The 57,671-nt window shown below is 67.6% G+C and carries 49 protein-coding genes and 1 pseudogene (1 of these 50 running past the window's edge); 17 read left to right on the top strand and 33 right to left on the bottom strand.

The genetic code is table 11. The features are described from left to right. On the bottom strand, positions 1-781 hold the 5' portion of the coding sequence (locus NJ1_RS17700) for an NAD(P)H-dependent flavin oxidoreductase (protein WP_174557090.1). The gene continues 194 nt to the left of window position 1, outside the view; 781 of the gene's 975 nt are visible here — the first part of the coding sequence; it begins with the start codon at positions 779-781; its stop codon lies beyond the left edge, outside the window. Between the two features lie 330 nt (positions 782-1,111). Between NJ1_RS17700 and fadD5 the strand changes: the two genes are divergently transcribed. Continuing rightward, positions 1,112-2,683 (top strand): fatty-acid--CoA ligase FadD5, encoded by a 1,572-nt coding sequence (gene fadD5, locus NJ1_RS17695; protein WP_067695285.1) that lies wholly within the window; start codon positions 1,112-1,114, stop codon positions 2,681-2,683. 92 nt (positions 2,684-2,775) lie between these two features. On the opposite strand, the gene NJ1_RS17690 is transcribed toward fadD5, so the two are convergent. Together NJ1_RS17690 and NJ1_RS17685 are read right to left on the bottom strand one after the other, a co-directional pair. Continuing rightward, entirely contained in the window at positions 2,776-5,319 is a 2,544-nt protein-coding gene (locus tag NJ1_RS17690) for a lysylphosphatidylglycerol synthase transmembrane domain-containing protein (protein ID WP_245717437.1), read from the bottom strand. A 208-nt stretch (positions 5,320-5,527) separates the two neighbouring features. Next, positions 5,528-7,039, bottom strand: coding sequence for a threonine/serine exporter family protein (locus tag NJ1_RS17685; protein ID WP_157574062.1), 1,512 nt, complete (start codon positions 7,037-7,039; stop codon positions 5,528-5,530). A 266-nt stretch (positions 7,040-7,305) separates the two neighbouring features. Between NJ1_RS17685 and NJ1_RS17680 the strand changes: the two genes are divergently transcribed. Further along, entirely contained in the window at positions 7,306-8,226 is a 921-nt protein-coding gene (locus tag NJ1_RS17680) for a LysR family transcriptional regulator (RefSeq protein ID WP_067695279.1), read from the top strand. A gap of 77 nt (positions 8,227-8,303) precedes the next feature. Further along, a complete protein-coding gene (locus NJ1_RS17675; RefSeq protein WP_067695276.1) occupies positions 8,304-9,200 on the top strand; it encodes a LysR family transcriptional regulator in 897 nt (298 codons plus the stop codon). On the opposite strand, the gene NJ1_RS17670 is transcribed toward NJ1_RS17675, so the two are convergent. The 3 genes from NJ1_RS17670 to NJ1_RS17660 form a co-directional block, all read right to left on the bottom strand. Continuing rightward, positions 9,197-10,789, bottom strand: a complete 1,593-nt coding sequence (locus tag NJ1_RS17670; RefSeq protein WP_067695274.1) for a phytoene desaturase family protein — start codon at positions 10,787-10,789, stop codon at positions 9,197-9,199. The genes NJ1_RS17675 and NJ1_RS17670 overlap by 4 nt on opposite strands. A 75-nt stretch (positions 10,790-10,864) precedes the next feature. Next, on the bottom strand, positions 10,865-12,400 hold the full coding sequence (locus tag NJ1_RS17665; RefSeq protein ID WP_067695272.1) for an FAD-binding protein: 1,536 nt from the start codon (positions 12,398-12,400) through the stop codon (positions 10,865-10,867). 138 nt (positions 12,401-12,538) lie between these two features. Next, a complete protein-coding gene (locus NJ1_RS17660; RefSeq protein ID WP_067695270.1) occupies positions 12,539-13,444 on the bottom strand; it encodes an NADP-dependent oxidoreductase in 906 nt (301 codons plus the stop codon). Between the two features lie 66 nt (positions 13,445-13,510). On the opposite strand from NJ1_RS17660, the gene NJ1_RS17655 reads away from it, so the two are divergent. After that, the gene (locus NJ1_RS17655) at positions 13,511-13,933 is read left to right on the top strand and encodes a winged helix-turn-helix transcriptional regulator (RefSeq protein WP_067695268.1); all 423 of its coding nucleotides are present in this window, start codon (positions 13,511-13,513) and stop codon (positions 13,931-13,933) included. Here the strand turns inward: NJ1_RS17655 and NJ1_RS17650 are convergent. Next, a complete protein-coding gene (locus NJ1_RS17650) occupies positions 13,923-14,558 on the bottom strand; it encodes a class I SAM-dependent DNA methyltransferase (RefSeq protein WP_067695267.1) in 636 nt (211 codons plus the stop codon). The genes NJ1_RS17655 and NJ1_RS17650 overlap by 11 nt on opposite strands. A 37-nt stretch (positions 14,559-14,595) precedes the next feature. Further along, positions 14,596-16,500 (bottom strand): DUF6301 family protein, encoded by a 1,905-nt coding sequence (locus tag NJ1_RS17645; protein WP_067695266.1) that lies wholly within the window; start codon positions 16,498-16,500, stop codon positions 14,596-14,598. A gap of 99 nt (positions 16,501-16,599) precedes the next feature. On the opposite strand from NJ1_RS17645, the gene NJ1_RS17640 reads away from it, so the two are divergent. Both NJ1_RS17640 and NJ1_RS17635 read left to right on the top strand, forming a co-directional pair. Then, complete coding sequence (locus tag NJ1_RS17640) at positions 16,600-16,950, top strand: hypothetical protein (RefSeq protein ID WP_067695265.1); 351 nt, start codon at positions 16,600-16,602, stop codon at positions 16,948-16,950. A gap of 191 nt (positions 16,951-17,141) precedes the next feature. Continuing rightward, complete coding sequence (locus NJ1_RS17635; protein ID WP_067695263.1) at positions 17,142-17,708, top strand: hypothetical protein; 567 nt, start codon at positions 17,142-17,144, stop codon at positions 17,706-17,708. Positions 17,709-17,748: 40 nt separating this feature from the next. Here NJ1_RS17635 and NJ1_RS17630 read toward each other — a convergent pair whose 3' ends face one another. Genes NJ1_RS17630 through fabG form a run of 5 tightly spaced genes read right to left on the bottom strand, consistent with a single transcriptional unit; the run spans position 17,749 to position 22,330 of the window. After that, positions 17,749-18,873, bottom strand: coding sequence for an acyl-CoA dehydrogenase family protein (locus tag NJ1_RS17630; protein ID WP_067695500.1), 1,125 nt, complete (start codon positions 18,871-18,873; stop codon positions 17,749-17,751). Continuing rightward, complete coding sequence (locus NJ1_RS17625) at positions 18,870-20,063, bottom strand: acyl-CoA dehydrogenase family protein (protein WP_067695260.1); 1,194 nt, start codon at positions 20,061-20,063, stop codon at positions 18,870-18,872. Before NJ1_RS17625 ends, NJ1_RS17630 begins: the two co-directional genes overlap by 4 nt. Next, positions 20,060-21,100 (bottom strand): phosphotransferase family protein, encoded by a 1,041-nt coding sequence (locus tag NJ1_RS17620; RefSeq protein ID WP_067695257.1) that lies wholly within the window; start codon positions 21,098-21,100, stop codon positions 20,060-20,062. The genes NJ1_RS17625 and NJ1_RS17620 overlap by 4 nt, the downstream gene beginning before the upstream one ends. Beyond that, complete coding sequence (locus NJ1_RS17615) at positions 21,100-21,552, bottom strand: MaoC family dehydratase (RefSeq protein WP_067695253.1); 453 nt, start codon at positions 21,550-21,552, stop codon at positions 21,100-21,102. The genes NJ1_RS17620 and NJ1_RS17615 overlap by 1 nt, the downstream gene beginning before the upstream one ends. 19 nt (positions 21,553-21,571) lie before the next feature. Then, positions 21,572-22,330, bottom strand: coding sequence for a 3-oxoacyl-ACP reductase FabG (fabG, locus tag NJ1_RS17610; RefSeq protein WP_067695245.1), 759 nt, complete (start codon positions 22,328-22,330; stop codon positions 21,572-21,574). 285 nt (positions 22,331-22,615) lie between these two features. Between fabG and NJ1_RS17605 the strand changes: the two genes are divergently transcribed. From NJ1_RS17605 to NJ1_RS17595, 3 genes are all read left to right on the top strand, one after another. Continuing rightward, positions 22,616-23,602 (top strand): NADPH:quinone oxidoreductase family protein, encoded by a 987-nt coding sequence (locus NJ1_RS17605; protein WP_067695242.1) that lies wholly within the window; start codon positions 22,616-22,618, stop codon positions 23,600-23,602. Positions 23,603-23,859: 257 nt separating this feature from the next. Beyond that, positions 23,860-24,831: a lipase family alpha/beta hydrolase gene (locus NJ1_RS17600; RefSeq protein ID WP_084478443.1), complete on the top strand. Its 972-nt coding sequence runs from the start codon at positions 23,860-23,862 to the stop codon at positions 24,829-24,831. A gap of 63 nt (positions 24,832-24,894) precedes the next feature. Next, positions 24,895-26,685: an MFS transporter gene (locus NJ1_RS17595; RefSeq protein WP_067695238.1), complete on the top strand. Its 1,791-nt coding sequence runs from the start codon at positions 24,895-24,897 to the stop codon at positions 26,683-26,685. A gap of 38 nt (positions 26,686-26,723) precedes the next feature. Here the strand turns inward: NJ1_RS17595 and NJ1_RS38210 are convergent, their stop codons facing one another. The 7 genes and pseudogenes from NJ1_RS38210 to rpsF all read right to left on the bottom strand — a co-directional run bounded on the left by NJ1_RS38210 (position 26,724) and on the right by rpsF (position 33,347). Then, positions 26,724-28,052 carry a TetR/AcrR family transcriptional regulator gene (locus tag NJ1_RS38210; protein WP_169813164.1) on the bottom strand — a complete coding sequence of 443 codons (1,329 nt, stop codon included), beginning with the start codon at positions 28,050-28,052 and terminating at the stop codon, positions 26,724-26,726. 86 nt (positions 28,053-28,138) lie between these two features. Next, positions 28,139-29,425: pseudogene (locus tag NJ1_RS17585) on the bottom strand (LAGLIDADG family homing endonuclease); the annotation flags it as partial. Between the two features lie 87 nt (positions 29,426-29,512). After that, positions 29,513-30,907, bottom strand: a complete 1,395-nt coding sequence (gene dnaB, locus NJ1_RS17580) for a replicative DNA helicase (protein ID WP_067695237.1) — start codon at positions 30,905-30,907, stop codon at positions 29,513-29,515. Positions 30,908-31,569: 662 nt separating this feature from the next. Continuing rightward, complete coding sequence (gene rplI / locus NJ1_RS17575; protein ID WP_067695235.1) at positions 31,570-32,025, bottom strand: 50S ribosomal protein L9; 456 nt, start codon at positions 32,023-32,025, stop codon at positions 31,570-31,572. Between the two features lie 17 nt (positions 32,026-32,042). After that, positions 32,043-32,297, bottom strand: a complete 255-nt coding sequence (rpsR, locus tag NJ1_RS17570) for a 30S ribosomal protein S18 (RefSeq protein WP_067695233.1) — start codon at positions 32,295-32,297, stop codon at positions 32,043-32,045. Between the two features lie 78 nt (positions 32,298-32,375). Next, positions 32,376-32,951, bottom strand: a complete 576-nt coding sequence (locus NJ1_RS17565; RefSeq protein ID WP_067695230.1) for a single-stranded DNA-binding protein — start codon at positions 32,949-32,951, stop codon at positions 32,376-32,378. Between the two features lie 105 nt (positions 32,952-33,056). Continuing rightward, on the bottom strand, positions 33,057-33,347 hold the full coding sequence (gene rpsF / locus NJ1_RS17560) for a 30S ribosomal protein S6 (protein WP_067695491.1): 291 nt from the start codon (positions 33,345-33,347) through the stop codon (positions 33,057-33,059). Between the two features lie 264 nt (positions 33,348-33,611). Here rpsF and NJ1_RS17555 point away from each other — a divergent pair, with 264 nt between their 5' ends. After that, positions 33,612-34,955, top strand: a complete 1,344-nt coding sequence (locus NJ1_RS17555) for a glycosyltransferase family 87 protein (protein ID WP_084478460.1) — start codon at positions 33,612-33,614, stop codon at positions 34,953-34,955. On the opposite strand, the gene NJ1_RS17550 is transcribed toward NJ1_RS17555, so the two are convergent. Next, the gene (locus tag NJ1_RS17550; protein ID WP_067695228.1) at positions 34,860-35,420 is read right to left on the bottom strand and encodes a CGNR zinc finger domain-containing protein; all 561 of its coding nucleotides are present in this window, start codon (positions 35,418-35,420) and stop codon (positions 34,860-34,862) included. The two genes, NJ1_RS17555 and NJ1_RS17550, sit on opposite strands and share 96 nt — an antisense overlap. 87 nt (positions 35,421-35,507) lie before the next feature. On the opposite strand from NJ1_RS17550, the gene NJ1_RS17545 reads away from it, so the two are divergent. Beyond that, complete coding sequence (locus NJ1_RS17545) at positions 35,508-36,434, top strand: DMT family transporter (RefSeq protein ID WP_157574061.1); 927 nt, start codon at positions 35,508-35,510, stop codon at positions 36,432-36,434. 113 nt (positions 36,435-36,547) lie between these two features. Further along, positions 36,548-37,510 carry a DUF389 domain-containing protein gene (locus NJ1_RS17540; RefSeq protein ID WP_067695224.1) on the top strand — a complete coding sequence of 321 codons (963 nt, stop codon included), beginning with the start codon at positions 36,548-36,550 and terminating at the stop codon, positions 37,508-37,510. A 121-nt stretch (positions 37,511-37,631) separates the two neighbouring features. Here NJ1_RS17540 and NJ1_RS17535 read toward each other — a convergent pair whose 3' ends face one another. Together NJ1_RS17535 and NJ1_RS17530 are read right to left on the bottom strand one after the other, a co-directional pair. After that, positions 37,632-38,759: a DUF475 domain-containing protein gene (locus NJ1_RS17535; protein ID WP_067695222.1), complete on the bottom strand. Its 1,128-nt coding sequence runs from the start codon at positions 38,757-38,759 to the stop codon at positions 37,632-37,634. 107 nt (positions 38,760-38,866) lie between these two features. After that, on the bottom strand, positions 38,867-39,442 hold the full coding sequence (locus tag NJ1_RS17530; RefSeq protein ID WP_067695219.1) for a TerD family protein: 576 nt from the start codon (positions 39,440-39,442) through the stop codon (positions 38,867-38,869). A 209-nt stretch (positions 39,443-39,651) separates the two neighbouring features. Between NJ1_RS17530 and NJ1_RS17525 the strand changes: the two genes are divergently transcribed. The 4 genes from NJ1_RS17525 (at position 39,652) to NJ1_RS17510 (ending at position 45,755) form a co-directional block, all read left to right on the top strand. Then, positions 39,652-40,851, top strand: coding sequence for a hypothetical protein (locus tag NJ1_RS17525; RefSeq protein ID WP_245717436.1), 1,200 nt, complete (start codon positions 39,652-39,654; stop codon positions 40,849-40,851). Between the two features lie 34 nt (positions 40,852-40,885). Further along, positions 40,886-42,103 carry an HpcH/HpaI aldolase/citrate lyase family protein gene (locus tag NJ1_RS17520; protein WP_084478440.1) on the top strand — a complete coding sequence of 406 codons (1,218 nt, stop codon included), beginning with the start codon at positions 40,886-40,888 and terminating at the stop codon, positions 42,101-42,103. Continuing rightward, entirely contained in the window at positions 42,100-44,898 is a 2,799-nt protein-coding gene (locus tag NJ1_RS17515) for a phosphoribosyltransferase (protein ID WP_067695216.1), read from the top strand. Before NJ1_RS17520 ends, NJ1_RS17515 begins: the two co-directional genes overlap by 4 nt. 62 nt (positions 44,899-44,960) lie before the next feature. After that, entirely contained in the window at positions 44,961-45,755 is a 795-nt protein-coding gene (locus tag NJ1_RS17510) for an HAD family hydrolase (protein WP_067695479.1), read from the top strand. Between the two features lie 118 nt (positions 45,756-45,873). Here NJ1_RS17510 and NJ1_RS17505 read toward each other — a convergent pair whose 3' ends face one another. From NJ1_RS17505 to NJ1_RS17470, 8 genes are all read right to left on the bottom strand, one after another. Continuing rightward, positions 45,874-46,626 (bottom strand): isocitrate lyase/PEP mutase family protein, encoded by a 753-nt coding sequence (locus NJ1_RS17505; protein ID WP_067695213.1) that lies wholly within the window; start codon positions 46,624-46,626, stop codon positions 45,874-45,876. A gap of 220 nt (positions 46,627-46,846) precedes the next feature. Next, complete coding sequence (dhaM, locus tag NJ1_RS17500) at positions 46,847-47,572, bottom strand: dihydroxyacetone kinase phosphoryl donor subunit DhaM (protein WP_067695210.1); 726 nt, start codon at positions 47,570-47,572, stop codon at positions 46,847-46,849. Between the two features lie 85 nt (positions 47,573-47,657). Beyond that, a complete protein-coding gene (dhaL, locus tag NJ1_RS17495) occupies positions 47,658-48,275 on the bottom strand; it encodes a dihydroxyacetone kinase subunit DhaL (RefSeq protein ID WP_067695476.1) in 618 nt (205 codons plus the stop codon). Beyond that, a complete protein-coding gene (gene dhaK, locus NJ1_RS17490; protein WP_067695201.1) occupies positions 48,275-49,276 on the bottom strand; it encodes a dihydroxyacetone kinase subunit DhaK in 1,002 nt (333 codons plus the stop codon). The genes dhaL and dhaK overlap by 1 nt, the downstream gene beginning before the upstream one ends. A gap of 79 nt (positions 49,277-49,355) precedes the next feature. Continuing rightward, on the bottom strand, positions 49,356-50,090 hold the full coding sequence (locus tag NJ1_RS17485; RefSeq protein WP_067695198.1) for a hypothetical protein: 735 nt from the start codon (positions 50,088-50,090) through the stop codon (positions 49,356-49,358). 47 nt (positions 50,091-50,137) lie between these two features. Continuing rightward, positions 50,138-50,899: an AIM24 family protein gene (locus NJ1_RS17480; protein WP_067695194.1), complete on the bottom strand. Its 762-nt coding sequence runs from the start codon at positions 50,897-50,899 to the stop codon at positions 50,138-50,140. After that, entirely contained in the window at positions 50,896-51,603 is a 708-nt protein-coding gene (locus NJ1_RS17475) for an AIM24 family protein (RefSeq protein WP_067695180.1), read from the bottom strand. Before NJ1_RS17475 ends, NJ1_RS17480 begins: the two co-directional genes overlap by 4 nt. 7 nt (positions 51,604-51,610) lie before the next feature. After that, on the bottom strand, positions 51,611-52,234 hold the full coding sequence (locus NJ1_RS17470) for an AIM24 family protein (protein WP_067695473.1): 624 nt from the start codon (positions 52,232-52,234) through the stop codon (positions 51,611-51,613). A 150-nt stretch (positions 52,235-52,384) separates the two neighbouring features. Here NJ1_RS17470 and NJ1_RS17465 point away from each other — a divergent pair, with 150 nt between their 5' ends. After that, on the top strand, positions 52,385-53,659 hold the full coding sequence (locus NJ1_RS17465; RefSeq protein WP_067695177.1) for a TerD family protein: 1,275 nt from the start codon (positions 52,385-52,387) through the stop codon (positions 53,657-53,659). Here the strand turns inward: NJ1_RS17465 and NJ1_RS17460 are convergent. Beyond that, positions 53,652-55,217 carry a glycosyltransferase family 87 protein gene (locus NJ1_RS17460; RefSeq protein ID WP_067695470.1) on the bottom strand — a complete coding sequence of 522 codons (1,566 nt, stop codon included), beginning with the start codon at positions 55,215-55,217 and terminating at the stop codon, positions 53,652-53,654. The genes NJ1_RS17465 and NJ1_RS17460 overlap by 8 nt on opposite strands. A gap of 117 nt (positions 55,218-55,334) precedes the next feature. Next, a partial coding sequence (locus tag NJ1_RS17455) for a transglycosylase domain-containing protein (protein ID WP_422615757.1) occupies positions 55,335-57,671 on the bottom strand: 2,337 nt, incomplete at its 5' end.

Raw genomic sequence — 57,671 nt, 5'->3', positions numbered from 1 at the left:
CCTCGAACTTGCCGCCGGCCTTCTCGATCTCGACGACCTTGCGGCTGATCTCGTTGTCGGCCACGCGCGCGGTGTTGTGCATGGTGCGGAAGATGAGCTGGGTGGCCCGCTCGGAATTGGCGACGATCTGCTCCTTGACCGTCTGGTGGATCGCCGACTCCTGGGTGCACATGAAGCGGGTGCCCATGTTCACGCCGTCCGCGCCCAGCGCCAGCGCCGCGACCAGGCCGCGCGCGTCGGCGATGCCACCGGAGGCGATGACCGGAATGTCCAGCGCCTTCGTGGCGGCCGGAATCAGGATCAGGCCCGGTACGTCGTCCTCACCCGGGTGCCCGGCGCATTCGAAGCCGTCGATGCTGACGCCGTCGACGCCGATCTTCTGCGCCTTGAGGGCGTGCCGCACGCTGGTGCACTTGTGCAGCACCTTGATACCGGCGGCCTTGTAGTACGGCAGGAAGGGCTCGGGGTTGGAACCCGCGGTCTCCACGATCTTCACCCCGGAGTCGATGATCGCCTTCATGTACTCCTCGTACGGCGGCGGGTTGATCGACGGCAGGATGGTGACGTTCACGCCGAAAGGCTTGTCGGTCAGCGCACGCGCGCGCTCGATCTCCTCGAGCAGCGCCTCGGGCGTCGGCTGGGTCAGGGCGGTGATGATGCCCAGGCCACCGGCCTCGGAGACGGCGGCGGCGAGTTCGGCGCGGCCGACCCACATCATGCCGCCCTGGACGATCGGATGCTCGACCCCGAAGGTCTCGGTGAACCGTGTACGCAGAGCCATTGGCAGTGTCCTCTCGAGCCTCTCGCGGAATGGCTCGATACTCGCATAGTTGCATATGGGGGTTCAACCCCGATGTGAGTGGGAGTTTGCACCTGTGGCTACCACTTTGCGGCGAACCTGGGGATAACTCGAACCCACCGCCGACCGGGGCAAGTCTAGCTTCCATGCTCTGAGCTGCTGAATGAATGACTGATAAATTCAGGGTAGAACCTTCTCTGTAACCCTTGTCACGCCAAAAAGTTAGTTGCTATTCTCACCTGAGACCCTGCCGTCGATGCCGCCGGAAGAGCCGGTCGGAGGACCAGGCGACAGGGTGCGAAGGGAGTTCGTGTGACCGTCGGTATGCAGCTGCTCGACGAGCCGATCCGGTCGCGGCGCAATCACTGGGTGAATCAGATCGCCACCCACGCGGTGATGCGACCGGACCACGTCGCCTTCCGATGCAAGGGCGTGGACACCACATGGCGGGCGCTGCACCAACGCTCGGAGCAGTTCGCGGACGCGCTGGCCCGTCGAGGGGTCGGGTTCGGCGATCGTGTGCTGCTGCTGGCCCTGAACTACACCGAGTACATCGAGGCCGTCATCGGCATCAACGCGCTCGGCGCGATCGCGGTGCCGGTGAACTTCCGGCTCACCCCGCCGGAGGTCGCGTTCATCGTGGCCGACAGCGGCGCGAAGGCCATCGTGACCGACAGCGTGCTGGCGCCGCTGGCGAGCGCCATGCTCGCGCAGGCGCCGGATCTGCGGACCTGCGTGGTGATCAACGGGTCGAGTGACGACACGGTGATCGGCTACGACGACTTCCTGGCCGAGGTGGGCGAACCCCATGCGCCGCTGGACATTCCGGAAGACACCCCCTGTCTGATCATGTACACCTCGGGCACCACCGGCACCCCCAAGGGCGCGGTACTCTCGCACGCGAACATGAATTCCCAGGGCATCACCGCCTTCCGCGCCATGGACATCACCCCGGACTCGGTGGGCTTCTGCACCTCCCCGCTGTTCCACATCGCCGGATTGGGCAGTCTCACACCGTATTTCCTGCTCGGCGGCAAGACGGTGCTGCATCCGCTCGGTGCGTTCGACGCCACCGAATGGCTCGACGCCGTGGAGGCCGAGCAGGCCACCACCGCGTTCTGTGTGCCCGTGCAGTGGCAGCTGATCTGCGAGGAGCCCACGGTCACCCAGCGCAAGCTGGCGTTGAAGATGCTGTGCTGGGGTGCAGCCCCGGCCTCGGACTCGGTCCTGCGGGCCATGGCCGACAGCTTCCCCGAGGCGCAGAACGTCGCGGTGTTCGGTCAGACCGAGATGTCACCGATCACCTGTGTGCTCGAGGGCAAGGACGCGCTGCGCAAGCTCGGCTCGGTCGGCAAGCCCATCCCGACCATCCAGGTCCGCGTCGTGGACGACGAGATGAACGACGTCGCCCCCGGGGAGATCGGCGAGATCGTCTACCGCGGCCCGACCATGATGTCCGGCTACTGGAATCGTCCCGAGGCGACCGCGGAAGCCTTCCACGGCGGCTGGTTCCACTCCGGGGACCTGGTTCGCCAGGACGAGGAGGGCTTCGTCTACGTGGTGGACCGCAAGAAGGACATGATCATCTCCGGCGGCGAGAACATCTACTGCGCCGAGGTGGAGAACGTGCTCTTCGCGCATCCGAAGATCCACGAGGCCGCGGTCATCGGCCGCGCGCACGAGAAGTGGGGCGAGGTGCCGGTCGCGGTCCTCGCGCTGGTTCCGGGCGTGCAGGAGCTCACCCTCGAGGAGCTGACTCCGTTCCTGAACGAGTCGCTGGCGCGCTACAAGCACCCCAAGGAACTGGTGCTGGTGACCGAACTGCCGCGCAACGCCAGCGGCAAGGTCGTGAAAGTCGCACTGCGCAAGGAGTTCTCGGCTTGATGCCGGTTCGGATCGGTATCAGATGACGCGGGGGTAGGTACCCGCTGATTTCGCGCCCGCTGTGTGTGCCCGCAGCGGGCGCGAAGTGCCGTCTAGATCATGTCTTTCTTGGTCAGCCAGCGCATGATGGGCCAGCCGCAGAACACCGGCAGCCAGCAGGTCAGCACCCGGTAGAGCAGCACCGAGGGCACCGCGATGGAGGCGGGCACGCCGAAGGCGGCCAGACCGCCGATGAGCGCGGCCTCCACGGCGCCCACACCACCGGGCGTCGGCGCGGCCGAGGCGAGGGTGCCGCCGATCATGGTCACGATGGTGACCGTCACGAAAGTCGTACTCCCGCCGAAGGCCTCGATGCTCGCCCACAGCGCCAGCGCCATGCCGAGCGTCGTGGTGGCGCAACCGCCGACGATCATGGCCAGCCGCGTCGGCCGCCGGGCGAGATCCTTGAGCTGCGCGAGCACCTCGGTCAGCTGCGGGCGCACCTCGTTGCTCAGCCAGCGCCGCACCGTAGGAATCAGGATGGAGACGCCGAGCGCGCCCAGCAGCGCGCCCGCCACCAGGTACAGCACCGTGGCGCTCGGGACGAAATGCGACAGGTTCGTCGAAACACCCGCCGCCACACTGAATATCAGTAGCAGCACCAGGTGCGTGACCACCTGCACGGTCTGCTGCAGCGCCACCGCCGCGGTGGCGCGCACCGCGCCCAGACCGCCCTTCTGCAGGAATCGCACGCTCAGCGCCAGCCCGCCGACACCAGCCGGCGTGGTGGTGGCCGCGAAGGTGTTCGCCACCTGCATGAGCAGCAGGTTTCGGAAGTTCACGGCCTCGGACGCGCACGCCCACAGGGCCATCGCCGCACCGACATAGGTCAGCGCCGAGACCGTGAACCCGAGGATCGCCCACCACGAATTCACCTTGCTCAGTTCGGAAGTGAACGTCGGCACCGCGCTGATGTACGGATACGCCACGTACACCAGGCCGATCAGCAGGACCAGCTGGATGATCTGGTTGCGCGAGAACCGGGTGATCTGCGCGGCCTCGATCTTGTCCTCGCCGGTCTGCTCGGCGACCTCGGCGCGGACCGCTTTCATCAGGTCGCCCGAATCCTCGATGGATTTGCGCACGTGCACGGGCAGGGCGGCTCTGCTCAATCGGCGCGAGCCCTGCAGCACCGGGTCCTTGCCCAGGACCTCGATCGCGGTGCGCACCGCGATCTCCCCGCCGAACAGCGCCGCGGAGGACAGCAGCAACTGCGCCACATCGGAATCGAAACGTACGTCGTAGGCGCCGAATTCGGCATAGGTGAAGCCGGCGAACTGGACCGCGCCGTCATTGATCCGGATTTCCTCGGCCCGCAGATCGCCGTGTGAGATCTGGGCCTGATGCATGATCTGCAGGGCCTGCCACACCATGGCCAGGGTCTGCTCACCGTCCGAGGAGGACAGCGACTTGCCCGATCTGATGGTGTGCGCGTACAGCATCCAGTCGCGATCCAGGGCCGCGACCGTGAGCGGTTTGGTGCTGGCCAGCCCGAGATCGGCGATGGCGAAACCCATCAGCGCACGATGCTCCACCGCGCGCCGCATGGACGAGAAAAGCGCCACGTGCTCACTGCTGCGCACAGTGAGCCAGCGGCGCAACTGTCTGAGCGCGCCGCGGCTGCGCTGATTCTGTCCGTACAGTTCGACGATCAATTCATCGGCGGGCGGCGCGATCTCGATGACCTGCCCGCCGGGTGTGTGCAGCACCGAGACCGGCAGATCACCGGTCTTGACCAGCGACATCGGTTCGGGCACAGCGGTATCGGCGGCTCCGTCATCCGTACCCGAGCCCGCGGCGGCGGTGGTGGGGCGCGGTTCGGTGGAGGCGGTCTCGAGTGTGGTCGCCGCCGAAAGCACCAGCGGCCCATGGCCGCCGGGGCGCAGCACCTTGAACGCGGTGACCCGATACCCGCGCTGTGCGAGCACGCGCACCGCCGCCTCCAGCGGCACCTCCAGCGCGGGCGTGCCGACCACCAGCACGATGACCGCACCCACCAGCCAGCCCACGCCCAGACCCAGCAGGGCCCGGGCCGGAACCACGAGGCTCACCACCAGGTGGATCGGCACGAACGCCAGCAGCAGCGTCCACCACCAGCGCCGGCCGCGCTTGGGCAGCCACGGACTCGCCACGGTCAGGGTGGCAGCCAGCATGGCGATCCAGCGCGGATCGTCCAGGAACTGCGACAGGAACGTGTTGACCTGCTGCGCTTCGGACAGATGCCAGCGGGGCGCGGTGAATCCGGTGCCGGTGATGGAGAACAGCAGTCCCGCGATCAGACCCGCGGACAGGTAGCCGCCCAGCAGCTTCCACTGTCGTCCCCACACCAGGCGCACGAAGACCGCGAAGGGCAGCGCCAGGATCGCGATGCCGTAGAGGATGTAGACCAGATTGGACTGTTCCGGCGTCAGGAATCCGACGATGCCGGAGACCGAGCTTTCCAGGTTTTCCCACTGCGGCCGCGTGATGAGCGAACCGGTGATGATGACGGCCACCAGTATCGCGGACAGCACGACGCGCAAGATGTCATTCGTCCGGCGGATCCGCGGCTGCAGCAGGCTGCCGGAGACGGGAATCTCCCGCCCGTCGACTCGCATGTCCTATACGCGCTTTCGGATCGTGGGAACGGCTGCGGTCCCATGGTCGGCTCGGTGTGCGTTCGCGGCTCGAAACGGGGTCACCGTGCTCTCACCACGCTCGTTACCGTAACCCGTCCGGCCGACGAAGTGGGACGAGCCCGTCTCCGACGGGTGTCCGGCGTGTCTGTTTTGAGTACTTTTTCGCTGGGAACGGCAGGTTTCGGGCTCAGGCCGTCTCGTCGGGTTTCTCCGGCACGGGCGCGGGCGGATCGGCCGTGGGCACCCGATCGGCCGAGGTGGTGGCGGGCATGCGCTGCGAGGGCGGCAGCAACCAGTCCATCAGCGAGGCCGAGCCCCGCGCGCGGGTATTGATCAGGCCCGAGCCCACCAGCACGCCCAGCGCGATGGCCAGCACCGACAGCAATACGTTGAGCAGCACCTGAAGTCCGTTCCCACCCGAGCTGTTGACCAGGTCCGAGACCGCCGTCAGACCCATCCCGCCGGGCACCAGCATCCAGAACGCGGGCAGGAACGCGACCTGGGTGGGCGGGGCGTTCCGATTGCGCTGCACCAGATACGCGGTCGGCACCGCGACCAGCCCGCCGAGGAACGCGCCCAGCAGCGCCCCGCCGGCCCGGATGCCGAGCTGTTGGGCCGCGAAGGTCACGTAGAGCACCAGCAGCAGCCACCAGACCGATTTCGGTGGTGCGCTCGAGCGCCACGAATGCCCGATCCCGATGAGCAGTACGCCGAGGATCGGGGCCCACCAGCCCAGCGAGGTCGCCGGAATGTCCGGCGGTCGCGGTCCGAGCAACTGCAATCCGATGTAGATGCCGAAGGCGAGCAGCAGCAGCTTGTTCAGCCCGGCGACGGTCCGCGCCGAGCCCGCGACCATCGAGCCGGTCGCCAGTTCGATCGCGCCGTTGGTCAGCATCATGCCCGGCAGCAGGGCGGCGACCGCGGGGATCAGCAGCTGTGAGGGCTGCCCGCCACCGAGCGCGTGCGGAAAACCGAAGGCCAGCAGGGTCACCACCGTGCCCGCGGTGACCGGCAGCGCGAGCGACAGCAGCGGCACCCGGTCCGCCAGCATGATCAGCAGCTGCACCACCAGGCCGAGCACCACGTAGCCGGCCAGCGCGTGCACCGTCGGGTTCAGGATCAGCCCCAGGCCCAGCGTGAGGACCACATTGCCCAGCAGCATGAGCCAGACCGCCGTGGGCCGCTTCGCGGCGAGGATCTCTTCGAGTCGCGCCGTGACCTCGGCCGGGGGCGGCAGGTGATGCTTCATATCGTCGAGCACCCGATAGACCCGGGCGATCTGATCCAGCCGCAGGATGTCGTTGGAGGTCTCCTGCAGATCCACCGCCGAGCCGCGCGAATCCTGCACGCGCACGAACACACCCGTGGGCAGCACGAAGAACTGGACCTCGGCGACGCCGTACCGGTGTGCGGTGTCGCCGAGCAGGTCCTGCACGCGATCGGTGGTCTCACCCGAGCCGATGAGCATGACGCCGAGCAGACGCAGCAGGGTGAGCAGATCCGTCGGGATCGGCGGTTCGTCGGGCGGCGGCGGATCGTGGCGTTCGTGCGCCCCGGAGCGTTTCACCACCCGCCGCACCAGCCAGTCGTCGAACACTCCGCTCGCGCGCCGGGCCATGCCGGTGAGGCGAGTGCCGGGCGGCGTCGCGGCGGCCGCGTGACGAGGTCGCGGCCGGGGCTGCCGTGCTGCCGTGTCCAATTCGCCTCCGCATCGCTTCGGCTGTCAACCTCGGGGAACGCTTCCGGTCTACCGAAACAGCAACTTTGTGGCAATCAGACCCTAACGTGAGATCGGCCATGCGTTCGGTTCCGTCGCGGCTTCGGTTATGCCCGTTCGGTCAAGAATGTGAACTGTGACGGGAATGGTGGATAGCTTCCAGCATTCTTCTGTTCGGAAATTGTGTGACGTCCCACCGGGCGAAGCCGGGTATACCTATCGGTAGCGTCATCCATAATCTGGAAGACATGGATATCGATACGCGACTGCTGCGTTACTTCCTGGCGGTCGCCGATACCGAGAGCCCGCAGCGGGCGGCGCAGCGACTGCACGTCGCCCAGCCCGCGCTGGCCACCCAGATAAAACAGCTCGAACAGCTCCTCGGTGTGGAACTGTTCATTCGCTCGCGCGCGGGCTGGACCCTGACCGCCGCCGGAAAGGTGCTCGCCGCACAGGTCCCCACGCTGCTGGCCAATTGGGACCGAATCCTGCGCGATACCAAGAGCGATGCCAGCCGGGCCTCGCGCATGCTGCGGCTGGGCTGCGTGAACAGCGCCGCCGACGGGTACATCCCCGAGATCATCCAGGTCTTCCACCGTTTGCACCCGGACTGGCAGGTCGACGTCCACCAGGGCGGCTGGACCGAACCCACCGCCGGGCTGGACGAGGGCGATGTGGACGTCGCGCTGCTGCGGCTGCCGTTCCCCGGCATGGGCGACTACCACGTGCGGGAGATGTTCACCGAGCCCCGCTGGATCGCGCTGCCCGAGGACCATCCGCTGGCCGGACGCGACGACATCGCGTTCCGTGAACTGTGGGACGAGCCCTATGTCGCCTCACCGGCGGAAACCGGCTGGTGGCGCGACTATTGGATGGGGCTGGACTCGCGCCCCGCCGATACCGCCATCATCGGGGCCATGGCCCGCAACACCGAGGAGTGGTTGCGCGCCATCGCCGCCGGGTACGGGGTCAGCTTCACGCCCGTCTCGACCGCTCGCGTCAATGCCCATCCGGGCGTGGTGTTCCGGCCGGTGCAGGGCATCGGGCCCACCCGCGTCGCACTGGTGTGGCCGGACGCCTCCGAGGCCGATCCCGTTGTGCGCTACTTCATTCGGTGCTGCACCGATATCATCGGGCACCAGGGCACCGACGGACGCCGCACTTCCTGAGGGGGTGAATATCGGTGTCACACAGGCTCACCGGCCCCGGTGCGCACCCGCGAACCCCGCGTTCTTAACCTGTGCGAATGGATATGGATACCCGGCTGCTGCGGTATTTCGTGGCCGTCGCCGAGGAGGGGCATCTCACCCGGGCCGCGCGTCGTCTCTATATCTCCCAGCCCGCTCTGACGAAACAGATCAAACAACTCGAACAACAGCTCGGCGTGGAATTGTTCGCCCGCTCCCGCACCGGGATGAGTTTGACCGAACCCGGCCGTGTCTTCGCCGAACACGCGCCGATCCTGCTGGCGGGCTGGGATCGGATGCTGCGCGAAACCAAGAGCGGCGCCAGCCGGGCCGCCAAGGTATTGCGGGTCGGCTTCATCGCCAGTGCCGCAAACGAATTCACCCCCGAGATCGTCTCGGCGTTCCGGCGTGATCATCCCGGCTGGCGGGTCGACATGCGCCAGACCGGGTGGACCGATCCGAGCGCCGGACTCGCGGACGGCGATGTGGACGCGGCGCTGGTGCGCCTGCCGTTCCCCGGCCACGAAAACTTCCGCACCACAGCTCTTTTCGCCGAGGACAGATGGCTGGCGCTCCCCGCCGCGCATCCGCTGGCGACCTCGTCCGAGCTCGAGTTCCGGGAACTGTGGACCGAGCCGTTCGTCGCCGCGCCACCGGAAAACGGCTGGTGGCGCGACTTCTGGATCGGGCTCGATGCCCGACCGGCCGATACCGCGGTGATCGGCGCGATCGCCCGCAATACCGACGAGTGGCTCACCGCCATCGCCAACGGGTTCGGCATCAGCTTCACCCCCGAATCCTCGGCGCGGTACTACCCGCGCCCCGGCGTCGTCTATCGCCCGGTGCGTGGCATCGGCCCCAGCCGGGTCGCGGTGGCCTGGCCCGCGACGTCGGAGGGCAATCCGCTGGTCCGTGATTTCATCGCGTGCTGCGTGCGGGTCTGCGCGGCCGCCTAGCTCTCGAGCACCGCCATGGCGGCATTGTGCCCGCCGATCCCGCTGACGCCGCCACCGCGGACCGCGCCCGCCCCGCACAGGAAGATATTGCGGTGCCCGGTCGCCACTCCCCAGCGGGTGCCCGGATCCTCGCCCTCGCCCTTGCGATACGGAAAAGCCAGGTCCGCGTGGAAGATATGACCGCCCGGGAGCCCGATCTCGGCCTCGAGCTCCACCGGGGTGCGCGCCTCCAGGCACGGGCGCCCGTTGGCGTCGTAGGCCAAGCAGTCGCTGATCGGCTCGGCCAGCACCGAATCCAATTGCGCCAGTGTGGCATCCACCAGCTTCTGCTTGACCTCCAGCGGATCGTCGGCGAAAAGCCGTGCCGGGGTGTGCAATCCGAACAGGGTCAAGGTGTGCATACCCTGTTCCTGCAGGTCCATGGACAGGATGGACGGATCGGTCAGGGTGTGACAGTAGATCTCCGAGGGCGGTGCGGCGGGAATCCGCCCGGCGGCAGCCTCCCGGTACGCCTGATCGAGCTGGGTCGCCGATTCGCCGATGTGAAAGGTTCCGGCGAACGCGGTGCGCGAATCCACCGAGCGATCCCGGAGTGTGGGCAGGTGCCGCAGCAGCATATTGATCTTCAGCTGCGCGCCTTCGGGTTTCGTCCGCTCCTCGCCCATCATGCGGGCCAGCTCGTAGGGGGCCGCGTTGACCAGCACGTGGCGAGCGGTCACCGTGCCGGTGCCGCAGCGCGTGCTGTCGTACGCGAGTTGTGCTGTGTCGCCGTCGGTCTCGATTCCGGTGATGGTGCAGTCGGTCACCACCGCCGCGCCGGCGTGCCGGGCCGACCTCAGCAGGGCGTCGGTCAGCGCGCCCATGCCGCCGATCGGCACGTTCCAGTCGCCGGTGCCGCCGCCGATGACGTGATAGAGGAAGCAGCGATTCTGCAGCAGGGTCGGATCGTGGGCGTGGGTGAAGGTGCCGATCAGCGCGTCGGTGAGCACGATGCCGCGCACGGTGTCGTCGGTGAAGGCCTCCTCGACCGAAACCCCGAGTGGCCGTTCGAAGATGGCTTCCCAGGCCGCGGAATCGTCGACCACGGCCTCCAATTCGGTGCGCGTGGGCAGCGGCTCGGTCAGCGTCGGGAACACCCGTTCGGCCAGGCGCGCGGTGGTGCCGTAGAAGCTCTGCCAGGCCCGGAAATCGCGATCCGAGCCGGTCACGCGCACGAAGCTCTCCCGGGTGCCGGACTCGGATCCGCCGTCCACCAGCAGTCCCCCGTCCCCGACCGGGGTGTAGGAGGAGATCCGGCGACGCCGAGTCGCGAAGCGCAGTCCCAGATCTCGCACGATCCGATCCGGTAGCAGGCTCACCAGGTACGAGTACCGCGACAGCCGCGCGTCGACGCCCTCGAACACCTTCTCCGACACGGCCGCACCGCCGGTGTGGCTGTTGCGCTCCACGACCAGCACCGAACGCCCGGCCCGGGCCAGATACGCCGCGGCCACCAGTCCGTTGTGACCGCCGCCGACCACCACCACGTCATACGACCCGTGCGCGGGCCCACCCGACGACGTCACCCGTCCACCTTCAACGGCACCCATGGTGCGACTCTAGGCCAGGTCGGGCAGGCGTTCGGCGATAGCCAGAGAACATGTCCGGCTTGCCCGGAGCCGGTGTCAGCGGGTGGTCATATCCAGTGCCGCCAGATGGCTGAACAGCACCGAGGCGCCGATCGGATTGCCGCCGCCGGGGTACACGGTGCCGCTGACCGCGGCCATGGTGTTGCCCGCGGCGTACAGGCCCGGGATCGGTTCGCCGGATTCGGTGAGCACCCGCGCGGCGGTGTCGGTGCGCAGCCCGCCCTTGGTGCCCAGATCGGAGATGCCGAACGCGGCGGCGTGGAACGGACCCCGCGCGATCGGCGTCAGCGGCGACTCGCCCTGGGAGAAGGCCCGGTCGTACGCCTCGTCGCCGCGCCCGTAGTCCTCGTCCACGCCCGCCTCGGCCTGCTTGTTGAAACGGGCCACCGTCGCGACGAGCGTCTCGGCGTGCACGCCGATCTTCGCCGCGAGCTCCTCGAGGGTGTCGGCGGTGTGCCACAGGCCCGCTCGCACGTACTCCTGTGCGTCGCGCATCGGCACATTGCTGGCCTTGATCGGCGGTACCGCGCCCTCGGCGTCGTCGTAGATCATCCAGAACGGGAGGGCGACCGTCCCGGCCTGGATCGCCTCGATGATGCCGCGGCCGAGCCGGTCGTACGCGGCGGACTCGTTCACGAACCGTTCCCCGGCCTGATTCACGAAGATGCCGCCGGTGAACCAGAGCGCGAACGCCGCGCGCCCGTCCGGATGGATCAGGCCGGGGGACCACCAGGCCTGATCCATCAGATCGGTGTCCGCGCCGGCGGCGATCCCCGCCTCGTGCGCGCGGCCCTGGTTTCCCCAGGGCCCCATGGTGTCCCGCGCCTCACCGGGAACTGCGTAGCGCTCGCGCATCTCGGCGTTGCCCTCGAAACCCCCGGCCGCCAGCAGAACTCCCTTGCGCGCGCGGATCGCCACCCGCGCCCCGTCGCGCTCCACGATCGCACCCAGCACCGCGCCGTCCCGCACGACCAGTTCCACCAGCGCGGAGTTCAGGTGCAGAGATACGTTGGGGTACTTGGTGAGTGCGAGCAGGAACCGGCCGATCAGGGCCCGTCCGCCGACCAGATAGTCCGGCTGCGGCTCCCCGTTCCGGTCGGTGCCCAGCGGGCCGCGCACCGACTCGCTCAGGTCACCGAGCTTCGCTGCCTTCAGCGGTTTGGGAATGATGTGGCGGTTGCCGTCCAGCCGCGCCTTGGGGGCTTTGCCGAAGTAGTCGGGCCAGGGGAACGTCTGGAAGAGGAAGGCGTCGTCCTGTTCGAGATACTCGATGACCTTCGCGCCGTTGCGCACATAGGTCTCCTGCATCGGTGCGGGCGTACGGTCCCCGACCACCGCCCGGAAGTAGGTGAGCGCGTCCTCGAACGTGTCGTCGACCCCGGCTCGCCGCAGTACCGGATTGCAGGGGAACCACATGCCACCGCCGCCGGAATAGGACGTGGTCCCGCCGAATTTCTCGGTGGCCTCGACCACCGCGACGCTCAGGCCCTCACGCGCGGCCGTATACGCCCCGGCCAGCCCGCCGCCGGACCCCGCGACCAGCACATCGACTTCTTCGTTCCAGTCCGTCACTGCCACTCCTGAACTCGTCCCGGTCCGACGCTAACCCGGAAATCCGATGCCGAGTCCACGTGTCCCGGTGGTCAGGAAAGCACATCGCCGAACAAAACACATCGCCGAGTTTCCGGGGCGGTGATCGCCGCCGGTCGCTCAGGCGGCGTCCCACGGGATCAGCACGATCTTGCCGCGCACCCGGCCCGATTCGCTGAGGTCGAGCGCCGCGGCGGCGTCGGCCATCGGCAGCACCCGCTCGATGTGCACCCGCAGCTGTCCGCGTCGCACCAGTTCCGAGACCTCCCGCAGGCCCTCGCCCGAGGGTGTGACGAAATGGCGATGGAAACGCGGATCTGTGAGCGCGTCCTCGCGCTGCGCGTCGATCAGGCGGCCGTTCGGGCGCAGCACCGACAGCGAACGCGGGCCGTACTCGCCGCCGACCAGATCGAACACCACATCCAGATCGGTGGCGACAGTGGTGAAATCGGTTGTCGTGTAATCGATCACCTCGTCGATGCCGAGCGCGCGCAGGAAATCGTGGTTGACCGCGCGGGCGGTGCCGAGCACGTACGCGCCGCGCGCCTTCGCTGCCTGCACCGCCAGATGCCCGACACCGCCCGCGGCCGCGTGCACCAGCACCCGCTGGCCCGCGCGCACCTCGCGCAGGGCCTGCACCGCGGTGAGGGCGGCGGTCGGCAGGGCGGCGGCGTGGACGTGATCGATGGACGAGGGTTTGTGATCCAGGAAATCCGCGGGCGCGGCGGTGTATTCGGCGTAGGCGCCCGAGCGGCTCAGCACCATGCCGTAGACCTCGTCCCCGACCCGGAACCGGGTCACGTCCGCGCCGACCTCGGTGACCGTGCCCGAGACGTCCAGGCCCAGCGTGAACGGGGGCGGGCCGAGCTTGTCGACCACGCCCGCTCGCAGTTTCCAGTCGGCGGCGTTCACCGAGGTGGCGGCCACCCGCACCAGCACCTCACCCGTGCCGGGGCGCGGAGCCGGAACCTCCACCGTCTCGAGCACATCCGGTCCACCGAGGGTCTTCTGACTGATCGCTTTCACGCTCACGATTCTTCGACGGATAGTATCCAAGGGGAAGAAGGCACTTGTTCGATCCCGAGGTACCTGATGGATACTGTCTCCGAGCTCGAAGAATCCGGCAATCTGGTCGACAGTTATCTGACCAGATGCCCGGCGCGCGATGTGCTGGCGGTCCTGGCGGACAAATGGGTGCTGCTGGTGCTGGGCGTGCTGCGCTCGGGCGAAGGCCCGATCCGGTTCAACGAACTGCGCCGCCGGATGGACGGCATCACCCAGAAGATGCTGACGCGGACCCTGCGCGACCTCGAACGCGAAGGGCTGGTGCGGCGCTCGGTCTACCCGACAGTGCCACCGCGCGTGGAGTATTCGCTAACACCGCTCGGGCAGGACCTGGGCCGGATCACCCATGCCATGGGGCAGTGGGCCGTGCGCAACGCGGACGAGATCACCACTGCCCGAGCCGAATTCGACGAACGCATGGCCCGGGAACCGGAACCGATCAGTTCTTGACGGCCAGCACCCACGCCTGCGGGGTGCGCTCGTCGGGCCGCGCCTCCCGGCTCAGTTGCGCGATGACCCGGAAACCGTTCCGCGACAGCACGTCCGCGAAGGAATCGATGTTCCAGCGGTAGGAGGTCGCCACCCGGTGCTGGTACTCGATGACGCCCGGCTCCACCGCGGACTGGAAACCGAAAAGCGCGTACCCGCCGGCGCGCAGCGTGCGGGCGAGCTCGGTGAGCACCGCGGGAACGCGCTGCGGCGGAGTGTGGATGATCGAGTACCAGGCCACCACGGCCGCCGTCGAGCCGTCGCCCATCGGCAGCGATTCGATCGCTCCCTCCTCGAATCGCAAGTCCGGATAGGCCTTTCGCGCCAGCCGGATCATCTCGGGAGACAGATCGATCCCGGAGACGTCCAGACCCAGCCCGCTCAGATGCGCGGTGATCCGTCCCGGTCCGCAGCCGAGATCCACCACCGGACCGGATTCCGCGCCGTGCACCAGCTCCGCGAAAATGCTCAGCGCGGCCCGGTCGAACGGGTTCTCCGCCATGATGTTCCGGGCCATTTCCTCGTACTGCTCGGCGAGCGCGTCGTAGGACCGGCGCGTCACCTGCACATCATCGACCTCGGTCATGGCTTCGACTCTAGGCGAGCCGCGCACTCGGGATCGTTCAGCTCACCGCGCCGGTGGACGGCGTGCGAACCACCCGCTGCACGCCGTTCACCCGGACCCGCAGCAGGGTTTCCGGTCCCATCCGGGTGCTCAGCGGCCACAGCGCGAACTCCACGTATCGGCGGAAGTCGCGGAGAAGTGTGGGGGTCCGGGTGCGATGCCGCCACACCGCGCGCTCCACCCCCGGTCGCAGCCAGCCCTTTCCGAGCATGAGCACGGTCACCCGGGGCGTGAGCCCCAGTCCCGCCTCGGAATCCAGCTCCACCCGCAGCACCTCGGCCTCACGCACGATGTGCGCCGCACCGCGATGGCCCGCGTCGACCACCAGCTCCTGGCCCTCGGTCAGTTCGGCCGCCGCGGCCGCGAGATCGTCGAAGAACTGCCGCCATTCGCGATCGACCGCCCGGCGCGCGGTCCGCTGCTGCTCGAGCACCAGGCGTCGCGCGCGCTCGGCCGGATCGACCAGATACAGCTCCACGGTGTCCACGCCGATCACCAGGCCGAGCGCGAGTGCGCCGAAGGTCCACACCGGACCCTGTGCGTGCCACAGGGTTCCGTGCACGGGCATGCCGAATTCGGCCCGGAAGCCCTCCACCGCCCTGGTGTACGCGGCGGTCAACTGCTCGTGGATCTCGGCCGGGACGCCCTCGTCGAACAGGTACGAGTCGATGCTGTCGCTGATCGTCAGGCAGATCGCCTCGAGCCGCTCACCGTCATAGCAGAACCGGGCTCGCGGACCGTCCACTCGCACCTCGGTCTTCAGCCACACCACCTTGTCCGCCCGGCCCGCCTCGCCCTCCGGCTGCCATCCGACCTGCTCGATGAAGCGGGACAGGTCCGCGCGCGACCAGGTCCAGTCGAATTTCATCGCGGTACGGGCGATCTCGATGGCCGCGGGCACCTCGATCCGCAACGGGCCGCTGTCGAATCCGTACGGGGCGTTCGCGCGCAGGAACTCCGCGCGCTGGGACCGCGAGGTCGGATGCGGCGCGATTCCCAGCGGCGCGATATCCAGATCCTCGCCGCCTTCGACCCACGCATCGGCGACCAGGTCGGTGCCGGCCCGCACGTTCAGCGTGCGCAGCGCGTCCACCAGGCAGGCCGCGAACCGGCTGATGGCCTCGGAACCCGCACCGCGCGCCATGGTGCGCCACCAGTTCGACTGCTCGGCGGCCGTCCAACCGCTCGCGAGCAGCGTCTCCTCGATCTCGGCGTCGTATCGCCAGGTGGGATCGATGAATTCGCTCCGGCTGAGCTCGCCGCGCAGCTCCGCGCCGTCCAGGCTGACCTGGACGAACCGCCCCCCGGGAGCGGTGACGACGAGCCGGGCGTCGGCGGGCAGCCGGTCCAGATACTCGGCCAGATCCTCCGCGAAGCGTCCCCACCCGCCCAGCGCGGTCCGCCGTCGCGCAGCGTCGTGCCGCCGGTCCATCCAGTACCGCTGCTCCACCGGATTCACCAGCATCAGATCGACGGTGCCGTCCCCGAACGCCAGTCCCGCAACGAGATTCGGGAAGACCCAGCCAGGTCCCTCCTCGGGGCCCGCGCCGTTCTCGGGCTCACCCCACTTCCCGGCGAACGCGGCCCGCACCCGCGCGAGCGCGTCGGCGAGCAGGTCCGCACTGCCGAAACCACCCCGCGGCGGGCAGTCCGACACGGTGATTCGCACATAGCCCAGACCGCGGCGGCTACCCCAGAACATCGCCGAGTCACCCCAGACCCGCAGTTTCGTGCGGGAGAACACCGCCCCGTCGCGCATCGTGCCGACCGGTTCCGGTGCGGTCCACCCCACCCGACCGGCGAATCGCCCGATATCCCCGGCCCCCCAGGTCCATCCGAACCCCACCGCGGCCTCGACGATCTCGACCGCACCCGCGCTGTCCACACGAACCTCGAAACCCACCCAGCGACAGTAACCGCCGACCCGATCCGCCGCGCCACCTTCCCACCCGCCGGATATCCACCGGCCCGCCCCGGCCACGGTCCGATCTACGCTGGCGAGGTGCCCCTAGTCGAGGTGACCTACGCCCCCCACGTGCCCGAGTCGACGCTTCGTCAACTGGCGGAGCAACTTCCGCACGCGGTCTCGCTCGCGGTGCGGTGCCCCGAGGAACCCTACGACGGGGATCTCCAGCCCGGTGACGTCGAGATCCGATTCCGGCAGCTGGGCCCGTTCGACCGCAGCGGGCTGGACGCGGTGATCGAGGTGCGGTCCAAATGGTTCGAGAGCCGGGCGCGCGACCGCCAGGCGCGCTGCGATCTGCTGCACGAACTCATCGCGGGCGGAACCGAACTGGCGGACTTCGGGATCTACCTGTCGCTGCCGGTCGCGGCCTGGGCGCAGACCGAATAGGTGGGTGAGAGCGGCGGGCCACGGGGGAGCGACGTCCAGGCATGGGGCGGTGTCGGGCCACAGGGCGCATGAACCCATCGGGCCGTTGTGTCGGCACGGATACACAGTGAACGTCGCTGCGCGGACAGAGCATTCGGGTGCGAGCCCGAAGAATCGTTCTCATCAGCCCGACCCGATGAGAGGCACGAACCATGACCGATCGCGCATCCGGCATCTCCGCCCTGCTTCGCACGGCGGCCGTCGCACTCGCCGCCACCGGAGCCCTGGCTCTGTCCGCCTACCCTGCCGCCACCGCACAGCCGACCACCTCACCCGGGGTGTCCGCGCCCGTGCTCGAGCGCAATCAGGGCTGGCTGAAGATGTCGGCCGGAATCGCGCCCGCGAACGCGAATGCCGTTCAGCTGAAGGTGGAGAACAACCCGACCGTCGGCCCGCGCGTCACCGACAAGGACGGACGCTCGCTCTACCGCTTCGACAAGGACACCGCCGATCCGTCGAAGTCCAACTGCGCCGGCGACTGCGCCGTCACCTGGCCGCCGCTGCTGGTCACTCGCGGCCAGACGCTCTATGTGCAGGGCATCGACCTGACCCGGACCGGTTTCATCGAGCGCGCGGACGGCACCTGCCAGATCACCGTCGGCGGCTGGCCGGTCTACTATTTCGCCAAGGACCAGAACCCCGGTGACCTCAAAGGCCAAGGCGTGGGCGGAACCTGGTTCGCCGTCGCACCCGACGGCGGCAGGGCCCTGGCGAAGTAGCCGCACGCGTGCGGCGCGAACCTCGCTCGGAACTCGACACTCACGATTCCCTCGTGCGAACGGTCTCGAGGCGCAGCTGGATCAGTTCGGCCAGTCGGGACCGGTGCTGCGCCGGGCTGCCGAGCCCGAGCTGATCGGCCTTGGCCCGCTTGAGGTACAGGTGCGCGGGATACTCCCACGTCATCCCGATTCCGCCGAGGAGCTGAACGGCCTCCTCGGCCGCGTGCACGGCGACGTCGCCGCAGTGCGCGGCGGCCACCGCGACCGCGACCTCGGTGTCGGGATCCGCCGTGGCGAGGGTTCCGGCAGCGTATGCGGCTGTGGCGCGGGCGGATTCGATCTCCACGTACAGATCCGCGAGCCGGTGTTTGAGCGCCTGGAACCCGCCGATCGCACGCCCGAATTGGCGGCGAATCTTCACGTACTCCACCGTGTTGTCCAGGCACCAGTCCGCCACACCCACCTGTTCGGCGGCAAGCAGACCCGCGCCCATCCGCAGGCTCTGCCGCAATGCCGCCGCACCGGCGGACGCGGGCACGACGACCCGGCCGGGTACGCGCGAGAGTGTGACGTCGGCGAGCGGCCTGGTCATATCGAGGGAGATCACCGGATCGAGCCGCGCCCGCGAACTCGGTACGGCGTGGATCTCGGTGCCCGCGCCGGTCCGCACCGCCGCGAGAAGCACATCCGAGTCCAGCGCCCCCGCCACACTTCTGACCCTGCCGGACAGCGAGCCGTCGGAATCGATGTGCAACACCGGGATCCGGGCAGCGCTCACCTCGGAGAACGACGCCAGCAGGGCCGCGGTGATCTCGCCCAGCGCGAGCCGGCCGACCAGGTCCGAGTCCCCGGCGAGCAGTACGGTCGCGGCGATCACGCTGCTGCTCAGGAACGGCACCGGAGCGACATATCGCCCCAGTTCCTGCAGCACCACCGCGGCGTCGCGCGCGGAACCGCCCGCCCCGCCTCGACTTTCGGGTATCAGCAGCCCCGCGAGCCCGAGCTCGACCGCGATCGGGCGCCACAGCGCCGTCGTCAGCGTCCGGTCACCGGAGTAGGCGTGCAGCACCTGCGCCGGATCGCAGCGATCGGAGAGCAGCGACCGTATCGAATCACGCAGTGCCGCTTCGGTATCGGTGTCGAGCAGCGCGATGTCCTCGCTCATCTGATCAGGTCCTTCCACGCGACGTCCTTGTCCGCACGCGGTTCGATCGGCAGCCCGAGCACTCGCTCGGAGATGATGTTCCGCATGATTTCCGAGGTCCCGCCTTCGATCGAGTTGCCTTTGGCCCGCAGGTAGCGATAGCCCGCGCCGCGCCCGGCGAAGTCGACGCGGTCCGGGCGCACCATGGTCCAGTCGTCGTAGCGCAAACCGTCCTCGCCGAGCAGTTCGAGCTCGAATCCGGACAGCTGCTGACTGATTCGCGCGAAAGCGAGTTTGAGCGCCGAGGTCTCCGGTCCCGGCTGGCCGGTGGCGACGCGCTGGCGCAATCGCGCGGCCGAGAGCCGCGCGGCTTCGGCGTCGACCCAGAGCCGCAGCAGTCTGTCCTGCAGTTCGGGGGTGTGCCGGCCGGGGTTCCTGCGCCAGGTCCGGGTCACCGCGCCGAGCATCCCGTCTTCGCGGGCGGTAGCGCGTCCGCCGATGGAGACGCGCTCGTTGTTGAGGGTGGTGTTGGCGACCCGCCATCCCGCGCCCTCCGGCCCGAGCCGGTTCGCATCCGGGATCCGCACATCTGTGAGGAAGACCTCGTTGAACTCCGCCTCCCCGGTGATCTGCCGCAGCGGTCGCACATCCACCCCGGGATCGGTCATATCGCAGATGAAATAGGTCAGTCCCGCGTGCTTGGGCAGGCTCGGATCGGTGCGCGCCACCAGGATCGCGAGGTGCGCTTCGTGCGCGGCCGAGGTCCACACCTTCTGTCCGTTGACGATCCAGTCCTGCCCGTCCCTGACCGCCCGTGCGCTCACCGCGGCCAGATCCGATCCGGCTCCCGGTTCGCTGAACAGCTGGCACCAGATCTGCTCACCGGTCCACAGCGGCCGCAGGAACCGTTCCTGCTGCTGCGGGCTGCCGCACGCGAGGATGGTCGGCGCCGCCATACCGAGCCCGATCCCGTTGAGCTCGGCCCGGTTTCCGGGTGCCCCGGCCTGCTCGAACAACGAATCGACGAAGGGCTGCAACTCGCGGTCGGCCGCCGATCCGCCCAATCCCGCGGGAAAGTGGACCCAGGCCAGCCCCGCGTCGAATCTGGCCCGGTGAAAGGCGACCGGATCCGTCGTCCCGGGATGGTTGTCGGTCAGCACCTCGGATACGCGGCGGCGCAGCTGCTCGCGCACCGCATCGGCATTCGTCATTTCCCGATCTCCTTCACAGCCGCGATCCCCACCGACAGCAGCGGCTCCACGACCTCGCCGACGGACTCGAATCCGGACCCGACAGTCTGGCCCTGCAGGTAGCGGTAGTGGATTCCCTCGATGATCACCGCGAGCTTGAACGAGGCCAGTGCGAGATAGAAACCGATCTGGGTGAGGTCCCGGCCGGTCAGTGCGCTGTAGCGCTCGAGAATCGCTGTCTCACCCAGGAATCCGGGTGCGGTGACCACATCGGTGGCCACGGGTATTCCGAGTGCGCCGAGGCGCTGGTAGAGCACGAGCAACCCGATGTCGGTGAGCGGATCGCCGAGTGTGGCCATCTCCCAGTCGATGACGGCGGCGACCCGGTCTCGCGCGTCGATGAGCACATTGTCGAGGCGGTAGTCGCCGTGCACGATGCGCGGCGCGGAGTCCGCTGTCCGGTGTGCGGCCAGCAGCCGGTGCAGTTCGGCGGCCGCGGGCAGCTCGCGCGAGTGCGAGGCGTCGAGTTGCTGCTTCCAGCGCCGAACCTGACGTTCCAGAAACCCGTCCGGCCGCCCGAAATCGCCGAGACCCACGGAGACGGGGTCGATCGAGTGCAGTGCGGCGAGGGTATCGATCAGCCCGGTCGATATCGCGCGCGTGCGGTCCGGGCCGAGCGCGGTGAGTTCGTCGCGGGTGCGATACGGCGCACCGGCGACGAATTCCATCAGATAGAAAGGCGCGCCGATGATCTCGTCGTCCACGCACAGCAGGTAGGTGTCCGGCACCGGAACGCCGGTGTCGCCCAGCGCGCTGATCACGCGATGCTCGCGGGCCATATCGTGAGCGGTCCTGAGCACATGGCCCAGGGGCGGCCTGCGCAGCACGAACACCACCGATCCGTCGGTGATCTCGTAGGTCAGGTTGGATCGGCCACCGGTGATGAGTCGTCCTCGTAGCTCGCCGGCGATCAGGTCCGGGTGGGCGCCGGACAGCCAGGCGGTGAGGTCGCGCAGATCCAGGCCGGGAAGGTCCGTGCCGTAGTGGCGGCTGCTCATCAGGGCACCAGCACCGCGACGCATTCGGCGACGCACGCCGGCTTCGCCGAACCCTCGAGTTCCACGGTCACCGTGCTCAGCGCCCGAAATCCCAGTGCGCCAGGGGATATCGAGATCAACTCGACTCCGGCGCGTATCCGCGATCCGACCACCACCGGCGCCGGAAATCGCACCTTGTCAACGCCGTAGTTCACACCCATCGACAGGTTCCGCACCGTGTACACCTGACCCGCCAGCATCGGCGCCAGCGACAGAGTGAGGTATCCGTGCGCGATCGTGGCGCCGAAGGGACCGGCCGCTGCTCTGGCCGGATCGGTGTGAATCCACTGGTGATCGCCGGTCGCCGCGGCGAACATGTCGATCTGCTCCTGCGTGATCGTGTGCCACCGGCTGTGGCCCAGATGGGTGCCGACGGCCTTCTCGAATTCGGCGAGTCCTTGGAATGTCTTCATTCGCGACGGTCCTTCCCGATCAGTTCCGAGGCCCGCCGGCCACGTAAATCACTTGGCCGGAGACGAATCCGGAATCCTCGCCCGCGAGGAACGAGATGGTGGCGGCGATGTCCTGCGGCTGCCCGGCCCGGCCGACCGGAATCTGCGCCACCACGGCCCTGGTGAAGTCGTCGAACGGCACACCCATGCGGGCGGCGGTGGCGGCGGTCATGTCGGTCTCGATGAATCCGGGAGCGACGGCGTTCGCGGTCACGCCGAACCTGCCGAGTTCGAGCGCCAGGGTTTTCGTGAAGCCCTGCAATCCGGCCTTGGCCGCGGCGTAATTGGATTGGCCGCGATTGCCGAGGGCCGAGGAGCTGGACAGGTTCACGATGCGGCCCCAGCCCTCGCCGATCATGTACTGCTGCGTCGCGCGGGCGAGCAGGAACGCCCCTTTGAGGTGCACGTCCATCACGGTGTCCCAGTCCTGGACACTCATCTTGAACAGCAGATTGTCCCGCAGCACACCGGCATTGTTGACCAGCACGGTCGGTGCGCCCAGTTCGGCGGCGACCCGCTGCGTCGCCTGCTCGACAGCGGATTCCCCGCTCACGTCGGCGGCGACGGCGAGCGCACGCCCACCGGCGGCCTCGATCTCCTTGACGACCACCTGACAGGCGGTTTCCTCGAGATCCAGAACAGCGACGGACATGCCGTCCGCGGCCAGCCGGAGTGCCACCGCACGACCTATGCCGCGTGCGGCGCCGGTGACGATGGCGGTCCGTTGAGGTCGATTCATCTGTCTTGTCCTCCAGAATCGTTGCCCGGCAGGCACATCACGCGCGCCGGGTGGTCTTCGCCGCTGCCGGTCGTCCATCACGGCTCAAGCTTTACCAGATAGTAAACATGAGCATGGCAAGTGCGCTAGACGTAGTACAAAACTTGGTTGCTGGCAGTGTATTTCCTTGACACTCAAACCCGGCCTGTGGAACGTTTTCCATCGCATGTTCCAAAACAAGGGATCTGAGTCGATGGCCCTCGTCCTCGATGGCATCGGTTTCCCGGGTACGGACCGGAGGTAGATGTGAAGGCTTGGCAGATAACACGATTGGGTGCTCCCGCGGATGCCCTGCGATGGACCGAACTGGACGAACCCGTGGCGGGCACGGGGCAGCTGGTCGTTCGAGTCCGTGCGGCCGCGGCCAACTTCCCGGACGTCCTGATGTGCCGAGGCGAGTATCAGATCCGTCCCGAGCTGCCGTTCACGCCCGGCGTCGAGCTCTGCGGCGAGGTGATCGCCGCCGATCCGCGCGCGGGAGGGGAATTCGAGATCGGTGATCGCGTCATCGGCGTGACATCGATGCCGCACGGCGCGTTCGCCGAACTCGCCGTGGTGAATGCCCGTGAGGTGTTCCCCGCCCCGGCCGTGCTCGAGGACCCGCAGGCTGCCGCGTTCCATATCGGCTACCAGACCGGATGGTTCGGGCTGCATCACCGGGCACGACTCCAGCGCGGCGAGACACTGCTCGTGCATGCCGCGGCGGGCGGAGTCGGCAGTGCGGCAGTGCAATTGGGCAAGGCCGCGGGCGCCCGGGTGATCGCCGTGGTCGGTGGTGCGGACAAGGCGGAGATCGCACGCGCGCAGGGGGCCGACATCGTCGTCGACCGAACCGTCGAGGACTTCGTCGGGGTGGTGCGCGCCGTCACCGCCGGCCACGGCGCGGACGTCATCTACGACCCGGTCGGCGGCGAAACCTACACCCGTTCCACGAAGTGCATCGCCTTCGACGGGCGGATAGTCGTGGTCGGCTTCGCCGCCGGTGTGGTGCAGGCTCCGGCGCTCAATCACGCCCTGGTGAAGAACTATTCGATCCTCGGCTTGCACTGGGGGCTGTACCGGCAGCATCGCTACCGTGCGGTGCGCGAGGCGCACGACGCGCTCGTGGAACTCGCGGACAAAGGGCTCGTATCCCCGGTGATCGACAGCACGATTCCGCTGGCCGATCTACCCGGCGCGCTCACCCGGCTGGGTGCGGGAGACACGGTCGGGAGGGTCATAGTCCGGCCGTGATGGTCGAGAAGTGCGGTGCCGCCGAGAAGTGCGGTGCCGCAGTCCCTTCCGATGCTGAGGCGGAGGCGCCCGGTAACCGGCGTCATTTCGTGCCGTCCGTCCGCGTCGGGGCCGAGGGCGCGACATCGGTATCGGAACGCAAGGCATTCTATGTTCCATTCAAGACCCCATCGAACTGAAGTTTAGCGAAAACACTCTTACCGAACGGTAAAGGATGCTAGCAATAGACAGGCACAACGACGTTCCAGGAGACCCACATGCCGACCCATCGCCCGACCCGCCGCACCCCCGTCCGCCGCCTGCTGGCCACCGCGATATTCACCTGCGCCGCAGCGCTTTCGAGCACCGGACCCGTCTCCGCGCAGCCCACCTATCCGGTCCCCTACGGACTGGGCGAGGGACTCGCGCACTACTTCGACCCGTCGTCCCCACCCGGCGCGAACGACTGGAACTGCCGCCCCACGCCGGAACATCCCGAGCCCGTCATCCTCCTGCACGGACTCACCGCGACGCAGGCAGCGGACTGGGCCACCCTCGCCCCGCTGCTGGCCAACAACGGCTACTGCGTGTTCGCGCTGAACTACGGCATGGAATCGCGCCTGCCCGCGCCGCTGAACACGGTGCCCGGCCTGCGTTCGATGGTCGAGTCGGCAACCGAGGAACTCGCCCCGTTCGTGGACCGGGTGCTCGCCGCGACCGGCGCGGCGAAAGTCGACTTCGTCGGACACTCCGAGGGCACCGTCATGCCGCGCTGGTACATCAAATACCTCGGCGGGGCCGCCAAAGTCGCCAAGTCGGTGAACCTCACCCCCATCAACAACGGGACCCAAGCCAACGGCGGGGCGCTGATCGGATCACTGCTCTCGCGGGTCGGACTCTGGGACGGTGCCCAGCAATTGATGGTGAACTCCGGAGCGGGCGCCGCGGTGCAACTGGCCACCGGATCGAACTTCCTCGCCTCACTCAACTCGGGCACCGCCTATGAGCCGGACATCCGATACACGTTCATCATGACCCGCTACGACGAGATCGTGCTGCCGTACACCAGCGGATTCGGGCCCCTCGCACCCAACATCACGAACATCGTCGTGCAGGACCAATGCCCGCTGGCGCTGTTCGAACACAACGGCGCGTCCTCCGATCCCGTTGCCGCACAGCATGTCCTGAACGCGCTCGACCCCGAGAACGCCGTACCCGTGAACTGCTCCGGTCGACCCCGCAACGGGTGAGATCCGAATTCCCCCAATGACTTTCGTAACCTCGGCCCGACCTCACGATCACGGAAGTGCAGCATGACCCGCTCACCCACCGCCACTGCTCCGCCATCCGTCCCCGCCGCGACCGGCATCTGGGGTCGCCAATTGGACCGCTTCCCCGGCACCGCCGCCCGCACCCGATACCTGGCCATCACCATCGCGGCCACGGTGGTGCTCTACTACCAGCTCTACGCCCAGGGCACCGTCGCCACCAAAGTCATCGCCGACCTCGGCATGTCGCTGACCTACTTCATCGTCATCCAGATCGTCGGCGGCGCGATCGGCGCGATCGGCTCGCTGGCGGCCGGACTCGCGGACCGATGGGGTCGCGCAAACCTCGTGGTCTACGGGCTGGTCATCGTCTCGCTGCTCATGCTTTTCGCGGTACCCGAAGTGGGCGGCGCGACGTCCTACCTGATGCTCTTCGCGCTGATCAGCGGGGTCGAAGGCGTGGTCCTGGTCGCCACGCCCGCCCTGATCAGAGACTTCTCCCCGCAGCTGGGACGAGCCTCGGCCATGGGCTTCTGGACCCTGGGGCCGGTGCTCGGCAGCCTGCTGGCCACCGCCATCTCCAGCAGCACCCTGGACGAGCATCCGCGCTGGCAATTCCAATTCCAGGTCGCGGGCATCATCGGCTGGATCGTCTTCGTCGCCGCGTTCATCTGGCTGCGAGAACTCGCCCCCGCACTGCGGGATCAGTTGATGGTCAGCCTTCGCGACCGAGCACTGCTCGAGGCCAGGGCTCGCGATCTGGATCCGGAATCGGTGCTCCGAGGGCACTGGCATCAGATGCTGCACGCTCGAATCGTGTTGCCCGCCATGGCGATCAGCAGCTACCTGCTGTTCTACTACCTGGCTGTCGGGTTCTTCGTACTGTTCTACGTCACCACCTACGGCTACAGCGAAGCGCGAGCCAACGCCCTCGCCAACTGGTACTGGATCGCCAACGCGCTCACCCTGGTGATCTTCGGGGCACTGTCCGATCTGATCCGGGTGCGCAAACCGTTCATGCTGATCGGCGGCGTGATCAGCGCGATCGGGGTCGGATGGTTCGCCGTCGCGACCGCCGCGGGCGATACCGGCTACTACCGCTTCGCCATGATCATCCTGGTCATCGCGTTCGGATCGGGCATGACCTTCGCGACCTGGATGGCGGCGTTCACCGAAACCGTCGAAGCGCGCAATCCCGCCGCGACCGCCACCGGACTGGCAGTGTGGGGCGCGAGCGTGCGCATCGCGGTCGTGCTCGGCTTCACCGGGCTCATCTTCCTGATCCCGGCCGCGAACGTACTGGTCGAATCCGGACACCGGGTGACCGAACTCGCCACCCGCTATCAGCCCGAACTGGCCACCCTGCAACGCCTCAGCCCCGCGGTCAAAGCCGAACTGTCCATGAAACCCGAGGATCCGGCGGTGCAGGCCGAAGCGCTCGGGCAGATCGCGAACCTGCCCACCGGAGACGTCGGACGGGTGATCACCCTACAGCGGCAACAGAATTCGCCGGGACTCACCGAATCGGACCAGCGATTCCTGCAACAGAACGGTGGCCGCGTCACCGACGCCGTCACCGCACTGCGCGCGGCGAGCGCCGTGCCCGCGGACGACCTGGCCTACCTCACCGTGCACGCGAGCGAGGTGCGGACCGCCGCGCACGATTCGCCCGGCCAATGGGGGCGACTGTGGTGGCTGTGCTTCGCGGCTCAGGTGCTGTTCCTGCCGTCCATCTGGTTGCTCACCGGGCGGTGGAGCCCGGCGGCCGCCCGCTCGGACGCCGAACGGCACCGCGCGGCCGTGGACGCCGAATTACATTCCGCGGGAACACGATAGCGACCATCGCTAGGGGCCCTCGGGACAGACGGGGGCTCCTAGCGGTCGATCCCCAGCAGTGTCCGCTGCACCTGCCGCAGATGCTCGACATCGCCCCGGATATCACCGGCCGTATCGTCGTACAGGAACGCCTCGGCGACCCGGGCGATGGAATACGCCAGCACCGAACCGTCGACCGGCGGCCGATATCCGTCCTGCTCACGAGCGCGATCGATCAGAGCCCTGATCACCGCGACGCTGCCCGCGTGCACCGGACCGTCAGCCCGGGTGATGAGGCGCAAGGCCGGACCGGACTCGTTCTCCAGGAACCGCCGCAACGCGGGGTCGGCCGCCACCGAACGGGTAGCGCGGTCGAGAACCTCGGAGATCCGCAGCACGCCCCGGCTGTCGCGCCGGCTGTCGATCCGGATCACCAGCTGCTCGAATTGGCGAGCGAGCGCGGCCCCCAGCAGCCCCTCCCGCGACCCGAACCACCGATACAGCGTGGTGCGGCTCATGCCGAGTTCGATTGCCACAGAACCCGCTTCGAACCGTTCTGCGGTCCCGAAGATGCGAATCGCGGTATCCAGCACCTGATCCACGGTGGCAGTGGGCGGGCGGCCCACCGGACGACCCTCGGGGACGGTCCGGACGATCCGCAACGGCGGATAGGCCTCGGAGACAACCGCACTCGCCGCCGGGTCGCTCGCCATCGCGGGACCGGCCGCGCGATCCAGCGCCCGCGCCGCATCGGGATCGAGCTGCCGCAGCGCCGCCACCGTCATCGAGATCGTCAACTCGGCGGCCGCGGTGACATCCAACCGCCGCTCGACCGCCTGCGTGACACCCCGCACGGCGATATCGGCCACCACCGCCGCGCAGAAATCCGCACTGGCGGCCCAGACCCGCTCATCCTTCTGATGCTCGACGCGAATCAACTCGGCGATCTTGGCGACGATCGGCCGCAGCACCCCATCGGAAATCTGCCTGGCATGCGGCCGGGTAGCCGACCCGAACAGCAACCGAAACCCCTGATCGTGCCGCGCCGCGAAATCGAAAAGCGCGTGCGTGGTGATATCGGTCTGCCGCTCGATCCCGAACCCGTCGGCCCGCCGATAGCTCTGAAGCATCCACCCCCGCAGCCGCTCCGCCTCACGCCGCACGCACGCCTCGAACAGCTGTTCCTTCCCCCCGAAATGCGAATACAGCGTCGGTTTCGACGTATCGGCGGCAACCGCCAACTCGTCCATCGTCGCGCGGTCGAACCCGTGCTCGGCGAACACCGCGACAACCCCATCCAACAGCGAGTCATCGGTAGGCCGCACCCCGGTCGACCGCCTCTTCCTGGCGACCCCGTCGAGGCCCGGCCCCGTGTTCGAGACGGTCATGCCGCCCAACGTTACCTCCCGCCCCATAACCCGCCGGGCACGCTCCCACCCCCCCGGATTCACCCCCCGACGGCAGTCTCCCACCGCAGCGGATTGTGCACCGATATCCCCTGCGCGACGAAGTTATAGGTCCCCGGCACCAACCCGCCATAGACCTCTTGCTCCCCGAGGCTCCTGATCTCGACGATCCGATCCCAGAAGACATCGCTGGTCGCGAACATCGCAAGCTCGGCATCGTCCAGGAGTGCCGCCATGCGGGCGAGGCGTGAGCGGCTCGGTGATCGTTTCCACATCGCCGAACCGCAGTACTGAGACCCCATTGCCGCCTGAAAGTCTCGATGCGTCATCCCCTTTGCGGCCATCGAAGAACGTATGTTCGCCCAGATCTCCTTGGGAACGGTGTCCACATTTGTATTGCGGCTTATCGGCTCGAGTTCGGCCAGAGCCGCTTTCGCGGCCAGTCCGCGCGCACCGTGGACTCCGATATCCCGGAGGAAGACAGTCTGGTTTTCCGCGCCGTCGATGGTGAGATGCCAGCAAACGCGGTAGCCCGGCTTGTGTGCTGGTTTGATGCGGCCGTGTACACCCAGCCGAACCAGCAGGTGGGCGACATCATCTGTGAGCTGGCGGCTGGTGGACGAATAGTAGATCCGCGCCTGTCGACTCTTCGCGTCCCAGCGCACAGAACCGTCGGTGGCCCAAAGATGTCGGAGGAAAAGCGCGATCTTGGTATTGGGCAACGAGAACACGCGTGTGGGAACGAACTTGTCGTAGCTGCGGAGCCCAAAAAGCCCGAGTTCATCGAGCCAGGCCGCGATCGGGTTCCGCCGTCCATGCGTGAGGTGGTAGGGCGCTGGGAGTCGGAGAGTCGTGACCCTGGCCGCCGGGTAGTCATCGCGGATCGCGGTCACGCCGAAGTGGGTCGCCGAGGCGGTTACTACCGAGAGGTTCTCTTCGTCGATGCTGGCGTAGCGGATCGGCTGCCGTTTCACGCAGGATCCATCTCCGATCATGTGCGCCAGCAGGATCACTTCGGGATCGGGCATGGATCCCGTGCGCACAGGCTGCGGTACATATCTCGGGATTGCCAGGCGGTCATCGGTTTCGAGTCGCGTCAAGGGAACCCAGCCACTCATCGTGAGGAACGGGTGGCTTCCTGTGGCCTCGAGCTCGCGGCCGGATGCCAGTCGGAGCCGGAACACTTCCGCGCGACCACTATGAAACACATGCACGATCGGTTGACAGACCATCCGCATGTGTTCATCTAGCGACCAGACCAATGGCTGCTCGCCGTTCTTCCATAGTGCACCGAGGGAAATTTCACTCCCGTTGTCGGCGCGAAGAATTCGCGTCGAGGCGGGAAAGCACCCCGACTTGCGAAGATCAAAACCCCTGTGAGGTATGTCCATCGATTGTTCTGGTCGGTGCCAATGCACTGGATAACAATAGCCGGAGCAGGACTAGCCGCGAGCCATATCGACGAACTTGCTCAAATGCAGCTGGTGCGCGACGGTAATCGTCGCAGTCGGGCCATTTCGGTGTTTACCGACAATAAGATCCGCTTCGCCACCGCGTGGGTCATCTCGCTCGAAAGCATCGGGCCTATGTAACAAAATGACCATATCGGCATCTTGCTCCAAACTTCCACTTTCGCGCAAATCGGACACCATTGGTCGCTTATCCGTCCGCTGCTCAGGACCACGGTTGAGCTGCGAAATCGCAATGACGGGAACTTCCAATTCCTTGGCCATCAGCTTCAAACTTCGAGAGAAGTCCGAAACTTCCTGCTGACGCGATTCGACCTTTTTACCCGAGGACATGAGCTGCAGGTAGTCGACGACAATCAACCGAAGATCATGCCGCTGCTTCAGCCGCCGAGCCTTGGCCCGAATCTCCATCATGGTCAGGTTCGGCGAATCATCCACGAACAGTGGCGCTTCGGAAATCTCGCTCATCCGCCGCGCGAGTTTCGTCCAGTCATCATCGGTCATGCGCCCCGACCGCATATCACCAAGCTTGATCTTCGCCTCCGCCGATAGGAGGCGCATGACAATTTCCGTACGACTCATCTCCAGCGAGAAGATAACGCTGGCCATCCCATGCTTGATAGAGCAACTGCGCATGAAATCCATTCCCAGGGTCGATTTGCCCACGCCCGGCCGGGCCGCGACGATGACCATTTGGCCGGGGTGCAGGCCGTTTGTCAGTTCGTCGAGTTCGGTGAATCCGGTGGGGACGCCGAGGGAGATACCGCCTCGGCTGGCGATGGAGTCGATTTCGTCCATCGTGGGCTGGAGGAGTTCTTCGAGGGGGAGGAAGTCTTCGGTGGCTCGGCGTTCGGTGACGTCGTAGAGCTCGGCCTGGGCGCGGTCGACGACCTCGGCGACGTCCTGGCCGTCGGCGCCGGCGTAGCCGTATTGGACGATGCGGGTGCCGGCCTCGACGAGGCGGCGCAGGATCGCCTTCTCCGCAACGATTTCGGCGTAGTAGCCGGCGTTGGCGGCGGTGGGGACCGTCTGGGTGATGGTGACCAGGTACGGGGGGCCGCCGATGCGCTTGAGGTCGCCCTTGCGGTCCAGGGCGGCGGCCACGGTGACCGGGTCGGCGGGTTCGCCGCGACCGTAGAGGTCCAGGATGGCGTCGTAGATGGACTCGTGCGCGGGGCGGTAGAAGTCGCCGGGGCGGATGACCTCGATGACGTCGGCGATGGCGTCCTTGGACAGCAGCATGCCGCCCAGCACCGACTGTTCGGCGGCCATGTCGTTGGGAGGCTGGCGGCCGAAATCCTCACCGGGGGCTTCGCGATAGTTGGAGGGGCCGTGGTCGTCGTGGCCGCGATCGTCGATGACTGCCATCAGGTGACCGTCCTCTCTCCTCCGGCCCGGATACGAGATCCATGACCCGTTGTACGCCTGCACACCGACATGTTTCGGCTGCCACGCGGTCCGGGCACGCGTCGGTGACGAGGTGCCGTGGGCGCGCACCGGCAAACCGGTGGTGCCGCCCGTGCGGTACCCGGAATCATGCCGTCCCCGAGGCCATGATCACGCAAATGATGCGAACCTAGGCGACCGGGCGGGCACCCGCCAAACCGAGCTGTGCACACACCTGTGGATAACGTGGGTATTGTTCACCTGCCGTTGTGCACCCCCTGTGGATTACTTGGGGACAACAGTCGGTGAGGGCCTTCAATCTCCAGGTAGTGGCCGATTTCTCAGTCTTCGCAACTGTGGATCAAACTGGTGCGGCGTGTCGCTGGACGGCCGCGTCCGGGCGTGTTGGGTGAACGGACCATGCCCAACATGTGACTCAACACACAATAGGAACGGTTGGTTCTATTTGTAATCCACAGCCTGGGAAAACGCGACGAGTCACGCAGAACGGCGACCCACGCCGATTACCCCCGAGCGGAAAAAGCCAATACCTGGCAAACGGAATCGGAGACCACCGAGAAGGTGGCCTCCGATTCCGAAGAGACCGTCACTCCCGATTCGAGATCGGGAACGCGGCAGCCGAATTACTCGGCGGCAGTGACCTGCAGGTCGAACTTCGCGGCCACATCCGGGTGCAGATGCACCACGACACCGTGCTTGCCGGTGGTCTTGATGTGAGCCTTCGGCAGCTCGATGCTGCGCTTGTCCACAACCGGGCCGCCGGCAGCCTTGATGGCGCCCGCGACGTCGGCGGTGGTGACCGAACCGAAAAGCTTGCCGGTGCCCGCGGTCTTGACGGACAGCGAGACGCCTTCCAGACCCTGCAGGGCCTGCTTCAGTTCGTTGGCGTGGTCGAGGTCGCGCACGCGACGAGCATCCTGCGCCCGGCGAATGCCAGCGACCTGCTTCTCCGCACCACGGGTGGCCACGATGGCCAGCCCACGGGGGAGCAGGAAGTTCCGGCCGTAGCCGTCCTTGACCTCGACGGTGTCCCCGGGCGCGCCGAGGTTGTCGACATCAGCGGTGAGAATGAGCTTCATTGCTGTGCCTTCCCTTCTCAGCGAGCGGTGGAGACGTAAGGCAGCAGAGCGACCTCACGCGAGTTCTTGACGGCGATGGCAACGTCGCGCTGGTGCTGGACGCAATTGCCAGTCACACGACGAGCGCGGATCTTGCCACGATCGGACACGTACTTGCGCAGCAGCGCGGTGTCCTTGTAATCGATCTTGGCGGTCCCGCTGACCTTCTTCTCCTTGCAGAAGGCGCAAGCCTTCTTCTTCAGCACCTTTTCGCGTGCCGGTGCTTTGGCCATGGTCTTACTCCGTAATTTTTGGGGAGCCTGGAGCTCCCTGCGAAAGCCGTTCCGGCAGGGCCGGATTAAGCCGATTGCCTAGAACGGCGGTTCATCGTCCATTTGGCCGCCCCCGAAGGAGCCGGCCGCGGGCGCACTGCCCCACGGGTCGTCGCCGGCACTCTGGCCGCCACGACCACCGCCACTGCCTCCACTGCCGCCGCCGGAAAAGCCGCCGCCGCCACCCGAAGGTGCACCGCCGCCGCCCTGCTGGCCGCCGCCCGAGAAGCCTCCGCCGCCACCGCCACGGGTGGTTTTGTTGATCTTCGCGGTCGCGTACTTCAGCGAAGGACCCACTTCTTCGACTTCGAGTTCGACGACTGTGCGCTTCTCACCCTCGCGGGTTTCGTAGGAGCGCTGCTTCAGTCGTCCGCTCACGATCACTCGTGAGCCTCGGGTCAGGCTCTCGGCGACATTCTCCGCAGCTTCACGCCAGATGTTGCAGCGCAAGAAAAGCGCTTCGCCGTCTTTCCATTCATTGGTATTACGGTCGAACACACGGGGAGTGGACGCGACCGTGAAGTTCGCGACCGCTGCGCCCGCGGGCGTGAATCGAAGCTCGGGGTCAGCCGTCAGATTTCCGATGACGGTAATGACCGTGTCGCCTGCTGCCATGGTTCCTCCTGCTTTCCGGTGCAGTCCGCAATATGCACTCGCGCTTGCCGATCAGCCTAGAGACATGGACCGACGATTTACGAGCGCACTTGCGGGAGGACTGGACTACTTCTTGTCGAGGCGCAGCACCTTGGTGCGCAGCACCGACTCGTTGAGCCCCAGCTGGCGATCAAGCTCGCTGACGGTGGCGGACTCGGCCGTCAGAGTGACGATCGCGTAGATGCCTTCAGCTTGCTTGGAGATTTCGTAGGCCAGACGACGGCGGCCCCAGATGTCGACGTTGTCGACCTTGCCGCCTTCGGTCCCGACAACACCGAGCATGGTGTTCAGGTTCGGGCCGACGGTGCGCTCGTCCAGGCTCGGATCGAGAATAACCATCACTTCATAATGACGCACGGACCTCATCACCTCCTGTGGTCTGTAAACGGCCACGGACGATCCGTGGCAGGAGGGTTCGTTGCGTCAGCAACCCGACAAGGCTACATGAGCTGCGAACGATCCCCGTAATGGGGTGGTTTCGGCGTTCTCGCGCCGGACAAAGAGGGTCACCACGCCGGTGCTCCGCCTAGGGTGGGGGCCATGTCGAACCGACTCGTGACCCGCGAGCCGGTCGCAGGCCCTCGCGCGGGTGCGGGATGGTCGGTGACCGGGCTCACAGCCATGCTGATCTGTTCGGTCACGCTGCTGCTCGCCTATCTCAACAAGGCGCGTTGTGCCGGTGCGCCGTTCGACGAGTCGGGCCGCAGCACGATCTTCGATTCGGTCAAGGACTCGAACGTCTGTTACTCGGACATCCAGTTCCTGTGGCTGGGGCGCGATATCAACGAGCACGTCTTCCCGTATCTGTCGGGCGGCATCACCGGGGACGGCATGCTCACCGGCGGCGCGGTCGAATACCCGGTTCTCAGTGGCCTTTTCATGTGGCTGGGCGCGCTGGGTGCGGACAATGACGCCGCGTTCCTGCTGCATTCGGCGCTGCTGCTGACGCCCTTCGCGCTGCTGACCGCGTACATGCTGGGCCGCATGGCCGGTCGCGCGGCGCTGCTGTGGGCCGCGGGCCCGCCGCTGGTGCTGTACGCCTTCCACAACTGGGAACTGCCCGTGGTGTGCACGGCGGTCGCCGCGTTCTATGTGGTCACCGCCATGACCCGATACTCGTTGCGCACCCGCGGAATTCTGGCCGCGGTGCTGCTGGGGATCGGTTTCTGTCTGAAGCTGTATCCGGGAATCTTCCTGCTGCCCCTGCTGATTCACGTGCTGCTCGGCGAGCACGACGAGTACGAACGCCGGCGCGACTACGACGTGCGCGGCGCCGTGCTGGTCGCGGTGACCGGTCTGCTCACCGTGATCGCGGTCAATCTGCCGTTCGCGCTGTCGGGGTACGAGGGCTGGCGCGCGTCGATCACGTTCCAGCAGTTGCGTCATGCCGACATCACCACCAATTCCATCTGGTACTGGGGTCTGCGCCCGATGTTCGGCAGTTCCGAGGCGGCCGAGGCGAGCTTCCAGGACGTGGTCTCGATGGCCTCGCCGCTGCTGGTGCTGGTCTCCTTCGCGCTGGCGACCTGGCTGGGCTGCAAACGCTACGTGGTCACCGGGGTCTATCCGTGGATCGGTGTGAGCGGCGCCATGCTGTGTGGATTCCTGTTGTTCCACAAGGTGCATTCGCCGCAGTACACGCTGTGGCTGATCCCGTTCCTGGTGCTGCTGGAAGTGCCGTGGTCGCTGATCGGGGTGTATCTGCTCGCGGACGCGTCGATCGGGATCGGCGTGTTCCGGTACTTCTACGCCCTCGGGTCCGGGCACAACGCGGACCTGCAGGAGAACATCGTGCTGTTCGGCGTGTGGGGGCGCGCCGCGTTGCTGCTGGTGTTCTTCTTCCTCTTCGTCCGGGCGCGCCCGCGCTGGTCAGGCCGGCTCGGCGTGCCGGGCGCGGAAGGCCGCGCTCTTGGCCCGGTTTCCGCAGACGGTCATATCGCACCACCGGCGCGAACCGCCGCGTGAGGTGTCGATATAGAGCCGGGTGCACCCCTCTCGCCCGCATTCCTTGATCCGTTCGCGTTCCGCGCCGCCGAGTAGTTCGACGGCCGAGCGGGCGATGGCGGCGAGCGCGTGCGCCGCGCTGCCGGTGTGGTGCACGGTGCCGTCCGGGCGCAGTGTGGCCTCGGGAATTCCGCCTCGCGCAACGGTATTGACGAGCCGGCGGTCGGCGTCGGGGAACGCCTCGCCCGCCATGGCGGCCTGCGCCAGGCGGTAGGCGGCCTCGCGCAGGGTCGCGGCGTCGCCGACGGTGGCGTCGTCGCACTCCGGGGCGCGGTCGAGCAGGCCCGACGCGCGTATCCAGTCACCCAGGGCCGCAGGCGTTCTCACCATGTCGCGCTGTTCGGCGCGGCGGCCGGACAGTGTGCCGATGAAGTTCAGCGCGAGATTGCCGCTGACGAAGAAGTGCGGGTCGTCGAAGTGGGACACCTGTTCATAGTAACCCTCTTGACAGGTTATTCCACCGATGCGACGGTAGTAACCATCCAAGATGGTTAGCGCGGAAGGGGTGATCCGATGAACAACCGGCTCTTGGAGGTGGCGGGTCCGCCCGCCCTGATCTTCATGTGGAGCAGCGCCTTCATCGCGGGCGTCATCGGCGTCGGGGCGGCGCCGCCCATGCTGGTGCTGTTCGGCCGCTTCGCGATCGCCGGAGTCCTGCTGATCGTGCTGGCCCTGGTGACGGGCGCGACCTGGCCCCGGGGGCGGGTGCTCGCGCACACCATGGTCGCCGGACTGCTCATGCAGATGGTCCAGTTCGGCGGCTTCTACACCGCGATGGGCGAGCACGTCACCGCCGCGGTGATCTCGCTGGTGCAGGGCCTGAGCCCGGTGGTGATCGCGGTCTTCGCGGGCCTGCTCGGGGAACGGGTGAGCCGCCTGCAGTGGCTGGGCTTCGGAATCGGCGGTCTGGGAGTCGGTCTGGCCGTTCTGGATCAGTCCTCGTTCTCGCTGTCCGGACTGCTGCTGTGCGTGGTGGGCCTGCTCGGGCTGAGCCTGGGCACCGTCTATCAGAAGCACTTCACCCCGAAGATCGATCCGCGTGCCGGCACCGCCGTGCACATGGCGGTGGCCGCGCCCTTCGCGGGCCTGATGGTGCTGGCGGGCGGCGACTTCCACGTCTCGGATCCCGGGCGCTTGACCGGATCGCTGATCTGGATGGTGCTCGTCAATTCCATGGGCGCGTTCCTGCTGCTGAACACCATGCTGCAGCGCTGGGACGCCACCCGGGTCAGCCGCATGTTCTTCGTCATTCCCGCGGTGACCGCGGTGATGGCCTGGCTGGTCATCGATCAGCCGCTGCACGCCTTGACGGTGGTCGGACTGACCGTGGGCCTGCTCGGCACGGTGCTCGCGGCACGGCCCGGTTCACCGGCGCCCGACCGGCCCGCCGCCGATGCCGCCGCCGCGGTGCCCCCGCCGGTGACGGCGCTTCGCCGCTGAGGATCGTCACCGAGTCGGGCCGATCCGAATGGCCCGGCGAGGGATCTCCCGGCGGCGCCACGCATTCCAGCCGCTGTCCGCCCATCCTGATTCGCACCCGGCAGACTGTCCCCATGCTGCATCTGCGAGTCCTCGCACCGACGGAAATGACGGACGAGATCCTCGAATGCCTGGAGATCGACGAGGCGGTGAGCGGACTCGCGGTGTTCCGCGGGGCCGGGGTGCGACCGCCCGGCGATCTGATCATGGCGCAGGTGGCCCGCGAGGGTGCGAACGACATCGTGCAGCGGTTGCGTGAGCGAAAAGTGCACCAGCACGGCAGCATCGAACTCGAGGGCGTGGACACCTGGATGTCGCGCAAGGGCTTCGACGCCGAATTACGCACTCCGGGCAGCAGTTCCGATGCGGTGGTGTGGGCTCAGGTCGCCCAGCGCGCCTACGAGGACTCGGAGCTGAACTGGACGTATCTGAGTTTTCTCACCATGGCGACGGTCATCGCGAGCATCGCCATCATCACCGATTCGGAGATCCTGGTCGTCGGCGCGATGGTGCTCGGACCCGAGTTCGGCGCGATCGCGGCGCTGGGCGTCGCCCTGGTGCGCAAGCGTTTCGTGCTGCTGCAACTGGCGATTCGCACACTGGTGGTCGGGTTCCTGGTGGCGATCGCGGTCACCCTGGTGCTCACGCTGGCCGGTCGCGGGCTGGGCTGGATCGCACTGGACGACATCGTCGGCGCGCGGCCGAACACGGCCTTCATCTACACGCCGGACAAGTGGTCGTTCATCGTGGCGCTGATCGCGGGCGCGGCGGGGGTGCTGTCCATCACCTCGGCGAAATCGATCGGACTGGCGGGCGTGTTCATCTCGGTCACCACCGTGCCCGCCGCGGGCAATATCGCGCTGGGCGTGGCGTTCCTGAACGGATCCACCATCTGGGGCAGTGTGGCGCAGTTGTTTCTGAACATCGCCGGTATGGCGATCGCGGGCTGGCTGACGCTGGTGGTGCAGGAGCGGTTGTGGACCCGGGTGTCCGTGCGCCGGGCGCGGCATCTGCGGGTGCCGCGCCGCATGCTGTGAGAACCAGGCGCCCCCAGCCACATAGAGAACCAGCCACATCCGAGAAACCAGCCGCATACGAGAAAACCCGTGCCCGCCACGATGAAATCTCGTGGTGGGCACGGGCATCCGTTGCTCGGGGTCAGCCGACGGGCGTGGTTTCCTGCACGCTCACCGCTTCGGAGTCCTCGCCGCCCTGGCGGCGGTTGCGGATCAAGCTGGTGATGAACGCCGCGCCGATGAACGCGACACCCACCAGGCCGGTGATCAGCTCGTTGACGTGCACGCCGATCGAGATCAGCAGGATGATCGCCAGTGCGCCGATCGCCCAGTGCGCGCCGTGCTCGAGGTACACGTACTCCGAGAGCGTGCCCTTGCGGACCAGGAACACGGTGATCGAGCGGACGAACATCGCGCCGATCAGGCCGAGGCCCAACGCGATCAGGATCGGGTCGGAGGTGATGGCGAACGCGCCGATGACGCCGTCGAAGGAGAACGACGCGTCGAGTACCTCCAGATACAGGAACAGGAAGAACGCGGCCTTGCCGGCGACCTTGACCGTTTCGGACGGTCCGCTCGCGCCCTCTTCGCCCTCTTCCTCGACATGGAACATCGATCCGAGGCCGTCGACGGTGATGTAGGTGATCACGCCGAGCACACCCGAGAGCAGCACGGTGCCGCGGTGCGCGTCGTCCGCGATGACCTCAGCGGCGATCAGCACCGCGCCGAGGGTCAGCACGACCGAGAGCATGTCCAGCTTGCCGAGCTTGGCCAGCGGGCGCTCGATCCAGCCGAGCCAGGTGATCTCGTGCTCGTCGAGGATGAAGTTCAGGAACAGCAGCAGCAGGAACGCGCCACCGAACGCCGCGATCGCGGGATGCGCGTCGGTGAGCAGCTTCTCGTAGGAGGCGCTGCCGTCGGGGAAGGTCAGCGCACCGTCCTCCGGCGGGTTCATCGCCAGGTCGAAGGCGCGCTTGGGGTCCAGTCCGGCGGTGATCCACACGATGACGAGCGGGAACACCAGCCGCATACCGAACACTGCGATGACCACGCCGACGGTCAGGAAGATCTTCTGCCAGAACTCGGTCATCCTTTGCAGGACACTGGCATTGATGACGGCGTTGTCGAACGACAGTGACACCTCGAGGATGCCCAGGATGGCGCACAGTGCCAGCGCTGTCGGTCCGCCGTACCACGCCGCTGCCGCCAGCGACAGCACCGTGATGATGATGGAGAGGCCGAATATACGCACCGCTAGGGGGCCTTTCATTGTGCCGGGATCGGTTCGGTGGGCCGGTGGTTTCACCGGGCCGGACGCATCAGCCACGTCCGGGGGACCCGAGCGTCCCGAGTCCCCCTGCGGCAGCGGTTATTCGACTAGATGTTGACGCCGTAGTCGCGAGCGATGCCCGCCAAGCCCGACGCGTAGCCCTGACCGACGGCGCGGAACTTCCACTCGGCGCCGTTGCGGTACAGCTCGCCGAAGACCATGGCGGTCTCGGTCGAGGCGTCCTCGCTCAGGTCGTAGCGGGCCAGCTCGGTGCCGTTGCTGCGATCCACGACGCGGATGTACGCGTTGCGGACCTGGCCGAAGCTCTGGGCGCGGGTCTCCGCGTCGTAGATCGAGACCGGGAAGAAGATCGACTCGATGGTCGGCGGGGTGCCGGCCAGATCGACGTTGATGACCTCGTCGTCGCCCTCGCCCTCACCGGTGAGGTTGTCACCGGTGTGCACGATGGAGCCCTCCGGAGAGGTCAGGTTGTTGAAGAAGACGAAGTGCTTGTCCGAGACAACCTTCTTGTCGGCTCCGGTCGCGATGGCGCTCGCGTCCAGGTCGAAGTCGGACCCGGTGGTGGTCCGCACATCCCAGCCGAGGCCGACGGCGACCGCGGTGAGGTTCGGAGCTGCCTTGGTCAGCGAGACATTGCCGCCCTTGGCCAAACTGACACCCATGCGGGAATCCCTTTCGTTGAAAGCGTTTTAGCAGTGCTGTACGCGGCATGTCCGATTTGCCGGGGTCCGCAGATACGACACTAGTAGCTTTGCCGGGCCTTGTGCAGGAACAAACCGAGGACATCCCTCGGGACAACCCTGTCACACGACATGTCAGCAGTTGATCGTCATCATCGCCCTCGGTGTGAACGTTCTCCTAACATCGAAGCGTGACAGCCCGTAGGCGCGCATGGTTCCGGTCCGCTCGGAGCAACGAATGGCTGCAACAGGCTCGCCAGAGCCTCACCGCGGCCTTCCTGGACATGGATCGGCGTCAAAGCGTTGCCGAGGCTGCGGTGGCCGCCTCGTCCGAGATGTATCCCGAACGCGGTCTGACGGCGAAATGGGAGACCGTGCGGGCCCGCTGCTACGACGCGGCCGGTGCGTACCTGGCCCTGAACGAGCGGCTCGACCAGGCCGAACGCGACGGCACCACGGTCCCGCAGCCCGAGATCGACGTGCACATCCGCCGACTCTCGGATGCCGCGGTGGCGGTGGACGAGTTCTATCGCGGCAATCAGGCGCAATTGGAGAGCGCGGTCGCGCTGTACGGGGCAGTGCCGCAACTGGCCGCGCAGGTCCGGATCGCGGCCGAGCAGACCAGGCAGGCCGCCGGCGATTCGCCGTACACCGAATACCCCTCGGTGCGGCGCTCGGCGGCCGCGGTGGATGAGGGACTCGTCACACTCGAACGCGCGATCGGCGGTCCCGCGGGAGCGCTGCGCGAGGCGGCGACGCGATTGGAGAATCACACCCGGGCGTTGTCAAGGGCACTGGAAGACGCACCCGGCAAACAGCATTCGGCGAGCACCGCGCTCGCCTCGGCAGCAACCCGTTCCTCCGCCGCGCGCAACCGATTGGAGCGCGTGGTTCCGGCCATGTCGGCCCTGCTCCGAGAGTTCAATGCTGCGAGTTCGGTAGATTTGGCCAACAATGAGCGGCAAGCCCAGCAAGCTGTGGCCGCTGCCGAAGCGGAGCTGTCGCGCGCGCGGGCCGCACTGCAGAACCACGACCCGGAGCAAACGCTTGAGCTGACCACATCCGCTCGCGCCCATCTCGCCACCGCCGAGGAGCAGGCAGAGGCCGTCACCGACCGCCTCGCACTGCTGCGCGAGGTGCGTGACAGACCACAGGACAGGGCCAAGGCCGTCCGGTTCAAACTGCGCGACGCGCAGATGCTGGCGGTCAACAGCGGTCTCGTCGCGCAGTGGGGTTCGGTGCTCGACGCACAGTCCGAACGCCTGGATCGAGTGGCGAACGGCCTGTCCACCGGCCCGCATCCCGACTACTGGGCGTACGTGTCGGAGCTCGAGGCCATCAGGGTGTTCATCGCCGGTGTTGTCGAACGCATGCGGAAGACCGAAAGATAGACCGGAATCACTAGCTAGGAGAAATGGGGGGACGATGACCGCGATTATCACCACCTGTCCGGAAACCACCCCCGTGTCGCTGGACAAGCGGCAGCCGCTGAAACACTTTCGGCAGGTCCCGGGGCCGGAGATGCGGCTGCTGTTCCATCGGCTGCCCGAACCGTTCGGCGACACCCTCGACCGCGGCACCCTCGCCATGGCGCTGGGCGCGACGCTGTACGTGCCCGCCACGCGTGCGGACCTGAGCGCCACCATCGTGCGACGGGCCAAGAGCGGCGTGTGCTCGATGGTCATCGACCTCGAGGACGCGGTCGCCGACGACGAGGTGGAATTCGCGACCGAGCAGGCCGCGGTGACCCTGAACGAGCTGGGTGCGGGCAAGGACCCCTACCCGCTGCTGTTCGTGCGGGTCCGCGATGCCGCGGCGGTCGCGGAGATCGTCGATCTGCTCGGGGCCGGCGGGCAGGCGCTGACCGGCTTCGTCTTCCCCAAGTTCGACAGCCGATCCGCCGCGGAATACCTCGCGACCCTCGAGTACGCCTCGGAACGGCTGGGGCGCAACGTGTTCGGTATGCCGGTGCTGGAATCGCCCGCGCTGGTTCATCGTCAGACCCGTGACCACGAGCTGCATCTGATCGAGGACGTGCTCGCCGCACATCGCGATCGGGTGCTGGCGGTGCGGATCGGAGCCACGGATATGTGCTCCACCTTCGGAATTCGGCGCGATCGCGATCTCACGATCTACGACGTGCGCGTGGTCGCGGACGTCATCGCCGACATAGTCAACTACCTCGGCCGCGCCGACGGCACCGGATACACCATCACCGGACCGGTGTGGGAGTACTTCGCCGACCACGAGCGCATGTTCCGGCCGATGCTGCGCACTTCACCGTTCGCCGAGGTGGACGCGGTGCCCTTCCGCGAACACCTGGTCAGCCGCGATCTGGACGGCCTGCTGCGCGAGATCACCCTCGACCGCGCCAACGGCATCCAGGGCAAGACCGTCATCCATCCCTCGCACGTGGCGGTGGTGCACGCACTGTCGGTGGTCACCCACGAGGAGTACTCCGACGCGCTGGACATCCTGCGCGTGGACGTCGGCGGCGTGGCCGCCTCGGAATACCGCAACAAGATGAACGAGATGCGCCCGCATCGCAGCTGGGCCAACCAGACCATGCTGCGCGCCAGGGTATTCGGCGTCACCAACAAGGGCGTGTCCTTCGTCGACCTACTGAAAGCGGTGGCATCGTGACCCCGAATCCCTGGGCCACCCGCGAGCTCGGACTGGGCCTGCGGCACGCCGACTCGCACGGCACGGACGCGCAGTGGCTGATCCCCGCACTCGTGGAACCGGGTCTGCGGCACAACAACTCCCGGCGCGCGCACCTGCTGGTGTCCACGGTGCTGGGCAAACACGTGCCGACCGATCCGCACCGCGTCCTGGACGCGGGCAACCGGCTCGGCGACCTGGTGCGCGATGTCCTGTCCGGGCGGTCGAGCGCCGCCGGTGCGCGTGCGGACTCCACCGGCTCGGTCGAAGAGTCTTCCGCGCAAACCGATTCGCCCGACGTCGCAGCCGTCGTGCTGGGGTTCGCGGAGACGGCCACCGGGCTGGGGCACTGTGTGGCGGCCCGTATCCACGCCCGGTGTTACCTGCACTCCACCCGCCGCGAGGTGCCGACCGCGCACACCCTGACCGGATTCGAGGAGGGGCACTCGCACGCCACCTCGCATCTGCTGCAGCCCGCGCCGTCCGGGATCTTCCTCAACGCCCTGCCCATGGTGCTCGTCGACGACGAGATCTCCACCGGGGCAACGGCATTGGACGCGATCCGGGCGCTGCACGAGTTCACCCCGCGCTCGCACTACATTCTGGCCTCGCTGGTGGACATGCGCACCGCGGCGGACAAGGCCGCGTTCGAGCGGGCGGCCGCGGAGCTGGGCGCGCGCATCGACACCGTCTGCCTGGCCTCGGGGGAGACCCTGCTGCCCGACGGACTGGTCGACTCCGTCGCCGCGCTGCCCGATCCGGTGCTGAACCCGGTCGCCGACGTGCGCGGTGAGTTCGCGCGCATCGAATTGCCTTGGCCGAAGACGGTTCCCGAGGGTGGACGGCACGGCGTCCTGAGCACCGACGCGGCCGCGTTCGAGACGGCGCTGGCCGAGACCGCCGAACGACTATGGCGCGAACTGGACGCGATGACCTGGGTGAGCCAGGACGACGCTGCCCCGGATCTGGCCGCCGGACCGCGTCCGGTGATCGTGCTCGGGCACGAGGAGTTCATGTACCTGCCGCTGCGCTTGGCGCAAGCCCTGGCCGGCAGCGCCGTCCCGACGCGGTTCCAGACCACCACGCGCTCCCCGGCCTACGTCCTGGACGAGCCCGGCTACCCGCTGCGTCGCGGATTCCGTTTCACCGCACCCGAATCCGGCGCCGAAGCCGGCGAGGACGTGCCCCGCTATCTCTACAACGCGCACTGGCCGCAGCCGTCCGGCGTGGACCCGATTCTGCTGGTCGTGATCGACGAACCCGCCGACACCCCCAGCCTGACCGCCCCCGGCGGACTGATCGACGTGCTGACCGCCTCCGGCTCGGACGTCGTGCTGGCGGTGCTGCCCGGGGCGGACCCGCGCACCCTCACCAACGCCCGCGCGCACCTCACCGACCCTGCCGAGCCCGCCGAACCCGCCATGGTGAGCTGGCCCTCGGACACCGATCCGAGCGAACTGCTCGCCGCCGATCCGGCCGAACTGCTGGCCATGGGTCTGCCCGATCCTGTTGCCCCACTGCCGGATTCGGCCGTCGATCTGGCTGCCCGGCTGATCGATTCGACAGCGGACTCGGTCGAGTTCATCGCCGCGTCGATAGACGCCGCCGAAAGCCGAATCGACGCCGGGGAAGATCAGCCTGCCTCCGGTCCGGTCGACGAGGTCGTGCTGCCGGAGCCGCTGTACGGTCCCGACTTCGGGTCGTACGCGCCGGACGAGGTGGCGTGGCTGCTGAAGGATCTGTCGGCGGCGGATCTGGAAGCCGATGTGGCCGAACGTGAACAGCGGATCCAGGCGGGCGAGGCGCACTACGCGGAATCGCTGCCGATCGAGTTCCAGCCCGACGCGGCCTACCGGGAGCTGTTCGACACGGTGCTCGAGCAGAGCGCCGAGCGGCTGGCCCTCGCGGTCGCCACGGTGTCCGAACTCGTCGTCGCCGAGCGCGGCGAGGAGATCGTGCTGGTGTCGCTGGCGCGCGCCGGAACGCCGGTGGGTGTGCTCATGCGCCGCTGGCTGGCCACCCGCGGGATCGACGCGCCGCACTACGCGGTGTCGATCGTGCGCGACCGGGGCATCGACTCGGTGGCGTTGGATTACCTGGCCCGGCACCATGACTCGGCGAACATCGTGTTCGTGGACGGCTGGACCGGCAAGGGCGCGATCACCCACGAGCTGGCCGACGCCCTGGAGGAGTATCACGCCGCCGGTGGGGCGCGGTTCAATCCGGATCTGGCGGTGCTGGCCGATCCGGGAGCCTGTGTCAGCACCTACGGCACCCGCGACGACTTCCTGATCGCCTCGGCCTGCCTGAACTCCACGGTCTCCGGACTGGTGTCGCGCACCGTGCTCAACGACACGCTGATCGGTCCCGGCGACTTCCACGGCGCGAAGTTCTACCGCGAACTCGCCGCCGACGACGTCTCGGGCCGTCTGCTGGACGCGGTCACCGCCCGCTTCGACACGGTGCGCCCGCTGGTCGCGGAAAATCTTGCCGCGGTGGTCGATTCGGATCGCACGCCGACCTGGGCGGGCTGGGCCTCGGTCGAGAAGGTGCGTGAGGCGTACGGCATCTCCAGCGTGAACTTCGTGAAACCCGGTGTCGGAGAGACCACCCGGGTGCTGCTGCGCCGGGTGCCGTGGCGGGTGCTGGTGCGCGAGGCCGACGCCCCCGAGCACGCCCACATCCGGATGCTCGCCGCCGCCCGCGATGTTCCCGTCGAGGTGGTGCCGGATCTGGCCTACGCGTGCATGGGCCTGATCAAGGATGTGAACAAGTAGTGCCGGAGAACGGACGACCCGTGCGCAAGGCGACGCTGATCGCGACGGATCTGGATCGCACGATGATCTACTCCCGCAACGCCTTCGGTGGCGTGCCGGAGTCCTCGACGGTGTGCGTGGAGCATCTGGACGGTGCGCCGCTGTCGTTCATGACGGTGCTCGCGGCCGAGAGCCTGGCGGCGTTGAGCACGCCCGCCGCGCTCGTTCCGACCACCACCCGGACCATCGAGCAGTTCCAGCGGATCCGGCTGCCCGGCGCTCCCTGGCGCTTCGCCATCACCACCAATGGCGGCAATATCCTCGAGGACGGTGTGCCCGACATCGACTGGCGCGCGGGCCTCGAGGCCGCGGTGCACGCCATCGGCGTCACGCTGGCGGAGGTGAACGCCGAACTGCGTTCCCGCGTAGACGATTCCTTCGTCCTGAAGTTCAGGGTCGCCGACGAGCTCTTCAACTACCTGGTGGTGGACCTGGCCACCCTCCCGGCCGACTTCCTCGCCGAATGGGATGCCTGGTGCCGTCCGCGCGGCTGGTCCGCCTCCCAGCAGGGCCGCAAGATCTATACGATGCCGGACGCGGTGTGCAAGAGCCGCGCCGTCGCGGAAGTGCGCCGCCGCCTGGTGGATTCGGGCGAACTCGATCCCGCGGCCCCGCTCCTGGCGGCGGGCGACGGAGCCCTGGACGCGGAAATGCTGCGCTCCGCGCACGCCGCCATCCGCCCCCGCCACGGCGAACTCGAACAACTCGCCTTCACCCACCCCAACCTCACGGTCACCGAATCCTCCGGTATCCGCGCCGCCGAGGAAATCCTCACCTGGTTCGCCGCCGCCACGCCCCAACTGACCGGAACCCACTAGTCGGCCTCCCTTCGCGACATCACCGCCACCGTGGACGGTTCGGTTCGGTGAAATCGCCGGACGCCGGGCCGGGAGAGCGGCGTGCGCGTGGCGCCGCCGCTCTCCACGGTGTGCCGGCCTACTTCCAGGGCTGCAGGAGGCGGTTGGCCTCGGCGGCCAGAGCGATCTGGAAGAAGGGGCCGAAACTCACTCGGGCCACCCCGAGTTCGGCGTGCTCGGCACGAGTGTCCTTGTCGGGGATGCCGATCGCGTTGATCGGGAGGGACAGTTCGCTGGTGAGGGTGCGCTGGGTCGCGGCATCGTGGCGGCCGACCGGGTAGAGCACGTCCGCGCCCGCCTCGGTGGCCAGGCGCAGACGGGTGAGCGCGGATTCCAGGCGTTCCTCGGGGCTGCCGGTCTCGGGGCGCATGAAGACGTCGGTGCGGGCGTTCACCACGAAGCGCACACCCGCCGCATCCGCGGCCTGGCGGAGTTCACCCACCAGGTCGGCGTGCTCCTGCGGGGCGCGCAGCCGGCCGCCCTCACGGTGCACGGTGTCCTCGATATTGAGACCGACGGCGCCCGCCTCCAGCAGTCCGTCGATGAGCTCGGAGGGCTTCACGCCGTAGCCGGACTCGATATCCACCGACACCGGAATGTCCACGGTGGCGGTGATTTCGCGAATCCGGCCCAGGACGTCGGTGAATTCCATGCCCTCGTGATCGTCCTTGCCGAGCGAGTCCGCCAGCGGATGACTGCCGACCGTCAATGCCGAGAATCCGGCGTCCTGCACCAGTTTCGCCGACCAGGCGTCCCACACGGTCGGCAGGATCACCGGGTTCCCCGGCGTGTGAAGTTCAAGAAATGCTGCGGCCTTCTCCTTCAGAGTCATGCCACGATCCTGCCCCTCCGCGCGGACTGACGAAAGTGCCATGCCCCGGCATCGAACGGTCGCGGTCTCTCGCATGCGGTGTGCTCGCTCGCACAGCTCGCTGGTCGATAGCGATAACGCCCAGTTCAGAGCCCGTGAAGACGCCGAGGACCGGACCACGCGCGAGCCGTTCGGCCGCACGATGAACAGTTGGTTGCGCGGCCCGTCGGACTCGATCCCGTCAGTGACCGGAGGCGAGATCGCGCACGAGTGCGATCGCGGCGTCGGCATCGGGGCCGGTGGCGATGACACCGAGTTCGTGGCCAGCGAGGACGCCCAGGGTGAGGACTCGGGTGAGGCTGTCACCGGGGACCGGCCCCGCACCGGTAGTGGCGTTGCGCAGTTCCACCTGAGCGTCGAGGTCTCCCAGGGCGGACACCAGGGTGGCAGCGGGGCGGGCGTGCAGGCCCTGCTCGTTCGTCACCGCGACGATCTCCTCGGTCACCGGCGTCGACACGGTGGTGGTAGGAGGTGGGGGAGTGTCGTGTTCGCCTGCGAGCGTGGGGGTTTCGCCGAGCTGGGCGCGTTTGGCGGCCAGCGCCTGTTCGGCCTCGTGGGCGCTCTTGCGCAGGTCCGCGCCGCCCCCCGCCGCCGCCAGCGCCGCGACCAGACCCTCCACCAGCGGGGCAGCGGTCAGATGCACCTGGCGCGGCGGGTCCAGCAGGTCCAGGGCGGTTTCCGCGGAAAGAACCGCGCTGCCCAGATCCATCAGCACCAGCACCCCGTCGCCGCTGTCGGCCGCCGCGATCGCCTCGCACACCGCGACCGCGTCCGTGCCCAGGGTCGTCTCGTCCAACCCCGCCGCGACCTCGATCCGAATCGGCTGCCGCGGAAGCAGTTCGGTGGCAAGTGATACGGCCGCGCGCGCGAGCGCCCGACTGTGCGAGACCACGACCAGTCCGATCATCGGCGCACCTTCTCCCTGCTCCCGTGTTCCAGCCCGCGTGCCGGGCGGAAGCACTCTCGTCCGGCATCCGCTACCGGCGCCGCCCTCATCGCCACGACTCACGTGCCGCGCGTACGAGCAGCGCGGCGCTGGTCGCGCCTGGATCCTGGTGTCCCGCACTGCGTTCCCCGAGGTAGGAGGCGCGACCCTTGCGAGCGACCAGCGGGGTCGTCGCGTCCCGGCCGGATTCGGCGGCGACCACGGCGGCATCCAGGGCTTGCGCGCCGGACGCGGCGGCAGTGACGGATCGATCCAGGGCATCCGCGGCGGGCGCGAGGGCATCCACCATGGTCTTGTCCCCGAGTTCCGCTTTACCGCGCGCGATCACCCCGTCGAGCCCGGCGCGGAAGGCGCGCGCGAAATCGGCGGTATCGGAACCCTTTTCGATGACTCCGGCGAAGCGCAGGAAGAACGTCCCGTACAGCGGGCCGCTCGCCCCGCCGATGGTGCGGATCAGCACCATCGCGGTCTGCTTGCAGATGTCGGCGGGGGAGTCGGCGGCGCAATCATCCAGTGCCGCAACAGCCGCCGCCATTCCGCGCCGCATGTTCGTGCCGTGGTCGGCATCGCCGACGGCCGCGTCGAGCGCGGTCAGTTCCTCGGCGTGCTCGTCGATCAGCGTCGCGAACGTGCGAACCCAGGCGGCCGCGTCCAGCCCCGGCATCAGATGCCCCACCGCAGCGCGGGCGTGCGCACGGGCGCGTCCCACAGCGCCGTGAGTTCCTCGTCCAGCTTGGTCAGCGTCACCGAGCACCCCGCCATATCCAGCGACGTGATGTACGAACCCACCAGGGAGCGTTCGACTTCCACGCCGTGCCCGAGCAGCAGGCGTCGCACCTCGTCGAACATCAGGTACAACTCGAGCAGCGGAGTGCCGCCCATCCCGTTGAGGAAGCACAGCACCCGGTCTCCGCGCGTGAACGGCAGGTCGGACAGGATCGGTTCGAGCAGCATCTCGGCGATCTCGTGCGCGGGCGCCAGCGGTACACGCCGGCGGCCCGGCTCGCCGTGGATGCCGATGCCGATCTCCATCTCGTTCTCCCCGAGTTCGAAACTCGGGTGCCCGACGGCCGGGAGCGTGCCGGAGGTCAGCGCCACACCCATGCTGCGCGATCGCTCGTTCACCGCCTCGGCGATGCGCGCCACCTCGGCCAGCGGACGGCCCTGTTCGGCGGCGGCTCCGGCCATCTTCTCGAGCAGCACCGTCGCGCCGACCCCGCGCCGCCCGGCGGTGTAGAGGCTGTCCTGCACGGCCACATCGTCGTTCACCACCACGGCGGTGACCTCGGCCCCGCTCTCGGCGGCGGCGAGTTCGGCGGCCATCTCGAAGTTCATCACGTCGCCGGTGTAGTTCTTCACGATGTGCAGGACTCCGGCCCCGGCATCAACGGCGGCGGTGGCGGCGAGGATCTGATCGGGGACCGGTGAGGTGAAGATCTCCCCGGCGCAGGCCGCGTCCAGCATGCCGAGACCGACGAATCCGGCGTGCAGGGGTTCGTGTCCGGAACCGCCGCCCGAGACCAGGCCCACCTTGCCCGGCACGGGCGCGTCGGCGCGCACCACCAGTCGTTGTTTCGCATCCACCCGCAGATCCGGATGCGCGGCCGCCATTCCCGCCAGGGCGGCGTCCACCACGTCGGCCGGGTCGTTGATCAGCTTCTTCACCGCGTACTCCCCTCACAGGGCCGGGTATCGACTCGAGCCAGACTCGCACTCTCGGCGCGGCCGTGTCGAGGGATTCGGACTATTCGGGTCCGCCCTCCTCCAGGGAGCGCGCCAATTCGATATCGGTGACCAGCTGCACCATCAGATCGCGCAGCTCGCCGTCGGGCAGGTGGTGCGCGGCGAATTCGAACGGCTCGGAGACGTCGAGCCCGCCCTGGGTGGCCGCCAGGATCACCCACGGAATCCCGACGTCCGCCACCCCGAGGCGCTCTCGCACCAGATCGGTGGTGTCGTCGACGAGCGCGTTGCGATGGGCCACCGCGGCGGTCATCTGCTCCTCCAGATCGGCCCGGCGGGCCTCGAGCGCACCCAGATCCGCGTCGATCTCCTGGTCGGGCGTGGTGCGCACGGACCCGTCCTCGTATACCTGGAAGCCCTCGTTGACCGTGGTCGTGCCGAGCGAGACCTCCGCCTCGGCCAGCTCCGGCAGCGTGCGCAGACAGTCGAGCACCGCGTCCAGCGCCGCCACCAGCCGATCGCGAATCTCGCGGCGGCGCAGCAACTCCTGCTCGGCGTCCTCGCGCTCGCTCAGCACCTGTTCCACCGCCCGGCCGATCTGGAAGGCCATGGCCGTCGACTCCGGAGCCCAGCCACCGGTGGGCACGTACTCGCCCTCTTTCGGGGTGATGGTGTCGAGGAACCCGTTCACCGCGTCGAGCAGGTCCCGGAGTTGATCATGGGACACGCCCGGCTGACGGAAGGCCTCGAGATACTCTTCGTGCGCTTCCGCGGGTTCGGCCTCACCGTCGCTCACTCCGCCGATCCTGCCACGCGCGGACGGCAGAGCCGGGTAACGACGAATCAGTAGTTCTGCTGAGTACCCAATTGCTGGGCGATCACGCCCTGCAATCGCTGCAGGCCGGTCGGGGTGACACCGGTCTGCAACTGGCCCTCGATGCTGCGGATCAGGTGAGAATCGTCCATCACCTTCTCACTGGACTGGACCAATACCGTGCCCGCGCCGGTGAAGTCGAACTGCCGTTCCTCACCCGAGCTCACCCCGAATCGCGCCGCGCCCGCCGCCAGGAAGCTCGACACCCAGCGCTGGTCGTAGTGGTGACTCGGGGACGGGCAGTCCGCCCAGCCCACCAGTGACTCCGGATCCACCCGCATCGGCGGCTCGGCGAAGATGACCGGGCCGTTGGAGGAGGCCAGGAACTTGCCGGTGCCGATCAGCGTCAGGAATCCGGGCACGATGGACTGGTTCAGCGACAGACCCGGCTCGAAGGCCAGCAGGTTCGCCGCACGGATGGTCAGATTGCCGTCGTCCAGATCGAACGAATTGATGTTGTAGCCACGGTCGCCGATGATCAGTTTCCCGTGCCCCTCGGCGACCACGTAGTCACCGGTGAACAGCGGAGCCGAGAACTGTTGCGACACCATGTGCATCAGCCCGCCCTGCAGACCGTGCGAGAGCGGTTGGAACTGCATCTGCCCGTAGTAGGCGATCATCGCGCCCTTGCGCATGAACCACGGCTTGTTCAGGTCGATGCAGAAGGCGTAGTCGTTGCCCGGAATATTGTCGCTGTCACCGAGATTCATCGGATTCAGAATCTCGCTCACAGCTTCTCCTCACTGGCCTGCACGTACACCACACCCTGGCCGACACAGTGCAACTGCATCGCTTCACCCGAGCCCTTGCCGACCGCGTCCCGCCAGCTCAGCGCCGACTTCAATTCCGTCTGCACGTTGCCGTACGCGGCGATGAACGCCTGCGGGTCCACCACGACCGGATATTGGCCGCCCACGGGAAGTTCCAGGAATCCACCGTGCGCCAGCAGCACCACCGCGCCCTGCCCGGAGATCTGGGTGGTGAACATGCCCGCACCGGTGAGCACGCCGGTCGCGGCCCCGCGCAGCGCGCCCATCAGGCCGCCGCCGCGTCCACCCTGACCGCCGCCGCCCGAACTCGTCACCGAGACAACGGAACTCTGCAGACCGGCGGTGTTGGCGAGCAGGCGCGACGCCTCCACCCGCAGCACCGCACCCGGCTGCATGGTCACGATGTGCGTCTCCAGACCCGCGAAGCCGTAATGCACTTCGCCGTCGCCCTGGGCCAGCATGGTGCGCTCGTGTTCACCGGCCATCATGCGACCGGCCATGCCCATCATGCCGCCGAGGCCGCCCATCTGGCCCGCGCCCGGCACCTGATGCGGTGAGAACGACACGTCCCCGGTGTAGAACAGCATCGCCCCGGTGCGCGCCACCACGCCACCGGCGCGACCCGCGTGCACCTTGACGACTTTCCCGTTCACCTGCTCGAACATGCCGCCCCTACCGCTCGGCGGGCTGAATGAGCACGACGCCCTGCCCGTCCCAACGCAGCGAGAACGTCTCGCCGCTGCCCTGTCCCACCGCCGTGCGCCACGAAACATCCGTGACGAACGACTGATTCAGATTTCCGCGCGCGGCTACGAACGCATCCGGGTCCACCACCAGCGGATACTGCGGGGACACCTCCAGATGAATCAGCGGCCCGCCCGCGGACAGCAACGCCACCTGGCCGACACCGGTCACCGTGGTGGTGAACAGCCCCGCGCCGGTCGCCGCGCCGCGCAGACCCGCGAAACTCACGTTGGTGCGCAGGTTTCCGGCGAACGCGAGCAACTGCTGCGACTCCACCTGCAGGGTCTCGTTGTTCAGGTTCACCACGGTGACGTTCTGACCGCTCACCGCGAAGAACACCCGGCCGTTGCCGGAGCACTCCATGAGTGCGAGAGATTCCCCCGTGGCGCGGCGCTTGAGCCCCGCGACAAGTCCGTCGCCCCCGCCGAATCCGGCGCTCTTGAACTGGACCGTGCCTTCGTAGGCGATCATCGACCCGGAAATCGCGCGGAGACTTGTCCCGGCGAGTTGAGCCTCGATCACCTTTTTCGATTTTTCGAACAGCTGCGCCATCATCGCCTCGTCGTCGAACAGTGCCGCAACCCTAACCGATCAGGTCAGCGCCCGCGTGGTCATGTTTCTCGTAGAGTGGCAACGTCAGAATCGTCGCGGTAGAGCGCAGGACCCCGGCGGTTTTTCAGGGAGCATCCGAGGGGTCACACCTTGTCCGCAGTACTGGTGAAGGGCCAGAACGGCCCTTTGAACGTCAACGATGTCGTGATCAGCATGCAGGTGGCCGCACCCGCGGATCTATCCGCGCTGCTGGTCACCGATCACGGCAGGGTCCGATCCGACGCCGATTTCGTGTTCTTCAATCAGCCCAGCGGCCCGGGGGTGGATCTGCAGCCGGGCTCGGCGGGGCAGTCGCCCACGCTGACGGTGTCGCTGGGCGCGGTCCCCCCGGATATCGAGCAGATCCGCGCGGTGATCACCCTCGATGATCCGGGCACCAATTTCGGCCGCATCGCACCGCCGGTCGCCTACGTCTCGGACCTGTCCGGGAACCCGATGATCGAGTACCCGATCGAGGGGCTCAACACCGAATCCATCGTCATCGCGCTGGAACTGTATCGGCGGCAGGGTGGTTGGAAGGTGCGCGCCGTGGGGCAGGGCTACGCGGGCGGATTCGCCGCACTGGTCACCGATCACGGTGTGACGGTGAACGAACCGCAGCCGGCCTCCGCGCCGCAGGCCCCGTACGGTGAGTACCCGCAACCCGCGGGCGCGTATCCGCCTCCGGCACAAAGCTATCCGCCGGCCGAGCAGTATCCGCCGATGGGCGGCCCGCAGGGCGCGCCCGGATATCCCGCGCCCGCACCGGCTCTCGCGTCCACGGATCAGGATCTGCCCAAGAATCACGCGGTGAGTCTGGTGAAGGGTCAGCGCATCAACCTCCGCAAGGAGGGCGGGCCGGCCCTGACCTACGTGAAGATGGGCCTGGGCTGGGATCCGGTGAAGCGCGGCGGCATGTTCGGAAACAAGGCCGTGGACATCGATCTCGACGCGTCGGTGGTGCTTTTCGCCGACGCCAGCCCGGTCGATGTCGTCTACTACGGCAGCCTCGCCTCCAAGGACGGCGCGATCCGGCACCAGGGCGACAACCTCACCGGCGAGGGCGAGGGCGACGACGAGGTGATCGTGGTCGACCTGACCCGCATCCCCGCGCACGTGACCACGCTGCTGTTCATGGTGACCTCCTACAAGGGGCACACCTTCGAACAGGTCACCAATGCCTTCTGCCGCCTGGTGGACGGCCAGTCCAACAACGAACTCGCGCGCTTCACCCTCGCCGGCGGCATGCCGTTCACCGGTATGGCCATGGCGAAGGTGTACCGCGCCGGAGCCGGCGGCGACTGGAAGATGGAAGCGATCGGTGAGGGCCTGCAGGCCAAGCACCCGGGTGAGGCGGTGCCCCAGGCCGGGCGCTTCCTCAACTGACCGGCGCCGGCGTCCGGGGCCGCAGAAGCGGTGGGAGCCAGGCGAATCGGGGGTCGGGGGCGCGATCCAGGACGCCTCCGACCGGGTCGTCGGCCCCGTCGCGGCGGACCGGATCCTCCTCGGGCCGGTAGATCTGACGGATTATCAAGGCGCACAACGCCACCACCGCGAGATCGCGCAGGATCACGGTGCCGGTGAACCACTGCTCCGGGATGCCCTTGCGGTCGGTGCCGAGGTAGTAGTACATGCGCGGCACCCACACCAGGGCGTCGATCGTCATCCACGCCAACAGAATTCGGCGTTGCGGCAGTGCCAGCACCGCCAGCGGCACCAGCCACAGCGAGTACTGCGGACTCCACACCTTGTTGGTGAGCAGGAACGCCGCCACCACCAGGAAGGCCAGCTGCGCGAGCCGGGGGCGGCGCGCGGCCCGCAGGCCGATCCAGGCGATGCCCGCGCACGCGAGCAGGAACAGCCCCAGTGACACCAGGTTCAAGATGGTCGGGGAACCCTGGGCGCCGTCGAAACCGGACCAGCCGGTGAACGAGGTGATCACGTTGTAGATCGAATCGGGATCCGCGTGCCGGTCGGTGTTGAGCCGGAAGAACTCCCACCAGCCCTGGTGATAGAGCAGCGCGATGGGCGCGTTCACGGCCAGCCAGGTGACCACCGCGCCGCCGATCGCCGCCCCCGCCGCGCGCAGCGGACGCAGTCCGCCCCAGGCGGAATCGTCCTCGTCGAGGCGTTCGGCGCGCAGGCACAGGATCAGGATCGGGCCCAGCAGCAGCAGCGGATACAGCTTCGCCGCGCCACCGAGTCCCAGCAGGATTCCGGCCACCATCGGCCTGCGCCGGGCCCATGCCAGCAGTCCGCCTGCCGCGAAAGCCGTTGCGATAGCGTCGAAATTGGTGAACGCGTGCACCAGCACCAGCGGTGACATGGCGACCAGCGCGACATCCCACACCCGGCGGCTCGCCAATTGCGCCGACGCCCAGATGGTCACCAGCCACGCCATCGCCAGGAAGATCGCGACCACGTTGAAGTAGATGACCACCTCGAGCCCGCCGGGCAGCGGAGACTGCTTCCACGCCTTGGCGATTCCCATGGCGCCGTACTGGAACAGCCCCGAGAGCACCGGGTACTCCATGTACCGGGTCTGCGGTACGCCGTCCCCGCCGAAATCGGTCCACTGCTTCTTGTACGGGAACGCGCCCTCGTCCAGATGTTCCGCGCCGTACAGCGGCACCGTGTCCGAATAGCACATGGCGATGTACTGGCGGCCGTTGTCCCAATCCAGGCCCATGCCACCGGCTTCGGGCCGCTGCTGGATGCAGCCCGCCTTGCCGAACCAGCTCAGGGCCAGGAACAGGACCGCGAAGGCCATCAGGACCCGCATCGGCGTCCAGAACCGGACCCGGCCGATGACCGCGTGATCCCCGACCGGCCCGCCGATCAGATCGCACAGCTGGGCGGTCAGGGTGTCGGTGCGGCTCGGTTTGTCCCGGTCGTCCACCGAGCGCAGATCCGCGGCCAGCGGTTCGGGCGAGGTGTATCGCACGGGTGCGAGGCGTTCGGGTGCAAGGCGCTGTGCCGGTGGTTGTTCGGGCACAGTCGCCGCACCGGGCACCGCCACCGCCTCCCCGCGCGCCAGTTCCTGCTCGATCACGACAAGAGGCTACCGACCACGGGTCGGGGCGACACCACCGCCGGGCCCGCTGTTACCGCCGTTCCCGTTCCCGTTGCCCGCACCTCCGCCGTTGCCGGTTCCGCCCCCCGCGCTCGGGGTGGTCGTCAACGGCGAGCCGTCCGACGGCGCGACCGGTTGACCGGGCAGCGGGCCCGGGCCGTCACTCGGAGTCTGCTGACTCTGATTCTGGTTCTGCGGCTTCTGATTCGGGTTCGGCGCCAGGCCGGGCACCGGGATGGTGATACCCGGGAAGACCTCCACCTGGCTCTGCGTGATGACCGGCGGCAGCACGGCCTCCTGGGTGGTGGACTGCGCGGTGTACGGCGCCGACCACGACGGCACGCCCGCCTGACCGCCGATGGTGCCCGGCTTCGGGAACTTCTCGACCGGCGTGCCCTGCAGCGCGCCGTCCATCGTCTTCTTCCAGATGTCGGCGGGCAGGCCGGAGCCGTAGATCATGCCGCCGCTGGCGTTTCGCAGCCTGTCGCCCTGTTCGGTGCCGACCCACACCGCGGTGGACAGCGACGGGGTGTAACCGACCATCCAGGCGTCCCGGTTCTCGCCGGTGTCGCCGAGCTGGTTGGTGCCGGTCTTGGTGGCCGAATCGCGATTGCCGGACAGATTGTGGTTGCGCGACCACGCCGCGATCGGCTTCATCGCGTCGGTCACGTTGTCCGCGACCGCCGCCGCGACGCGCTGCTCACCGGCGACCTCGCCGCGATCGAGCAGGACCGTGCCGTCGGAGGTGGTCACCTTGGTCACGAAGTGCGGAGCCCGGTACATGCCCGAGGCGGCCAGGGTGGCGTACGCCGAAGCCATGTCCAGCGGGCGCACCTGGTACTGACCCAGCACGACGCCGTTGTTGGGGCCGTTGCCGTCCGGTTCGGTGAGCGTCTTGCCCACGCCCGGAATGGTTTCCGGGATGCCGAGCTTGTGCGCCATATCGGCGATCTTCTGCGGGCCGTTGCCTGACATGTCCAGCATCATGCGGTAGAAGCTGGTGTTCAGCGACCGCTTGAGCGCCTCGGCGATGGTGCACATACCGCACTGCTCGCCCTCGACGTTGGTGATCTTGATGCCGTTCACGGTGACCGGCGCGGAGTCGTACAGCGTGGAGAGCGGCTTGCCCATCTCCAGGTTCTCCGCCAGGCCGAACACCTTGAACGAGGAGCCCGGGGGCAGACCGGCATTCGCGAAGTCGTAGCCCAGGCCGTTGTTGCCGCCGTAATAGGCGCGCACCGCACCGGATTTGGGATCGACCGACACCACGGCCGTGCGCAGATTCTCCGGCTCGCCGTCCATCACGTTCTCGACCGCGCTGACCGCGGACTGCTGCGCCGCCGGATCGATGGTCGTGGTGATGTTCAGGCCCTCGGTGTTCAGCTCGTGCTCGGAGATGCCCGCCGCGGCGAGCTCGGTGAGCACCTGCGCCTTGACCAGGCCCTCGGGGCCGCTGCCCAGACTCTTCTCCTGCGTGGCCTCCGCGGCCGGAATCACCACCGGGTACTGCATATTGGCGCGATCGGCCGCGGACAGGTTGCCGCCGTCCACCATGCCGTTGAGCACGTAGCCCCAGCGGGTCTTGGCGCCGGTCGGGTTCTTCTCCGGGTCCAGATTCGACGGCTGCTGAATCGTGGCGGCCAGCACCGCGCCCTCTTCGCGGGACAGCTCCGAGACCGGCTTGTTGAAGTAGGCCTTGGACGCCGCGTCGATGCCGTACGCGCCACGACCGAAGTAGATCGTGTTCAGGTACGCGGTGAGGATGTCGTCCTTGCTCCACTGCCGCGCCATCTTGGCCGAGATCACCAGCTCACGCATCTTTCGAGTGAGCGAGCGTTCGTCACCGACCATCGCGTTCTTCACGTACTGCTGCGTAATCGTCGAGCCACCACCGGCACTCGCCTTGCCCAGCACATTGTCGCGGGCGGCGCGGATGAAGCCGGAGATCGAGAAGCCCGGATTGGTGTAGAAGTCACGGTCTTCCGCGGCGATCACGGCATTGCGCACGTGCGGGGGAATCTGATCGATCGAGACGTCGGTCCGGTTGCCTTCGGCCGGAACGACTTTCGACAGCACCGAGGTGCCGTCGTTCATGAAGATGGTGGCCACCTGGTTGGTCTTGAGCTCACCCGGCTGCGGCACGTTGACCGTCGAGTAGGCGACCAGGAACAGGGTGCTGGGCAGAATCAGGCCCAGCGCCATGCACACATAGGCGATGCGGCGCACGATCCGCCACGTCGAACGCTTCTTCTGCGGCGGACGCCCCCGGCCGCCGGAGCCGCCGGAACCCTCACCCGGGCGCCGCGGCGGCGGACCGCCGGGCGT

Origin of the sequence: Nocardia jejuensis NBRC 103114, assembly GCF_001613145.1 — a bacterium.
GTDB lineage: Bacteria > Actinomycetota > Actinomycetes > Mycobacteriales > Mycobacteriaceae > Nocardia > Nocardia jejuensis.
The sequence above is the reverse complement of the archived record's forward strand: the minus strand, read 5'-3'. Positions and strand labels throughout refer to the sequence as shown.

Bases quoted from the DNA above. Each gene is read 5' to 3' on its own strand.
- NJ1_RS17505 (WP_067695213.1), bottom strand. From the start codon at position 46,626: ATGACTCTGAAGGAGAAGGCCGCAGCATTTCTTGAACTTCACACGCCG.
- NJ1_RS17620 (WP_067695257.1), bottom strand. From the start codon at position 21,100: ATGAGCAGCCGCCACTACGGCACGGACCTTCCCGGCCTGGATCTGCGC.
- dnaB (WP_067695237.1), bottom strand. From the start codon at position 30,907: ATGGCAGTCATCGACGATCGCGGCCACGACGACCACGGCCCCTCCAAC.
- fabG (WP_067695245.1), bottom strand. From the start codon at position 22,330: ATGAATCGACCTCAACGGACCGCCATCGTCACCGGCGCCGCACGCGGC.
- NJ1_RS17630 (WP_067695500.1), bottom strand. From the start codon at position 18,873: ATGAGCGAGGACATCGCGCTGCTCGACACCGATACCGAAGCGGCACTG.
- NJ1_RS17625 (WP_067695260.1), bottom strand. From the start codon at position 20,063: ATGACGAATGCCGATGCGGTGCGCGAGCAGCTGCGCCGCCGCGTATCC.
- NJ1_RS17520 (WP_084478440.1), top strand. From the start codon at position 40,886: ATGACCGCGATTATCACCACCTGTCCGGAAACCACCCCCGTGTCGCTG.
- NJ1_RS17680 (WP_067695279.1), top strand. From the start codon at position 7,306: ATGGATATCGATACGCGACTGCTGCGTTACTTCCTGGCGGTCGCCGAT.
- NJ1_RS17690 (WP_245717437.1), bottom strand. From the start codon at position 5,319: ATGCGAGTCGACGGGCGGGAGATTCCCGTCTCCGGCAGCCTGCTGCAG.
- NJ1_RS17555 (WP_084478460.1), top strand. From the start codon at position 33,612: ATGCTGATCTGTTCGGTCACGCTGCTGCTCGCCTATCTCAACAAGGCG.
- NJ1_RS17565 (WP_067695230.1), bottom strand. From the start codon at position 32,951: ATGGCAGCAGGCGACACGGTCATTACCGTCATCGGAAATCTGACGGCT.
- NJ1_RS17675 (WP_067695276.1), top strand. From the start codon at position 8,304: ATGGATATGGATACCCGGCTGCTGCGGTATTTCGTGGCCGTCGCCGAG.
- rplI (WP_067695235.1), bottom strand. From the start codon at position 32,025: ATGAAGCTCATTCTCACCGCTGATGTCGACAACCTCGGCGCGCCCGGG.
- NJ1_RS38210 (WP_169813164.1), bottom strand. From the start codon at position 28,052: ATGACCGTCTCGAACACGGGGCCGGGCCTCGACGGGGTCGCCAGGAAG.
- rpsR (WP_067695233.1), bottom strand. From the start codon at position 32,297: ATGGCCAAAGCACCGGCACGCGAAAAGGTGCTGAAGAAGAAGGCTTGC.
- NJ1_RS17650 (WP_067695267.1), bottom strand. From the start codon at position 14,558: ATGACCGAGGTCGATGATGTGCAGGTGACGCGCCGGTCCTACGACGCG.
- NJ1_RS17635 (WP_067695263.1), top strand. From the start codon at position 17,142: ATGACCGATCGCGCATCCGGCATCTCCGCCCTGCTTCGCACGGCGGCC.
- NJ1_RS17475 (WP_067695180.1), bottom strand. From the start codon at position 51,603: ATGTTCGAGCAGGTGAACGGGAAAGTCGTCAAGGTGCACGCGGGTCGC.
- dhaM (WP_067695210.1), bottom strand. From the start codon at position 47,572: ATGATCGGACTGGTCGTGGTCTCGCACAGTCGGGCGCTCGCGCGCGCG.
- NJ1_RS17655 (WP_067695268.1), top strand. From the start codon at position 13,511: ATGGATACTGTCTCCGAGCTCGAAGAATCCGGCAATCTGGTCGACAGT.
- NJ1_RS17510 (WP_067695479.1), top strand. From the start codon at position 44,961: ATGATCTACTCCCGCAACGCCTTCGGTGGCGTGCCGGAGTCCTCGACG.
- NJ1_RS17540 (WP_067695224.1), top strand. From the start codon at position 36,548: ATGCTGCATCTGCGAGTCCTCGCACCGACGGAAATGACGGACGAGATC.
- NJ1_RS17535 (WP_067695222.1), bottom strand. From the start codon at position 38,759: ATGAAAGGCCCCCTAGCGGTGCGTATATTCGGCCTCTCCATCATCATC.
- NJ1_RS17530 (WP_067695219.1), bottom strand. From the start codon at position 39,442: ATGGGTGTCAGTTTGGCCAAGGGCGGCAATGTCTCGCTGACCAAGGCA.
- NJ1_RS17470 (WP_067695473.1), bottom strand. From the start codon at position 52,234: ATGGCGCAGCTGTTCGAAAAATCGAAAAAGGTGATCGAGGCTCAACTC.
- NJ1_RS17670 (WP_067695274.1), bottom strand. From the start codon at position 10,789: ATGGGTGCCGTTGAAGGTGGACGGGTGACGTCGTCGGGTGGGCCCGCG.
- NJ1_RS17595 (WP_067695238.1), top strand. From the start codon at position 24,895: ATGACCCGCTCACCCACCGCCACTGCTCCGCCATCCGTCCCCGCCGCG.
- NJ1_RS17600 (WP_084478443.1), top strand. From the start codon at position 23,860: ATGCCGACCCATCGCCCGACCCGCCGCACCCCCGTCCGCCGCCTGCTG.
- NJ1_RS17545 (WP_157574061.1), top strand. From the start codon at position 35,508: ATGAACAACCGGCTCTTGGAGGTGGCGGGTCCGCCCGCCCTGATCTTC.
- NJ1_RS17615 (WP_067695253.1), bottom strand. From the start codon at position 21,552: ATGAAGACATTCCAAGGACTCGCCGAATTCGAGAAGGCCGTCGGCACC.
- dhaL (WP_067695476.1), bottom strand. From the start codon at position 48,275: ATGCCGGGGCTGGACGCGGCCGCCTGGGTTCGCACGTTCGCGACGCTG.